Consider the following 57,671-nt stretch of genomic DNA (forward strand, 5'->3'; position numbering starts at 1 on the left):
GAAACCCCAATTGCGAAAGCAATTGGGGTTTTGTCATTTCAGGACCTGAAAAACCAATGATCAAACGGCTTTACGTGCCTTGCTGATACGTCGAGCCTGCCATTTGCGCCACCAGATGTAGACGCCAGTCCCCGACAAACCCGCAATCAAAATACCTAACACTGCGATCATTACTTGTCCTGTAACCCCAATGATCCGTCCTCCATGTATCGGTAACTGCAACCGATAAAACTGCTCTCCCAACGTCCCATGCCCGGCAATCTCCTGCCCTAACAAGCGCCCGTCCGTACCATGAAAAAACAACCAGGATTTGCCATGGGCTTCAGTGTCATGTTGTCCAAATCCAGCGCCGTAGAAGTTGTACTCAAAGCTGTAATACAACTCGCCGATCGCCGCTGTCAGTCCTAACCTTTTCCCCTCCTGTAACGCCCTTTCGTACGCCTGTTGATAACTCAATTGAGTCACCCCCAACTGTGAAGGAGGCATTCGTCCTCGGGCCTCATAGACGCTGGGTTCTATCGGTGAAAACAACGAAACCGCAGGCTTGAATACCTGACTCGGCAAGTTCATCGCCACGCTGCTCACAGCAATCGGCAGCAACAACAACCACAGCCACAATCCCCCAGCGCGATGCAGGTCGAAGTTGAGCCGATAAGCGTGCCCACCCTTGATCTTCCAGGCGGTCGACCACTTCTTCCAGAACGGCTTGCCACGCGGCAACGTCAGCCAAAGCGCAACGAAACAATCGATCACCCAGGCAACGGCAACCAAGCCCATCAATAACAATCCCCAGTTTCCCGGCAACGTCAGGTTGTAGTGAAACTCAAGAATGAACGGGACAAAATTCTCCCGCTGAAAACAACACTCACCCCAATACCGCTGGCCCTTTTGCTCAGCACTCACCGGGTCCAGATAGAACACCTGATTACGTTCATCGAACGGCGTCCCGGTTGCCGGATCATTACGCGGCACCATCGCCAGCAACGCCGTATGCCCCGCCTCATGCGGATACTCCATGTACCAGACCTGCAACTTCGGATGAGCACTTTGCATGGCATCCACCAAATCGCCGGGAGGCAGTCGCTCACCCACGGCAGACGTCGCATAAAACTCCGGGTTCAACCATTCATCCAGTTCATGATTGAACGCAAGAATGCTCCCGGTAAGTCCTGCGAGCAGCAAAAACACTGCTGTGGCCAGACCGATATAACGGTGCAACAACACCAAAAACGCACGCATGAGAATTTCCCCACAGAAACGACAAAGCCAGCCCCCGAAACATCAGGAGCTGGCTTTTTATGCACAGGACAAAGGCTTAGAACTGGTAGCTGACGGTCGCCGCGACGTTGCGCTCTTCGCCCATGTAGCAGAAGTTCAGACTGGCGCAGGAAGCCACGTAGGACTCATTGGTCAAGTTGTTCGCATTCAGACGCACATCGACGCCCTTCAAGCCGACCTTGCCCAAGTCATAACCAATCGAGGCATCAAACAAAGTGTAGGAAGGCACCTTCATGGTGTTCTCCGCATCGGCCCAGCTGTAACCGACATATCGCACACCGCCGCCCAGGCGCAGGCCGTCGAGCGCTGCGCTGTCGAACTTGTAGTCTGCCCACAACGACGCCATATGACGCGGCGCCTGTGTGGGTGAGTTGCCTTTGTTCTCGATCACGTCGGTCGGTGTGCTCAACGTACTGACCATCGACTTCGAGTATTCAATGTCGGTGAAGGTGTAGCTGCCGAGAACTTTGAGGTTGTCGGTCAATTGCATATGCGCTTCCAGTTCCAGGCCCTGGGAGCGCACAGCACCTACCGCGCGATAGAAGTTTTCCTGCGGCAGTTTGGTTGCCAGATTCTCCTGATCGATGCGGAACAGCGACGCGGTGAACAAATTGTCAGTGCCTGGCGGCTGATACTTCAGACCGACTTCCCACTGTGTGCCGTCGGTAGGTGCCAAAGGATTGCCGGCGCTGTCAGCATAGGAGTTCGGGTTAAACGACTCGGAGTAGCTGATGTATGGCGCCAGACCGTTATCGAACAGGTACAACGCGCCGGCGCGACCAGTGAGTTTGGTGCGTCGATCATTGATCTCTGTGCCAAGCGGGCGCCCGGCTTCAGCGATGCGGTTTTCGTCCGACGTCTCGACCCAGTCCTGACGCAGGCCCAGCGAGAAACGCCACTTGTCCATCTCGATCAGGTCTTGCAGGTAAACCCCGGTCTGCTCCAGACGGCGCAGGTAACTGGTTTCGCCATACATGTCGATCGCCGAGTTACCGTACACCGGGTTGAACGCATTGATCGGTGCTAGACCGCCACTGGTCCAGTCGACCACGGTTTTGCGCCGCTGATAGTCAGCGCCCATCAGCACCGTGTGTTTGCTTGCGCCGGTGAAAAATTCAGCCTGAAGCATGTTGTCGACGATAAACGCATGCAGGCGCTCATCACCGCCGGTGTAGTAGCGGTTCAGCTCGTTACTGGTCGGCGAGGTCCAGCCATACGCGTAGACCTGATCCATGTTCACTTTGGAATCGAGGTAACGGAAGTTCTGGCGTGCGGTGAAGACATCGTTGAAGCGATGTTCGAATTGATAACCGAACGACTGCTGATCACGCGAGTAGCCATCGACGCCCGGCTCGCCTTCGAAGAAGTGCGGCGAGATGCGGTTACCGTTGCGCTGATGAATTGTGCCGTCGGCCGGTACGCCGCCATGGTAACCACCGTCCGGATCGTGTTGCAGATAAGCCTGCAACGTCAGCGACGTGTCTTCACTGAAGTCGATGCTCAGGGTCGGAGCGAGGGCGAAGCGCTTTTCCTTGTTGTGGTCGAACTGCGTGTCGGACTGATCGGTTAAACCGATCAGACGGTAGGCGATCCGCTTGTCGTCATCGACCGGCCCGCTGAAGTCAAAACCAACCCCGCGCTGGCCCTGAGTGCCCACCGTCGCCTGTACTTGATGATAAGCCTCATACAGCGGTTTCTTGCTGGTCAGCGCCACCAGGCCACCCGGCGAACTGCGGCCATACAGCACCGACGACGGCCCCTTGAGAATGTCCACGCGCTCAAGGAAATACGGATCGACCTGCATGGTGCTGTAAGTGCCGCTGTCACCCATCGACTTGAGGCCATCGAGGTAGATGTTATCCACCGAGCCATCGTTGAAACCGCGCATCGCCACATAGTCGTAACGATGGGTGGCGCCATAGGGGTTGGTCAGCACGCCCGGGGTGTAGCGCATCGCCTGTGAGACAGTTTGCGAGCCCTGGTCGTCCATTTGCTCGCGAGTGACCACAGACACGCTTTGCGAAGTTTCCAGCAGCGCAGTACTGGTCTTGGTGGCGATCTGGCTGTGGGTGGCGTTGTAGCCATCCATGCTGCCCAGCGCGTTACCGAGGGCGAAGCCTTTGATATCGGTGGTCGGCAAGGCCAGTGCTTCAGTTTCAGCGGACTGACGCAGGACGTAGCTGCTGCCGTCCTGACTGACCGCCTCCAGGCCGGAGCCACCGAGCAAATGGCTCAGCGCCTGATCAGTCGAATACTCACCTTGCACGCCCGGCGATTGCCGACCTTGAGTTTGCTGCGGGGTCATCGACAACGTGATGCCGGCCTGACGGGCAAACTGATTCAGGGCGTCACCGAGAGGACCCGCAGCCACGTTGTAGCGCTGGCTGAGTTCACTGCCAGCGGGAGTCGCCGCGATGCTCAAAGCAGGCATTACACCGACGCCCAATGCAGTCGAAAACAACGCTGCCCGAATGGCGTGGCGCAATATGCCCGATTCGGCAGTGAAATTCGGAGAGTTCTTACAGGTGGCGCGGACAGTCATTGTAGGTTTCCGTAGGAAGTCGCAAACGCTTGAGTTGAAGTGCTTACTGACTAAGCCGGACTGACTGCGAAAACCCGCCAAAATAATTTCAGACGACGCGCTCCAGCGTCACCCACCAGCGCGTGCGATAGCGCAATTGCACCGGTAGGGTCTGCGGCAGAATCGCCAGCAGCTTGTCAGTGTCCTCCAGACGGAATACGCCGGACAGTCGCAGATCCGCCACGTCTGACGCGCATTGCAGAAAACCCTGTCGATAACGCGCGACTTCGCTGAGAAAGTCGCCCAGACGCATATTACGTGTGACGATCAAACCGTCGACCCAGGCGCCGGCGTCCATATCCGCCGCCGGCGCGGGACGAATGCGTTGATGATCAATCAGGTAACTTTGCCCGGCGCGCGCCTCGATTGATGTGCCGCCGGCGTGAATCGCCACCAGGCCATGAGTGACGCTGAGCCGCGTGCAATCACCGTCCTGACGCAGGATGAACCGCGCATCCTGCGGCTGGTAAACACCGTGACGACTTTGCACACGCAGCGGTCGTTCGAAGGTTGCCCCCTCATCTGCGCCGCCACAGGTGACGATGATCTCGCCGCGAGTCAGTTTGATCAGCCGCTGCTGCGCGGTGTAATCGAGATCCACCGCACTGGCGGTATTGAGTTCGATCCGTGTGCCATCCGGCAGCTGGAAACCGCGCCGCTCGCCGGTCGCCGTGGCGTAATCGGCACTCCATTGCTGCCACGCGGCGGTGTCTTTGGCCAGCCATGCGGCAGAGCCCATCAGCAGCGCGCCAGACAACAGCTTCAAGGCCTGTCGCCGACCCAGGCCCTGCGCGCTGTTTTCCAATGTATTGAACGCCACTTGTGCACCGGGCACCGCACGCAGGTTGTTGCTCAGTTCGGCTTGCAGCGACTGCACGCGTTGCCAGGCCAGTTCATGCTCGTGGTGTTCGGCGCGCCATTGTTCGCACTGGCGATTCAACCGCGAATTGCCATGGTTATTGCGCAAGCGCAGCAGCCAATGAATGGCTTGTTTGACCACTTGTTGCTGTGGCTCGGCCCGGCGACCCAGTGCGATGTTATCCACAGGCATCAGCTTTCGTACCGCAGTACGTAACAGTGATACAACGCATCGGCGACATAACGTTCCACCGAACGCAACGAAAGCCCCATCTGCTCGGCAATCTGTTTGTGGGTCAAACCTTCGCACTGCGCCAGCAGAAACGCCTGACGCACTTTCGGCTTCAGTCCTTCAAGCATCCGCGCAATGCTCTCCAGCAATTCGATCACCAGCGCCCGGGCTTCGGCACTCGGTGTTTCGGCTTCGGGCAAATGCGCGATGGTTTCGAGATAGGCGCGTTCGATTTCCTCACGGCGCCAATGGTCGATCACCAGCCCGCGCGCAATCGTGCGCAGGAAGGCGCGGGGTGCTTTAAGTTCGATTCGTTCAGTGCGCTGTAGCAGGCGCAGAAAAGTATCCTGCGCCAGGTCTGCCGCATCCGCCGCGTTGCCCAGCCGCGCGCGCAGCCAAGCGTTAAGCCAGCCGTGATGACTACTGTAAAGCGCCTGTACTGCGAATTCAGGTGAGGACATGAACGCGAACGTCACAAATGATAATTAGTCGCATTGTCATCAAGGGTTACGAAATTTGCAACTGCCACTCGAACATTGCCCCTGAAAAACCTCGCGGCGAATGCTCTGGCACGCCGTTCGGCGGGAATCCGGCAGAAATGCCATCCATTTCCTGCACAACCCTAAGATTTCTCCGACACGTGCCGACAGACTGGTGAGACATGCGTGCACCAAAGTAGAGCGGCCAGAAGAACGCTGCCTGCGCTGTACATGGAATGTTGCATCCGGAACGCATCCCCACTTTTGGCATAAGAAGTCCCATGAAATGAATCTCAAGTTCAGCCATAAAATCCTGTTGGCCGCCTCGGGCGTCGTGGTCCTGGCGTTCGCGCTGTTCACCCTCTACAACGACTATCTGCAGCGAAACACCATTCGCCAGAACCTCCAGTCCTCTGTGCAGCAGGCCGGTGATCTGACCGCCAGCAGCGTGCAGAACTGGATGAGCGGGCGGATTCTGGTGCTGGAAAACCTCGCGCAGAACGTCGCCCACCAGGGCAAGGACGCCGATTTCCCGGGCCTGGTCGATCAACCGGCCTTCACCTCGAACTTCCAGTTCACCTACGTTGGCCAGGCCAACGGTGTGTTCACTCAGCGCCCTGACGCGAAGATGCCGGACGGCTACGACCCGCGTCAGCGCCCTTGGTACAAGCAAGCCGTTGTGGCTGACAAAACCATGCTGACGCCGCCGTACATGGCCGCTGTTGGTGGCTTGGTGGTGACCATCGCCATGCCGGTGAAAAAGAACGGCGAACTGCTCGGCGTGGTCGGTGGTGACCTGAGCCTGGAAACCCTGGTGAAGATCATCAACTCGGTGGATTTCGGTGGCCTCGGCCATGCGTTCCTGGTCAGCGCCGACGGTCAGGTGATCGTCAGCCCGGATAAAGATCAGGTCATGAAAAACCTGAAAGACATCTACCCGAACGCCAGCGTGCGCATCGAGAAGGGCAACCAGAACGTCGTGCTCAACGGCCAGGAACGCATTCTGTCGTTTACCCCTGTCAGCGATCTGCCAAATGCGCAGTGGTACATCGGTCTGTCGATCGATCGCGACAAAGCCTACGCCGCACTCAGCCAATTCCGCACCTCGGCGCTGATCGCGATGTTCGTAGCGGTGGCCGCGATTGCACTGCTGCTGAGCCTGTTGATCAACGTCCTGATGCGTCCGCTGACCACCATGGGTCGCGCGATGAAAGACATCGCTCAAGGCGAAGGCGATCTGACCCGTCGTCTGGTGGTCGAGAGCAAAGACGAGTTCGGTGAATTGGGCAGCGCGTTCAACCAGTTCGTTGAGCGGATTCACGCGTCGATTTCCGAAGTGTCTTCCGCCACTCGTCACGTGCATGATTTGTCGCAACGGGTGATGGCGTCGTCCAACGCCTCGATCGTCGGTTCCGACGAGCAAAGTGCGCGCACCAACAGCGTCGCTGCAGCAATCAACGAATTGGGCGCCGCCACGCAGGAAATCGCTCGCAACGCCGCCGATGCTTCGCAGCACGCCAGTGGCGCCAGCGAGCAGGCTGATGACGGTCGTCAGGTGGTCGAGCAGACGATTCAAGCGATGACCGAGTTGTCGCAGAAGATCAGCCTGTCGTGCACGCAAATCGAAACCCTCAATGCCAGCACCGACAACATCGGTCACATCCTCGATGTGATCAAAGGCATTTCGCAACAAACCAACCTGCTGGCACTCAACGCCGCGATCGAAGCGGCGCGTGCCGGTGAAGCCGGGCGTGGTTTTGCGGTGGTGGCGGACGAGGTGCGTAACCTTGCTCACCGCACCCAGGAGTCGGCGGAAGAGATCCACAAGATGATCACCTCATTGCAGGTCGGTTCGCGTGAAGCGGTGACCACCATGAACGCCAGTCAGGCGTCCAGCGAACAGAGCGTTGAAGTGGCCAACCAGGCCGGTTTGCGTCTGGTCAGCGTGACCCAGCGCATCGGTGAAATCGACGGCATGAACCAGTCGGTGGCAGCGGCCACTGAAGAGCAGACCGCCGTGGTGGAAACCCTCAACGTCGACGTTAACCAGATCAACCTGTTGAACCAGCAGAGCGTGGCCAACCTCAATGAAACGTTGAAGGATTGTGATGCGTTGTCGCAGCAGGCCAACCGTCTGAAGCAACTGGTCGACAGCTTCAAGATCTGATTTTTCAGATTGCAGACCGCGTTATCGTTCTTCGCGAGCAGGCTCGCTCCCACAGGATTTTTGGTTGAACACAACATGTGTGAACACCCAATACCCTGTGGGAGCGAGCCTGCTCGCGAAAGCGGTGGTGCATTCACCGCAAAGCCGAAGCCTTAAACAAACAGCTTCAGCACATTCCCCATCGCATCATCGGCAAACCCCTGCACAAAATCCTTGAACCCCGGCAACGCCTCTTCACCCCCCGAAGCCGGCTCGGCGATGATTGTCCACGTCGCCCGGGATTTACCGGCGCTCAGCGATTCCACGTTCATCGCCGCCCACAGATTCGCCACCCCCAGCGTGTTGTAAATCGTCGTCCAGGTCATGCTCCGCGCGTGCTCGTCGCGGGAGTTGAGTTGCTCGACCACCACGTTGCCATCCTTGAAGAACTTCTTGCGCAGCGAGGACACGCCCTCACCGGTCAATTCGATGTGCGACAGCGCCGGAATGAAGCGGTCGAAACCGCCGAAATGGCCGACCACCGCCCAGACCTGCGCGGCGTCCGCCGGTACCTCCACCGACGACACAACGTGGCAGCCATGCGGGTTTTTGATCAGGGTGTCCGGTTGCAAATTGCTCATGGTGTTGCTCCTTGTTGTTGGCTCAGATGAAGTTGATTTCTTTCAGGTAGTCGCAGCCGCGACGCAGCAGCGCCGGGGATTTCTGTGGGTAATGCGCGCCCATCTGCTGCACGCCGGCCTCGGCGTTGGCGTGGCCGATCAGCGAGATGTCGCCGATGTCTTCTTCGAAGCCGTTGAGGTAGAAACCGAGCACGCCGAACAGCGCGTTGTCGGCATCGACGCGGCCCAGTTGCTGCTGCCAGTCGGCGACGCTGACCAGCGCGAACTCGCTGCCGGTTTCGCGGAACGAAGCGACGTAGGCGTCCCAGCTCAGCGGCTCGGGGTTGTGCAGGTTGAACACCGCGCGCTCGGGCGCGTAACGGCTGGCGTGGAAGGCGATGAACCGGGCGAGAAAGTCCACCGGCATCAAGTCGAAATTCAGCGCGAAGGCCGGCACCTGACCGAGCTGGATCGAGCCTTTGAGCATCAGCATCAAACGGTTTTTGTGCGGCTGACAAACACCGCTCAAGCTGTTGAAGCTGATGTTGCCGGGGCGATACAGATTGACTCGCACACCGCGCTCGCGCGCCCGTTCGAGGATGCGTTCACCAACCCACTTCGACAGGTTGTAACCGTTGCGAATGTAGATCGGTGGCGTCAGCGCGGCGGGTAGTTCCAGCACCCGTCCCGCATCATCGACCGTGCTTGAAGCCGACAGTGTCGAGACAAAATTGAAGACCTTTTTGCTTTGCCCTTCGCACAAGCGCAGCAGCGCGAAAATCGGCTCGACGTTGTCTGCCGCCAGCGACTCGTAATCGAGTACGTGATTGACGTTGGCAGCGTTGTGCACCAGCGCGCCGAACTCGCGATCCAGACGTTGATAATCTTCGTCGCTCAGGCCCAGTTGCGGGCGCGTAATGTCTGCCGCGTAAACCCGCACGCGACTCAGATCCAGATGCTCCAGGCGGTTTTCCCGCAGTGACGCAGCAAAGCGCTGCGCCGCCGTTTGCCCGCCGCCATCACGCACCAGACACGCCACCTCGCTGGCGCCCCAGCCGAGCAGCGCCTCGACGATGTGCACGCCGACAAAACTGTTGGCACCGGTGACGATGACCTTGTGCACATCCCCCATGCGGCTGATCGGCAGTGGTTCGATATCCAGCGCGCGTTCCGCGTCGGCCATGGCCTGGGCGCTGAGCACGGCGCTGTCATCGGTGCCACGCACCAGCGTCGCGAGTTTGATGAGGGTCGGCAGCTCGATGAAGCGGTTGATTGAGATGCTGCGCCCGAACTCCTCACGCAGCCGCAGCAACATCCGCGACAGCAGAATCGAGTGGCCGCCGAGATTGAAAAAGCTTTCGTCGGTGGAAATATCACTGGTCGGCAGCTCCAGCAACTCCGCCCAGATATCCAGCAGCAGCGCTTCGTCGGCATTCGCCGGCAGGCATTTCGGCCCGCTGTCCTGCACGCTCACCGGCAGCTCCAGCAGCGCCTTGCGATCGACCTTGCCGTTGCTGGCGAACGGCATGCTCGACAGTTCGGTCCACGCCACCGGTTGCATATAGTCCGGCAAAAACTGTCGGGCGTGGGCCTTGAGCGCTTCGCGCGCGGTGTCCGATTGCGCTTGGGCGAGGAAGGCCAGAATCCGCCGTTGACTGTCGATCACCACCGCCACTTGCCGGTACAACTGGCTCTCGCGCAGGCAGCGTTCGATCTCTTCCGGCTCGACCCGGAAACCACGGATCTTCACCTGGTTGTCGCGCCGCCCGCACAGCTCGATACCGTGCTCGCCCCACTTGGCCATGTCACCGCTGCGGTAGGCGCGCAACGTTTGGCCGTCCGGCAGATTCAAGGTCAGATAACGCTCGGCGGTCTGCTGTGGATTGTTCAGATAACCGAGGCAGACACCGGGGCCGACGATGAACAACTCGCCGACGGTTTGCTCCGGCACTGGCTGCAAATCGTCATCGAGAATCAGCACCTGACTGTTGGCGATGGGCGCACCGAGGCTGCGGTTGCTGTCGCCGGGTTTGAGCTGCCGCGCGGTGATCAACACCGTGGCTTCGGTCGGGCCGTAAAGGTTGTGCAGCGTGCCCTGGCGGGTCAGTTGCTCAATGACAAACGGCTCGCAGACATCACCGCCGGTCATCACTTGCACGCCTTCCAGTTGTTCCAGCGGCAGGATGCTCAACAGCGCCGGGGGGAGGAAGGCGTGGGTCAGTTGCCGCCGGCGGATCAGTGCAACCAGTTGCAGCGGATCGCGCCGTTGCGTGTCGTCGGGCACCACCAGTTCGGCGCCTTCGAGCAGGGTCGCAAAGATGTCGATCAGCGACGAATCGAAGCTCAGCGATGAGAACTGCAGAACCCGACTCTCAGCCTGCAACTGCACGTAATCGGCGTACCACGCAGTGAAGTGCGCAAGGTTGGCCTGACTGAGCAACACACCCTTCGGATGCCCGGTGGTGCCCGAGGTGTAGAGCGCCATGCACGGTGCATCGAGTTCAGGGCGATGGCGCATCAGCGCTTGGCTGAGATCTGCGTCAGCAATGTCGATGTCACTGACATCCAGCCCCGCCATGGTGGCGCTGAGTGGATGCTCGCCATCGTGCAGCAACAGCAACGCACCGGCGTTTTGCAGAATGTATTGCTGACGCTGCAACGGATGGCTCGGCTCAAGCGGCAGGTACACCGCGCCGCTGCCGAGGATCGCCAGAATCGAGGCGAACAATGCCGGGCTTTTTGGCAGGCAGATGCCGACCACCCACGGCTGCGGATGCTGCTCAAGTAATGGCAGCAAACGCTGTTGAATAGCCTGGCTATGAGCGTGCAATTGCTGGTAACTGAAGGAGCGTTCGCCGATGTGCAACGCCGGGCGTTCGGCGTGCTCGATCAGGCTCTGTTGCAGCCGCTCGATGACTGGAACCTTCGCCTGTTCCAACAGCGCTGCATTCGCCGTTTCATTGCGGCGATGGACATAAGCCAGGCTGTCGAGAAACAGCAGGTTTTCCATCCGCTCGAAATGTGGGGCTTTGAGGAATGCGGCCTGCTGAAAGTAATCCGCATCGCGGGAGAAGCGGCTGACCAGCAAGGCCACTTCGTCGACGATATGCGTCAGCACCCGCTGACGCAGAGCCTGACCGTTGCCGGACGGTTCATCGCCAATCGGCACACGACTGATCAGTGATGAGCCGAGAAAGCACAGCAGATCGAGTGTCGGCAAGCCCGCTGCGCTTAGCGCGCCGACGCCCAGACGCAAATGCAGGTGCGGGATGGCGCAACGATCGCCGGCACCGAGGAAGCCATCGTCGATGATCAAATCCACCGTCGATGCCCCCGCAGCGCTGCGTTGCAATGAGTGACCGTGTTGTTCCAGTTCCTGCGCCAGGTCGGTCATGGCCCGGCTGGCGCCAATCAGCAAAATGTCGAGACGTTTCATGTCGGCCTCCTCATCAAACCAGGTAGTCACGCAGGGCGTGCTGCACGCAGGGCGTGTCGAGCAGCGAGCTGTTGTGGAAGAACTTGACGATGTTGCCCACCAGCGGATGGTGGCGATTGATCGGGAACGCGAGCCCGGCCATTTCATCCCTGAGCGAACGCCGTGTGGTCTCGCTGACCGGCAGTGCGTCGATCAGGCGCAGGTCGAAGGATTTCTGGATGTCGTTGGTCAGGTAATGGCCAATGAATACCGGCAGAATCTGTGCGATGGTTTCGCGATCCTTCGCGTTGGCGGTGTGCCAATAGATGCGCACCATCCGCGCCCAGAAACTGGAATGGCGGCCTTCATCGAGCAAGTGATCGGCCATCAGGCCTTTGATCGACGGCTTGACCGTGTCATCGCGGGCGAACGCGGCGACATCGCCGGTCACGGTGTTTTCGGCGATGGCCACGCAGATCAATTCCACCGCGCTGCGCAGGTGCTCCGGCGCCAGCGCTACGGCTGCAGGAATCGCCCGGCTCAGTTCGATTTCATCCGGCAATTGAATCGGCTCGATGCCGGTCATCGCCACCGTTTGCTGCATGAAATCCATCGCCACCAGCGCGTGGTAATCCTCGTCGACCACCACGGTCATGGCGTCGTAACGGCAAGCAAACGGGAACGCCACGGCGAAGCGATTCTTGGCGATGCTGCGCGCGGTCTTGTCGACGATCTCGGTCTCGAAAATCACCACGTCGTTGATGAACTTGTACAGCGTCTGTACCAGAGCAAAATCGCGCTGCTGCGGGCACTCCCGCAGGAAGGTTTCGCTGAGCACCAAGGGCTGACGGCTGAGCGGGTAGATCAGCCGCTCATCGTCTTCCAGCACGCGCCGGGGGCGGGTGCGGATGGTGGCGCGGTTCTCCCAGGCATCGGCGAAGGATTGATAGTCGGCGGCGTTCATTGGGCAACCTCCGCCAACGGCTCGCGCATGCTCACACGCAGGCCGTCCCACAGGGCGATGCGGCTTTCCACGGCGGCGATGGCGCTGGCGTAGACCTCGGCCTCGCGCTGCGGATCGCCGTCGACCAGGCGCTCAAGAAGGTGTTCTGCTGCCGGGCCGTGATCTTCGGAGTCGACCTCGATGTGCCGCTCCAGGTAGTAACGGAAGGTCGGCGCCTGTTCGATGCCGATGCCCCAATCGTCGAGGATGCGCTGGAACATGGTCGGGATCACGCTCTCGCGGCCATGCAAAAACGCCGCCGCCACGCTGTGCCCCGGTGCATGCAGGGCGGTGCGCAAGGTCTCGCGCACAAACTGCGCGGCCGCCGGATCGACCTCGACGCTTTGCAGCGCCACTTCAAAACTCACCCCCTCCTGTTGCAGCGCGACAAAGCGCTCAACTGCTGTGGTGCTCGCGCCGATTTCGCGCATCGCATCCAGGTACAACTCGAAGTGGCTGTAATGACCCTCGGTCAGGCGATCGTCCGACTCCTCTCCGAGGACGATTTCGTTGATCAACCGGGCGGCGTGCGGGTCCCGCGGCGGTAGCCAGGGCAAACGCGTGCAGGTCAGTTCCTGCTGCAGGCGTTTGGTCAGTGACATGAAGTCCCACACGGCAAATACATGGGTTTCCATGAAACGGCGCAATACCGATAGCGACGTGATCTCGGAAAAGATCGGGTGAATGCTGAGTTCGGCTTTCTTCAGGGCGAGTTGGTTCTTAGTGGGCATCATGATGTCCTTTATCATTGATATGAAATGGAACTGCTTTTTCAACTGCGCATTCAATGGTGCAGCGACTTACTGATATCTGACGTCGAACAAGTTTCGATTTCAGTGGAGTAAGCGTCGGGCTTATATCTACGGTCTTGTTGAAGGCTCCTGCGCACAGCCCCTGTGCTTGTGGCTTGTGCGCTGGATGTATGCCGAACAGGAAGAGAGAAATTCAAACTCGGCGAAGAAAAACTAATACACAGCGAAAGCATTTAACAAGTGTATTTTTAATTATTTTAAGTTGGCTGTTTTTCAAGTATGAGAGTGGCCGATAAAACTTTTGGCTTAAGTTTTATTTGGGCGTAGTTGCTCCTTTCGGCCAATAATGGTCAAAATTGATTAATCAGAGTGAATGCCTCACTCGAAGCAACTTTCTTAATGAAATGAATTAATTGATTTAAAGGGGGCGGAAGTTGGCCGGGACCGGCGCCTGTACTTCCTTTTTCCCGTGACAAGGCTCCTTCCGTAGGTTCCTGGTGCGGGGACTGCACCTGTGATGGGTGCGTCGCCCGTTCTTTATAGGGTTGGCCGTTCAAGAGTGAGGCTAAATCAGCGCGACGGCTATTACCGTTTCACCGCTGGCTCAGGCGGTCCGGCGCAGGGAGGGTAGAGGGAAGGGGTCGGTTTGCCAGCGGCTTGGCAGCAGAACGGGGAGGGGATTTGTAAGCGGGTTATTCGCCGGGCAGGCGCAGTGCCTGATCCCGGCGTAATGGGCTCAACGAGCGACTTTGCGGTTTTGCGCCGCCGGGCTGGCGAGATAGCGGGTAATGACCTCAACGCCGCGGTTGAGATGCTGCTCCAGCAGTTTTACTGAGAGTTCGACGTCGTGATCCTCAACAGCCTTGAGCATCTGCCGGTGATCTTCCTGGGACAATTTACCCAGGCCCATCGCCTCCAGATTGAAACGCAGGAAGCGTTCTTCTTCATTGAGCCCGTCTTCCACCAGACGCAGCAAACGGCGATTGGGCGCCTTGCTGTACAGCGCCATGTGGAACAAGCGGTTGAGGCGGCCGATTTCGGTGTAATCGTGCTGGCTTTCCAGTTCTTCGATATACCCCGCCGCGCGCTGGTAGTCGGCCGGGGTCAGCAGTGGAATCGACTGGCGCAGTGCCGCGGTTTCCAGGAGGATCCGCAGTTCATAGGTTTCAGTCGCGTCGCCCTGAATCAACGCTGCAACGACTGCGCCTTTGTGCGCGGTGACGCTGAGCAACTCCTGCGCTTCGAGCTGGCGCAAGGCTTCGCGCACCGGCATGCGGCTGACCCCGAACAGGTCGGCCAGATCCTGCTGACGCAGTGCCGTTCCACACGGCAGACGGCCGTCGAGGATGGCCGCGCGCAAGGTTTCTTCGATGATCGCGCGGGCGAGATGCGCGGGGATCGGCCCATCGACTTTGATGCTCTGCAGCGGTTTGGGCTTCTGTGTCACGACTACGCACCCTGTTGTCGGCGGAATTTGGATCCAAATGACACTAGTGATTGCTCTACAAGATGTCAAACCGTGTAGAGGAACCCCGTCACATTTGAAGTCTAGCGCGTCGGCGATGATCTCATGGTGCCATTGTTTTTTAGCCGTCTAAGCTTCACCATCAAACGCTTTCCTTCCTGCCCTCTGGAAACCTGCTGTGGCGGTACGTTTCGCGATCCCCCGGACTCTGCGCTGGCTAGGCTGCGCACTGCTGCTGGCCGGCGTCATGCTGGGCGGTCTGCATGCCGATTGGGATTTTTCCGCGATTAGCCGCAAAGCCACGGCGCTCTACGGGCCGCTGGGCGCGGGCCAGCAACGGATCGATGCCTGGCAGAATCTGCTGGCCACGCAGAAACAAGTCAGCGAGATGGAAAAACTCAAAGTGGTGAACCTGTTTTTCAACAAACAGGTGCGCTACGTCGAAGACATCGACCTGTGGCACGAGGTCGATTATTGGGAAACACCGATCGAGGCGTTGTGGAAAGGTGCCGGGGATTGCGAAGACTATGCGATCGCCAAGTATTTCAGCCTGCGTCATCTCGGGGTTTCCAGCGACAAGCTGCGCATCACCTACGTCAAGGCCCTGCGCCAGAATCGCGCGCACATGGTGCTGACGTACTATGCCACCCCCGATGCCATGCCGCTGGTGCTCGACAGCCTCATCGACCCGATCCAGCCGGCGTCGCAGCGAACCGATTTGCTGCCGGTCTACTCTTTCAATGCTGAAGGTCTGTATTTGCCGGGGGCCAAAGGCAACAAGAAGGTCGGTGACACCAAACGCCTGTCACGCTGGCAGGATGTGTTGAAGAAAATGCAGGCCGAAGGTTTCCCGGTCGAGACGACTAACTAGGAGCACGCGCTCAGATGTCTTTGTTCAAACAGCTGTTGATCGCTATCTGTCTGTTCCTGGTGGTCGCCTTCACCGGCAGCTTCATGGTCAGTCTGGAAAGCTCGCGTACCCAGTACGTCAACCAGTTGCGTTCCCACGCGCAGGACGCCGCGACAGCGCTGGCGTTGTCGCTGACGCCGAATATCGACGACCCGGCGATGGTCGAGTTGCTGGTCAGTTCGATTTTCGACAGCGGTTATTACGCGAGCATCCGCGTGGTCGATCTGAAGACTGACCAGACCATCGTCGAGCGCAATGGCATTCCGGCCGTCACTAATGTGCCGGACTGGTTCGTCAAACTGATCGGTCTGGAGCCTGCCGGCGGTGATGCGCTGGTCAGCCGTGGCTGGGAGCAGGCGGCGCGGGTCGAGGTGGTCAGCCATCCGATGTTTGCCGTGGCCAAGTTGTGGCAGAGCGCGTTGGGCAGCCTTGGCTGGCTGTTGATCTGCGGTGCGGCGAGTGCGGTGCTCGGTGCGCTGCTGCTGCGGCGCCAACTGAAGCCGCTGGACTACATGGTCCAGCAATCCCACGCCATCGCCCGCCGCGAGTTTCTCAGCCTGCCGGAGTTACCGCGTACGCCTGAGCTGCGCCGCGTGGTGCAGGCGATGAACCAGATGGTCGAGAAGCTCAAGGCGCTGTTTCAGGAGCAGGCCGAACGCAGCGAAAAACTGCGCACCGAGTCCTATCAGGACAACCTTACGGGGCTTGCGAATCGACGCTATTTCGAGATGCAGTTGAACAACCGGGTGAGCAATGCGGAGCAGGCCAGTTCCGGTTATCTGCTGCTGTTGCGGGTCAAGGATCTGGCCGGGCTCAACCAGCGTCTCGGTGGCCAGCGCACCGATGAATTGTTGAAAGCGGTCGGCGAACAACTGTCGCGCGAATGCGCCAAGTACCCGGAAACGCAAAACCTCGTCACGCGTATTCGTGGCGGTGAATTCGCCGTACTCGCGCCGGGGCTGGTGCGTGAAGAGGCGTTGCAACTGGCGCAAAACCTCGACAGTGCGCTGAGCAGTCTGCACGCCACGGGCGCGACGGATGTGGCGGCGGTGGCTTCGATTGGTGTTGCGCCGTTCGCTCACGGCGACTCTCCGCAAGCGGTGCTGACGCTGGGCGATCAGGCGCTGGCGCAGGCTGAAGGGCAGGGCGAACAGAATTGGGCTTGTCTCGATCAGAGCCTGACCGCAGACGTTGGCGACGATCACCATGCCTGGCATCGACTGCTCGATCAGGCGCTGAATCAGCGGCGCTTCGAGCTGTTCTTCCAGCCGGTGGTGGCTACCGACGACACGCAACTGGTGCTGCATTACAAAGTGCTCTCGCGCCTGCTCGATGATCAGGGCCAGACCATTCCGGCCGGGCGTTTCCTGCCGTGGCTGGAGCGCTTCGGCTGGACCGCGCGCCTGGATCGACTGATGCTCGAGCGCGTGCTCGAGCAGATGAAAGAGCATGAGGATTCGCTGGCGCTGAACCTGTCCTCGGCGACATTGGCCGATCCGCAGGCGCTGAATAAAGTCTTCGAGATCCTGCGTGCGCATTCCAACCTGGGCTCGCGCCTGACCCTTGAGATCGGTGAGGAACAGCTGCCGGAGCAAGCGGTGCTGGAGCAGTTGACCCGGCGCCTGCGTGAACTCGGCTTCTCCCTGAGCCTGCAGCGCTTTGGTGGGCGTTTCAGCATGATCGGCAACCTGGCGCGACTCGGGCTGGCGTACTTGAAGATCGATGGCAGCTACATTCGTGCGATTGATCAGGAGGGCGACAAGCGTTTGTTCATCGAAGCGATCCAGCGTGCGGCGCACAGCATTGATCTGCCGCTGATTGCCGAGCGGGTCGAGACGGAAGGCGAGCTGTCGGTGATTCGCGAGATGGGGTTGTATGGGGTTCAGGGGCAGTTGTTTGGCGAGCCCAAGCCTTGGCGGTGAGTCATCACCAAAGCAACCCTCACCCTAGCCCTCTCCCGGAGGGAGAGGGGACTGACCGTGGGATATTGACGCAATACGCCGACGTGAAAGAGCTCCGCTGAATCCATAACCAACCCGATCTCTCAGGTCGATGTATATCGCCAGACACTTCGGTCGGCCCCTCTCCCTCAAGGGACTGATTGGGGGATATTCGGGAGGTACGCCGACGTGAGCGATTTGTTTTGAATTCATAATCGACCCGGTTTTTCAGGTCGATGTATAACGCCAGACACCTCGGTCGGCCCCCTCTCCCTCGGGGAGAGGGCTGGGGTGAGGGTAGGCCTTTGATCCGAAGAAATCAGATCAACCCGCCCTCATCCTCATCGATCAACTGACTCAACCCGCCCAGCGCCTCACGCGCCTGGGTGCGGTCCATCAGTTTGGCCTGAGCCGCCGGTGGCAGGTCGGTGACGCGGATCACGCCTTTTTGGGTCAGCACCTGAATCAGGTCGTCGAGTACCCGAATCATTTCGAAGTCGCTCTGCTTGAGCTGTTTCAGGCTGGTTTCCACCACTTCGTTGGCGAACCAGGCCTGGATTTCATGGCTGTCGGCCGGCAGCGTTTCCGTGGCCTCGGCGTAGGCCGCGGCTTCCACGCGAATCAACAGACCTTGCGCATCGCGTTGCACGTAAAACATTGAGCATCCCTCAGAAATGAACCAGCGTCATGCTGTCAGCAGCATAGCCAACTGTGCGCGAGTATGCGGTGCGGCGACGCGATCGTCACCGGTCCGGTCAGCACAAACGTGACGGCCGCCCCATTGGGGCGGCCGTTTTGTTCACGTATCAGCTGTTGTTGTGGTCGACTTTGATGGTCGGGTCGCTGCCGGCAATCAGGTTATGAATATTGGCGCTCGACCAGTTGTTGCCTTCCAGTTTGATCGTCACATCCGGGGTGGCCGCAGCGGCGTCGCCGGAGTTGAACTTGCCCGCCGAGCTGACTTGCAGCGACGACGTGCCATCGACCGTGGTGATCTTCAGGAAGTTGTCGATGGTGCTGCCGGTCTCGCCCTGCAGCAAATCGCGCAGATCGATACGGTCACCGTCGGCGGCCTTGAAGTCCTTGATCACGTCGTTGCCGGTGTCGCCCGCCTTCCAGACGAAGGTGTCGGCACCCGAACCGCCGATGAGGATGTCGTTGCCCTGACCGCCGATCAGCGTGTCGTTGCCGGTACCGCCGAGCAGGATGTCATTGCCTTTGCCGCCATCGAGCAGGTCATTGCCGCCCGAGCCGAACAGGATGTCATTGCCCGCGCCGCCCAGAAGCGTGTCATTACCGTCATGCGCGCCGGAGACATCGAACGCCTGATAGTGCTCGGTGATGTACTGGTGCACGTTGCTGGTGGTGACTTTGCTGACGTCAACGCCTGTTTGCTGCGCGACGAACGCCTGCATCGCCTGATAACCCTCACCGGCAATGCCGTTGAAGCTGACCAGATCGCCGAACAGGATGTCATTGCCGTCGCCACCGCTGACGGTGTCGTTGCCCGGCAGCGTCGCTTCAGTGTGGCCGATGATCGAGTTGGCCAGATCCTTCGGATCGATGTTGGTCTGCGGCGTTTTATCCGAATCGTACGGCTTCAGATCGTTGAGGCTGACGCCGCTGTTCAGGCCGATGGCTTCGACGTTCGACAGCCCACTCAGCAACGCGAAACTGCTGGTCGAGTTGTCGGTGGTGGTCGAGGTGGTGCTGCTGCCGCTGCCCGCCAGGCTCGATAGCTCGTAAGTGCCGTCGCCCTGCGCGTGAACGGTGCCCAGATTGGTGGTGCTCCAGCCGTAACGTGCCGTGTAGGTCTGCAACTGGGCAATTCCGCTGGCGTTGATGCTCAGGTAATGCGTGTTGTCGATATAGGTGCTGAAGGTGTCGCCCAGCTTGTAGTTGCTGGTGGTCACCACGCTGTCGAACTTCACGCTGCCGTACAGCGTCGGGTTGGTCTGCTCGCCGCTCTGGTAGTAGGTCGGCTGGCCGTCGGTGATGAAGTACGTGAGGTTCTTCGCCCCGGTGTTGGCCACAGCGTCGGCACTCTGGAACCAGTTGGCCGTGGTTTTGAACACGTCCTCGTAGTTGGTGCCGCCGCCGGAACTCATCGAGTCCAGCACCGCTTTGAGCTGCGTCAGCGCGTTCGGATCGTTGAGGTTCACCGACACCGACTTGTTGACCTGGGTATCGAAGTCCACCAGGAAGATGTTCACCGTGCCCGAGTTGCTGCCGCCCAGGCTCTGCTTGAGGGTGTTGAACACCGACGTCAGCGAGTCCTTGGCTGCGTTGATCGACGAGCTGCTCATACTGCCGGAGCTGTCGACCATGAACGCGATGTTGTAGTTGGTGCCCGGGACCACGGTCAGACCACCGATGTCGGCGACGATGATGTCGTTGCCATCGGTGCCGGTGACAGTGTCGTCGCCCGAGGTCGCCACGACCGCGTTGTAGACCGCCGGCACCACGGTGACCGGAATGGTCGCGGTGCTGCTGGCCGAACCGCCGACCATTTCGGTGGAGGTCGAAGTCACGGTCAGGTTGAACTGGCCGTTGTAGTACGGCGGCGGGGTCACGGTCAGGCTGCCGAGGTTCCAGCCGGTGATGTTGGCGTCGCCGCCAGTGGCGGTGACGGTGAAGGTATGACCCGCGCCATCGCTGAGCACCGAGCCGACCGGTGCACCGCTGATCTTCACGCTGAGGGTTTCCGAACCGTCGGTGTCGGTCAGGGCAGTGGTGATGGCCGACAGTTTCACCGTGGTGCCTTCGGCGCCGGTGTTGAGTTTGTAGCCGTCGTAATAGCCTTCGCCGCCGCTGCCGTGCAGATCGGAAACGGTCACGCCCGAATTGATCAGGTCTTGCACGCCGGTGTAGATCGGCACGCCAGTGCTGCTCAGGTCGATCGGCGTGCTGCCGTTGACCGACAGGTTGACGTCGTAGCTGCCCGGGCCGCTCTGGTTGTGGTGGTAGATGTCCAGGGTGTAGTAACCGCTGGTGGTCGGGGTGAACGAACCGTTGAGGTTGCCGCCCACGCCCCACGTGGTCGCGGCGACGTTTTTACCGCCAATGGTCACCAACAGGCTGTCATCGCCGACACCACTGAAGGTGTAGGTCTTGCCGGCTTCCAGATAAATCAGACCGGAAGTCTTCGACGCCGTACCGGCGGTCACGCTGCCGTCAGACTGTACGTTGTTCACGTTAGTGCTGGTGTTCGGTGTGCCGGCGCCGTCGATGACGGTTTTCAACGTGGTCGAATCCGCACCGTTGCCGTTGGTGCCAAGGCCGGCCAGACCGGTCCAGACTTCTTTGACCAGCCCGGTGGACTTCACGCTGTTGTCGGCGACGCTCACGGTCGGCGCATCCGCCACCGGTGTGATGTCGATCTTCACAGTGCCGGTGTTGCCCAGCAGTTGGCCGTCGGTTGGCTGGAATTTGATCTGGGCGTAGTCGGCCTGGTTGTTGCCCAGGCCAGTGCCGCCGTAACCGTTCACACCCGATTCGTTGGTGTCCGGCAGGAAGCGCAGCTTGCCCGCGTCGATATCGGCTTTGCTGAAGGTCTGGTTGTTGGCAACGTCTTTCCAGGTCGAACCGTCCAGATACTGCAGTTTGCCTTCGCCCGGCAGCTGGGTGATTTTCACTCCGAGGCTGCTGGCCGGGCTGTCGACATCGCTGACACCGAAGGTCGACCAGCCGAGGATCAGCGGCGTGTCTTCAGTGCCGGTGACGTTGACCGGCGCTGCAACCGGAGCGTCGTTGACCGCCACCACGTTGACCGTGGTGGTCGCGGTGTTGGAGTAGTTGCCGCCGTCGGTCACCGTCACGGTGATGATGCGCGGCACGGTGCTCGGGTCTTCACTGCTGTTGGTGAAGCTGATGTTCTTGATCGCCTGCATGTAATCGGCCAGCGTCGCGTTGCCCGACAAGGTCAGGGTCACGGTGCCGTTGGTGCTGTTGGCATTGATCGTGATGCCGTTGACGCTGTTGCCGAGGTTCAGCGCATCGCCGTCCTGACGGTTGGTCAGCACAACGGTGGCGCCGGTGAGCATGGTGCTGTCCGGGTCGGTGATCTTGATATCGGTGTCGGCAATCGACACGCCCGCGCCCGGGGTGTTTTCGGTGAACGTCACCTTGTAGTCGGCACCGGTGGCGCCGCTGGAGTTGTTGGCATCCAGGTCGATGACCGGCGGTGCGTCGTTGTCGATGATCGAGGTGCTGACGCTGCCATTGGTGCTGCTGACCGCAAGGTTCTCGAAGTTGCCGCCGGTGGCCGAATCGATCTTGACCACGAAGTTCTCGGTGCCCTCGGTGATCTTGTCATCGATGGTGGCGACGTTGAACTGCGCGCTGCTCGCACCTGCCGGGATCTTCACGGTGTACACGCCGGTGAAGTCCGAACCGTCGGCGGCGGTACCGCTGTAGACGATTTTCAGGGTCACTTCGGTTTGTGCCGGGTGGTTCAGGCTGACCGTGTAGCTGGCGGTCTGGCCTTCGGTCACCGAGCTGCTGCCCGTGATGCTGACGGTGGTGGTGTCGATGGTGTCAGTGACGTTGGTCACGGCTGGCGTGGTGTTGGTCACCAGGTTTTCGAAGCTGCCACCCGTTGCGTTGCTGATGGTGGCTTGCACGGTGCCGGCGTCTTTGTAGACGTCGTCGGCCGGCGCCGCAACGGTCACGGTGCCAGTGGTTTTGCCGGCGTCGATGGTGATCACCGAGCCGTTGCTCAGCGTCACGGTGACTGGCGAGCCAGCGGCGTTGCTCAGGGTCGCGGTGTAAGTGATCTGGCCACCTTCGGCCACGGTGCCGGTCGCGGACAGCGTCAGGTTGGTGGTGTCGACGGTGTCGGTCACGGTGGTGTTGACCGGAGTCTTGTCGGCCACCAGATTTTCGTAGTTGCCGCCCGTCACGTTGGTAATCGAGTTGGTCAGCGGTGCGTGCCCAGTCAACGCATCGTTCGGCGCGGTGGTGGTGACCGTGCCGCTGGTTTTGCCGATGTCGATGGTGATGGTCTGACCGTTGGCCAGGGTCACGACAACCGGCGCGCCGGTCACAGCTGCACCGACAGTGGCGGTGTAGATGACGTTGCCGCCTTCTGCTGCAGTGCCAGTCGCCGTCAGTTTCACGGTGGTGGTGTCGATGGTGTCGGTGACACTGGTCACAGCCGGAGTTGTGCTGGTGACGAGGTTTTCGAAGCTTCCACCGGTCGCGGTTTTGATCGTTGCCTGAACGTTGCCGGCGTCTTTGTAAACGTCGTCAGCTGGCGCTGGAACGGTCACGGTGCCGCTGGTTTTGCCGGCGTCGATGGTGATCACTGAGCCGTTGCTCAGGGTCACGGTCACTGGCGAGCCGGCGGCGTTGGTCAATGTCGCGGTGTAAACGATCGAGCCGCCTTCGGCCACGGTGCCGGTCGCAGACAGCGACAGGTTGGTGGTGTCGATGGTGTCGGTGACGGTGGTCGAAACCGGCGTCTTGTCGGCCACGAGGTTCTCGTAGTTACCGCCTGTCACGTTAGTGATCGCGTTGGTCAGCGGCGCGTGACCGGTCAATGCGTCGTTAGGCGCAGTGGTGGTCGCGGTGCCGGTGGTTTGTCCAACACCGATGGTGATGGTCTGACCGTTCGACAGGGTGACCACGACAGGCGAGCCGGTCACAGGAGCACCGACAGTTGCGGTGTAGACGACGTTGCCGCCCTCTGCCGCGGTGGCCGTTGCCGTCAACTTCACGGTGGTGGTGTCGATGGTGTCGGTGACGCTGGTGATAGCCGGCGTCGTGCTCGGCACCAGGTTTTCGAAGTTGCCACCAGTGGCGTTGCTGATCGTGGCCTGCACGGTTCCGGCGTCTTTATAGACGTCGTCGGCTGGCGCTGGAACGGTGACGGTGCCCGTGGTTTTGCCGGCGTCGATAGTGATCACGGCGCCGTTCGACAGGGTTACGGTCACTGGCGAGCCAGCGGCGTTGGTCAGGGTTGCGGTGTAGACGATCGAGCCGCCTTCAGCAACCGAACCGGTAGCGCTCAGCGACAGGTTGGTGGTGTCGACAGTGTCGGTCACATTGGTGCTGACCGGCGTCTTGTCGGCCACGAGGTTTTCGTAGTTGCCGCCGCTGACGTTGGTGATCGAGTTGGTCAGCGGGGCGTGGCCAGTCAACGCATCGTTCGGTGCGATGGTGGTTGCGGTGCCGGTAGTCTGGCCGACGCCGATGGTGATGGTCTGACCGTTGGCCAGCGTCACGGTGACTGGGGAACCGGTGACCGGAGCACCAACAGTGGCGGTGTAAACGACGTTGCCACCTTCGGCCGCCGTCGGGGTGGCCGTCAGTTTCACGGTGGTCGTGTCGATGGTGTCAGTGACGTTGGTCACTGCCGGCACGGTGCTCGGTACCAGGTTCTCGAAATTGCCACCGGTGGCGGTGGAAATAGTCGCTTCGACTTTGCCGGCGTCTTTGTAGACGTCATCGGCTGGCGCTGGAACAGACACGGTGCCCGTGGTTTTACCCGCTTCGATGGTGATCACAGCGCCGTTCGACAGGGTCACGGTCACCGGCGAGCCAGCAGCGTTGGTCAGTGTCGCGGTGTAGATGATCGAACCGCCCTCGGCCACGGAACCGGTCGCGGACAGCGACAGGTTGGTGGTGTCGACCGTGTCAGTGACGGTGGTCGCAACCGGGGTTTTGTCAGCCACCAGATTTTCGTAGTTGCCGCCCGTCACGCCGGTGATCGCGTTGCTGATCGGTGCATGACCGGTCAGCGCATCGTTTGGCGCGGTGGTGGTCACGGTACCGGTGGTTTTGCCGACTTCGATGGTGATGTTCTGACCATTGGCCAGGGTCACCACAACTGGCGAGCCCGTTACAGGCGCGCCGACAGTGGCGGTGTAGGTAACCGTGCCGCCTTCAGCAGCCGATGTGTCGGCGGTCAGTTTGACCGTCGAGGTATCGATAGTGTCAGTGACGTCGGTGACCGCAGGCGTGGTGCTCGGAACGAGGTTCTCGAAGTTGCCGCCCGTGGCATCCTTGATGGTCACTTCGACTTTTCCGGCGTCTTTGTAGACGTCATCGGCTGGCGCAGCGACGGTCACGGTGCCGGTTGTTTTACCGGCTTCGATGGTGATCACCGAGCCATTGCTCAGGGTCACGGTGACTGGCGAACCGGCAGCGTTGGTCAGGGTCGCGGTGTAGGTGATCTGGCCACCTTCGGCGACGGTGCCAGTTGCGGACAGCGTCAGGTTGGTGGTGTCGACGGTATCAGTGACATTGGTCGAAACCGGTGTCTTGTCGGCCACGAGGTTTTCGTAGTTGCCGCCAGTGACGCCGGTGATCGAGTTGGTCACAGGCGCGTGGCCGGTCAGCGCATCGTTCGGTGCGGTGAAGGTCACGCTGCCGGTGGTTTTGCCGACTTCGATGGTGATGTTCTGACCGTTGGCCAAGGTCACCACGACCGGCGAACCGGTCACTGGCGCGCCGACAGTGGCGGTATAGGTGACGGTGCCGCCCTCAGCCACGGAGGTATCAGCCGTCAGTTTGACGGTCGAGGTGTCGATGGTGTCGGTGACTTGGGTCACGGCCGGTACAGTGCTCGGCACCAGGTTTTCGAAGTTGCCACCGGTGGCGGTGCTGATCGTCGCCTGCACGGTGCCGGCATCTTTATAGACGTCATCGGCTGGCGCTGGAACAGACACGGTGCCCGTGGTTTTACCGGCTTCGATGGTGATCACGGCACCGTTCGACAGGGTCACGGTGACTGGCGAGCCAGCGGCGTTGGTCAAGGTCGCGGTGTAAACAATCGAACCGCCCTCGGCCACAGAACCCGTGGCGCTCAGCGACAGGTTAGTGGTGTCGACGGTGTCGGTGACATTGGTCGAAACCGGCGTCTTGTCGGCCACCAGATTTTCGTAGTTGCCGCCGCTCACCTCAGTGATCGCATTGGTCAATGGCGCATGACCGGTCAGCGCGTCGTTCGGTGCGGCGGTAGTCGCGGTGCCGGTGGTCTGGCCAACACCGATGGTGATGGTCTGACCGTTAGCCAGGGTCACCACAACCGGCGAACCGGTCACCGGCGCGCCAACCGTGGCGGTGTAGGTGACAGTGCCACCTTCAGCGGCAGACTCGGTCGCGGTCAGTTTGACGGTGGTGGTGTCGATGGTATCGGTGACATTGGTTACCGCTGGCGTGGTGCTCGGAACGAGGTTCTCGAAGTCCCCGCCGGTAGCATCCTTGATGGTCACTTCGACTTTGCCGGCGTCTTTGTAGACGTCATCGGCTGGCGCTGCGACGGTGACGGTGCCAGTGGTTTTACCGGCCTCAATGGTGATCACGGCGCCGTTCGACAGGGTCACGGTGACTGGCGAGCCCGCCGCGTTGGTCAGCGTCGCGGTGTAAACAATCGAGCCACCTTCGGCGACGGTGCCAGTTGCGGACAGCGTCAGGTTGGTGGTGTCGACGGTATCAGTGATATTGGTCGAAACCGGAGTCTTGTCGGCCACCAGGTTTTCGTAGTTACCACCGCTCACTTCAGTGATCGCATTGGTGATCGGCGCATGACCGGTCAATGCATCGTTTGGCGCGGTGGTGGTCGCGGTGCCGGTGGTCTGGCCAACAGCAATGGTGATGGTCTGACCGTTAGCCAGGGTCACAACCACAGGCGAACCAGTGACTGGCGCGCCCACGGTCGCAGTGTAAGTGACGGTGCCGCCTTCAGCCGCTGACTCGGTCGCGGTGAGTTTGACGGTGGTGGTGTCGATGGTGTCGGTGACGTTGGTCACGGCTGGCACGGTGCTTGGCACCAGGTTCTCGAAGTTGCCGCCGGTTGCATCCTTGATCGTCACTTCGACTTTGCCGGCGTCTTTGTAGACGTCATCGGCTGGCGCCGCAACGGTCACGCTGCCGGTGGTTTTACCGGCCTCGATAGTGATCACCGAACCGTTCGACAGGGTCACGGTCACCGGGGTGCCGGCCGGGTTGGTCAGCGTCGCGGTGTAAACGATCGAACCGCCTTCAGCCACCGAATCGGTTGCCGTGAGGTTCAGGTTGGTGGTGTCGGTGGTGTCCGAAACCGCAGTGTCGGCAGATTTGCCGTCGACCGCGAGTTTTTCGTAGTTACCGCCGGTGGCGCCGTCGATGGTCACGCTCAGCGAGCTGCCACCGGCCAACGGGCTGTTCGGCGCAACGAAGTTCACCGAGCCGGTGGTTTCACCGACCGCAATGGTGATGGTCTGGCCGTTGGACAGGGCCACGACTACCGGCGAGCCGGTCACTGGCGCAGTCACGGTTGCGGTGTAGACCACGGTTTCGCCTTCGGCGACGTTCGCCGTGGCGGTCAGCGACACGGTGGAGGTGTCGATGGTGTCGTTGACGGTGGTGACGGCCGGGGCAGTGCTGGTAACGAGGTTTTCGAAGTCGCCACCGGTCGCGCCCTTGATGGTCGCTTCGACGGTGCCGGCGTCTTTGTAGACGTCATCTTTCGGTGCGTCGACGGTGACAGTGCCGGTGGTTTTACCGGCGTCGATGGTGATCACGGCACCGTTCGACAGGGTCACGGTCACTGGCGAGCCAGCCGCGTTGGTCAAGGTGGCGGTGTAGGTGATCTGGCCGCCTTCGTCCACAGTGCCCGTCGCGGTCAGCGACAGATTGGTGGTGTCGGTGGTGTCGGTCACGGTGGTGCTGACCGGGGTTTTGTCGGCCACGAGGTTTTCGTAGTTGCCACCGCTAACGCCGGTGATCGAGTTGGTCAGCGGTGCGTGTCCGGTCAACGCGTCGTTCGGCGCGGTGGTGGTCACGGTGCCGGTGGTTTTACCCACTTCGATGGTGATGTTCTGACCATTGGCCAATGTCACGACGACAGGCGAACCGGTGACAGGCGCGCCAACAGTCGCGGTGTAGGTGACGGTGCCACCTTCGGCAGCGGATTCGGTTGCGGTCAGTTTGACTGTCGAGGTGTCGATGGTGTCGGTAACGTCGGTGACCGCAGGCGTGATGCTTGGCACCAGATTCTCGAAGTTGCCGCCAGTCGCATCTTTGATCGTGACTTCGACTTTGCCGGCGTCCTTGTAGACGTCATCGGCTGGCGCAGCAACAGTCACGGTGCCAGTGGTCTTGCCCGCTTCGATGGTGATCACCGAACCGTTCGACAGGGTCACGGTGACCGGGGTGCCAGCCGGGTTGGTCAGCGTCGCGGTGTAAACGATCGAGCCGCCCTCGGCCACGGTACCGGTCGCAGTCAGTGTCAGATCGGTTGTATCGACGGTGTCGGTCACAGTGGTGCTGACCGGCGTTTTGTCGGCCACCAGATTCTCGTAGTTACCGCCGCTCACGTCAGTGATTGCGTTGGTCAGCGGAGTGTGACCGGTCAACGCATCGTTCGGTGCGGTGGTGGTCACGGTGCCGGTTGTTTTGCCCACTTCGATGGTGATGTTCTGGCCGTTGGCCAGGGTCACGACGACAGGTGAGCCGGTCACTGGTGCACCGACAGTCGCGGTGTAGGTGACGGTGCCACCTTCAGCAGCGGACTCGGTGGTGGTCAGTTTCACGGTCGAGGTGTCGATGGTATCGGTGACTTCGGTCACGGCCGGAACGGTGCTTGGCACCAGGTTCTCGAAGTTGCCGCCGGTAGCGTCCTTGATCGTCACTTCGACTTTGCCAGCGTCTTTATAGACGTCATCGGCAGGCGCAGCGACGGTCACGGTGCCGGTGGTTTTACCGGCTTCGATGGTGATCACCGAGCCGTTGCTCAGGGTCACAGTCACCGGACTGCCGGCCGGATTGGTCAGCGTCGCGGTGTAGATGATCGAACCGCCCTCGGCGACCGAAGGGGTGGCGCTGAGCGACAGATCGGTGGTGTCGACGGTGTCAGTAACTGTGGTCGACACCGGAGTCTTGTCGGCCACGAGGTTCTCGTAGTTGCCGCCGCTGACGCCAGTGATCGAGTTGCCCAGCGACGCCTGACCGGTCAGCGCGTCGTTTGGCGCGATGGTGGTCACGGTGCCGGTGGTTTTGCCGACTTCGATAGTGATGCTCTGCCCATTGGCCAGGGTCACCACAACTGGCGAACCGGTGACCGGCGCGCCAACCGTGGCGGTGTAAGTGACAGTGCCACCTTCAGCGACGGTGGTGTCGGCCGTCAGTTTCACGGTCGAGGTGTCGATGGTGTCCGTCACATCGGTAACGGCTGGCGTGGTGCTTGGCACCAGGTTTTCGAAGTTGCCGCCCGTGGCGTCCTTGATCGTGACTTCGACTTTGCCGGCGTCCTTGTAGACGTCATCGGCCGGGGCTGCAACGGTCACGGAACCCGTGGTCTTGCCCGCTTCGATGGTGATCACCGAACCGTTCGACAAGGTCACGGTAACTGGCGTGCCAGCCGGGTTGGTCAGGGTTGCGGTGTAAACAATCGAACCACCTTCAGCCACGGTGCCGGTCGCGCTCAGCGACAGGTTGGTGGTGTCGACGGTGTCGGTCACCGAGGTCACGGCCGGGGTTTTATCGGCCACGAGATTTTCGTAGTTGCCGCCGCTGGTGCCGTCGATTTTCACGCTCAGCGTGTTGCCGCCGGCCAGTGCATCGTTCGGTGCGGTGAAGTTGACGCTGCCGCTGCTGGCGCCGACCGGGATGGTGATGGTCTGGCCGTTGGACAGGGTCACCACGACTGGCGAACCGGTGACCGGTGCGGTCACGGAGGCGGTGTAAACCACCACGCCGCCTTCAGTGGTGCTGGCGGTGGCAGTCAGCGAAACAGTGCTGTTGTCGATGGTGTCGGTCACGTCGGTGACCGCTGGAGTCTTGTCGACCACCAGGTTCTCGAAGTTGCCGCCGGTGGTCTTGGTGATGCTCGCGTCGACTTTGCCGGCGTCCTTGTAGACGTCATCGGCAGGCGCTGCGACGGTCGCGGTGCCGGTGGTCGCGCCCTTGGCGATGTTGATTACCGCGCCGTTGCTCAGTGTCACGGACATGGCCGTGCCTGCCGGGTTGGTCAGGCTCGCGGTGTAAATGATCGAGCCGCCCTCGGCGACCGAACCGGTCGCGCTCAGGCTGATATTGGTGGTGTCGACGGTGTCGGTGACGGTGGTCACCACCGCCGAACGGTTGGCATCGACCTGCTCGAAATTACCGCCGCTGTGGCTGGCAATCGCCGTCTGTACCTTGCCGCCATCGATGTACGGAGTATTCGCAGGCGCGGCGAAGTTCACCGAACCGCTGGTGGCGCCGGCAGCAATGTTGATCACGGCGCCGTTGGCCAGGGTCACGGTCATGGCGGTGCCGGCCGGGTTGCTCAGGGTCGCGGTGTAGGTGATCTGGCCGCCTTCGCTGACGGTGTCGCTGGCGCTGAGGGTCAGCGTGGTTTTGTCGATGGTGTCATTGACGGTGGTGCTGACCGGGGTCTTGCTGACGTCGAGCTTCTCGAAGTTGCCGCCGGTCGCATCGGTCATGGTCACGGTGAGCTTGCTGACGTCTTTGTAAACGTCATCGCTCGGCGCGGCGATGGTCACCGAACCGCTGGTTTTGCCAGCTTCGATGGTGATGGTCTGGCCGTTGCTCAGGTTGACGGTCACTGGCGTTTGCGCGGCGTTGGTCAGGGTCGCGGTGTACGTGATCGAGGTGCCTTCGAGCACATAGCTTTCAGCGCTGAGGGTCAGGTGTGTGGTGTTGATGGTGTCGGCGACATTGGTCACCGCTGGCGTCGGATTGGCCACCAGGTTTTCGAAATTGCCGCCGTCGGTGCCCTTGATGGTCACTTCGACTTTGCCGGCGTCTTTGTAGACATCATCGGCAGGTGCTGGAACGGTCACGGTGCCGGTGGTCTTGCCGGCGTCGATGGTAATGGTCGAACCGTTGCTCAGGGTCACGGTCACCGGCGTGCCGGCCGGGTTGGTCAGCGTCGCGGTGTAGACGATCTGCCCGCCTTCGTTGACGTTGCCGGTGGCGGTCAGCGAAACGGTGGTGGTGTCGACGGTGTCGGTCACGCTGGTGCTGACCGGGGTTTTGTCGGCAACCAGATTTTCGTAATTGCCGCCGCTGACGTTGGTGATCGCGTTGGTCAGCGGTGCATGGCCGGCCAGCACATCGTTCGGTGCAGTGGTGGTCACGGTGCCGGTGGTTTTGCCGACTTCGATGGTGATGTTCTGGCCGTTGGCCAACGTCACGACCACTGGCGAACCGGTGACTGGCGCGCCGACGGTGGCGGTGTAGGTGACGGTGCCACCTTCAGCGGCGGTCTCGGTGGCGGTCAGTTTCACCGTCGAAGTGTCGATGGTGTCAGTGACGTCGGTCACGGCTGGCGTGGTGCTTGGCACCAGATTCTCGAAGTTGCCGCCGGTGGCGTCCTTGATGGTCACTTCGACTTTGCCGGCGTCTTTGTAGACGTCATCGGCAGGCGCAGCGACGGTCACGGTGCCAGTGGTTTTACCGGCTTCGATGGTGATCACCGAGCCATTGCTCAGAGTCACGGTCACCGGGGTGCCGGCCGGGTTGGTCAGGGTCGCGGTGTAAACAATCGAACCGCCTTCCGCCACAGTGCCGGTGGCGCTCAGCGTCAGGTTTGTGGTGTCGGTGACGTCGGTCACAGTGGTGCTGACTGGCGTCTTGTCGGCGACAAGATTCTCGTAATTGCCGCCGGTCACGCCGGTGATCGAGTTGGTCAGCGGCGCGTGGCCGTTCAGCGCATCGTTTGGTGCGGTGGTGGTCACGGTGCCGGTGGTTTTACCCACTTCGATGGTGATGTTCTGGCCATTGGCCAAAGTCACGACAACTGGCGAACCGGTGACCGGCGCACCCACGGTAGCGGTGTAAGTGACGGTACCGCCTTCAGCAGCAGTCTCGGTGGCGGTCAGTTTGACCGTCGAGGTGTCAATGGTGTCAGTGACGTCGGTAACGGCTGGAACGGTGCTCGGCACCAGATTCTCGAAGTTGCCGCCAGTCGCATCCTTGATGGTGACTTCGACTTTGCCGGCGTCTTTGTAGACGTCATCGGCTGGCGCAGCGACGGTCACGGTGCCGGTGGTTTTACCGGCTTCGATGGTGATCACCGAACCGTTCGACAGGGTCACAGTGACTGGCGAGCCAGCCGCGTTGGTCAGAGTCGCGGTGTAAGTGATCTGGCCACCTTCAGCCACGGTACCGGTCGCGCTCAGCGTCAGGTCGGTGGTGTCAGTGGTGTCGGTGACCGTGGTGCTGACCGGGGTTTTATCGGCGACGAGGTCTTCGTAATTGCCGCCGCTCACGCCCGTGATCGCGTTGGTGATCGGCGCGTGGCCGGTCAACGCATCATTCGGTGCAGTGGTGGTCACGGTGCCTGTGGTTTTACCCACTTCGATGGTGATGTTCTGACCATTGGCCAGGGTCACGACCACAGGCGAACCGGTCACCGGAGCGCCAACTGTGGCGGTGTAGGTGACGGTGCCGCCTTCAGCCGCAGACTCAGTGGCGGTCAGTTTGACCGTAGTGGTGTCGACGGTATCGGTTACATCGGTGACGGCTGGAGCGGTGCTCGGAACGAGGTTCTCGAAGTTACCGCCAGTGGCGTCCTTGATGGTCACTTCGACTTTGCCGGCGTCCTTATAGACGTCATCGGCAGGTGCTGCAACGGTCACGGTGCCAGTGGTTTTGCCAGCTTCGATGGTGATCACCGAACCGTTCGACAGGGTTACGGTGACAGGCGAACCTGCGGCGTTGGTCAGAGTCGCGGTGTAAGTGATCTGACCGCCTTCAGCCACAGAACCGGTGGCGCTCAGCGACAGGTTGGTGGTGTCGGCAACATCGGTAACGCTGGTCGAAACCGGAGTCTTGTCGGCAACCAGATCTTCGTAATTACCGCCGGTAACGCCAGTGATCGAGTTGGTCAGCGGTGCATTGCCGGTCAACGCGTCATTCGGCGCGGTGGTGGTCACAGTGCCGGTGGTTTTGCCGACTTCAATCGTAATGCTCTGACCGTTGGCCAAGGTCACCACGACTGGCGAGCCTGTCACCGGCGCGCCCACGGTGGCGGTGTAAGTAACGGTGCCGCCTTCAGCAACCGAAGTGTCAGCCGTCAGCTTCACGGTCGAAGTGTCGATGGTGTCGGTCACTTCGGTGACGGCTGGAACGGTGCTCGGCACCAGGTTCTCGAAGTTGCCGCCGACAGCGTCCTTGATCGTCACTTCAACTTTGCCGGCGTCTTTATAGACGTCATCGGCGGGCGCCGGAACGGTCACGGTGCCGCTGGTCTTGCCCGCCTCGATGGTGATTACCGAGCCGTTGCTCAGGGTCACGGTCACCGGTGTACCGGCCGGATTGGTCAGGGTCGCGGTGTAAACGATCGAGCCGCCTTCCGCCACGGTGCCAGTGGCCGTCAGCGACAGGTTGGTGTCGTCGATCGAATCGGTAATGGTGGTGGTCGCTGGCGTGGTGTTCGGCACCAGGTTTTCAAAGTTACCGCCGCTAGCGCCGGTGATGGTGGTGCTGACGGTGCTGCCATTGTTGTAAACGTCGTTGGCCGCCGTCGGCACGTTGACGGTGCCCGTGGTCTTGCCGGCTTCGATGGTGATGGTCGAGCCGTTCGACAGGGTGATCGTCACCGGCGTTTGCGCGGCATTGGTCAGCGTCGCGGTGTAGGTGATCTGGCCACCTTCGACGACGGTGCCGGTGGCGGTGAGGCTCACACTAGTGGTGTCGATCGAATCAGTCACCGTGGTAGTGGCTGGTGTGGTGTTCGGCACCAGGCTTTCGAAGTTGCCGCCGGTGGCGCCGGTAATGGTGGTGCTGACGGTGCCGCCATTGTTGTAAACGTCGTTGGCCGCCGTCGGCACGTTGACGGTGCCCGTGGTCTGGCCGGCTTCAATGGTGATGGTCGAGCCGTTCGACAACGTGACGGTGACAGGCGTTTGCGCCGGGTTGGTCAGGGTCGCGGTGTAGGTGATCTGGCCACCTTCGACCACTGTGCCGGTAGCGGTCAGGGTCAGATTGGTGGTGTCGACCGAGTCGGTGATGGTGGTCACCGCTGGCGTCGGGTTCGGCACCAGGTTTTCGAAGTTGCCGCCGCTGGCACCGGTAATGGTGGTGGTGACGGTGCTGCCGTTGTTATAGACGTCGTTGGCCGGGGTCGGCACGTTGACCGTGCCGGTGGTCTGGCCGGCACCGATGGTGATGGTCGAGCCGTTCGACAGGGTGACGGTGACCGGCGTTTGTGCCGGGTTGGTCAGGGTTGCGGTGTAAGTGATCTGCCCGCCTTCGGTGACACTCGGCCCCGCCGTCAGAGTGACGGTGGTGGTGTCGATGGTGTCGGTGACTTGCGTCGTGGCCGGGGTGGTCGGCGGCGTCACGGTGATGCCGTTGCCGCCGGTGGTGCCGGTGACGGTCACGTCGATCTGGGTCGGGTCGTTATAAACGGTGTCGTTCGGCGCCAGCGGCACATTGACCGTGCCAGTGGTGGAGCCTGCCGGAATCACAATCACCGAGCCGTTGGACAGGGTGATGGTCAGGTCGGTCAGCGGTGCCTGGGTCAGGGTCGCGGTGTACACCAGCACGCCGCCGGCTTCGGTGATGGTCGGCGTGGCGCTGAGGCTCAGGGTCGACTCACGCAGGGCGTTGGTGGTGGTGTCGGTGGTCTGGCCGCCGGTGATGTTTTGCGCAGTTTGACCGCCAGCGTTGATGCCTGCGGTCGGGAAGCCAATGGTCGGGTCAACGCGGCCAGCGGTGGCGTCGAGCATCACGAAACTGTGGCCACCACCGGCTGCACCGCCAGTGCCGGCAGCGCTCGGGCCGGCAGCCGTGGCATCCAGCGCGGTAGTCGGATCGACACCGGCGGCGATGGCTTGCTGCAGTTCTGCTACCGACGGCGCAGCCTGCGCGGTGGCTTCGGCCAGGTCAGTGCTGGCGTCGGGCGCGTTGGCGCTCCACTGAGTTTCGCGGCCCAGGTCCAGCGTGCGGCCATCGGCCAATTCAAGCGACACGGCGCCGGAGAGGCCAGTGTCGATCTGGTCGCCGACAAACAGGCGATCGCCTTCAACGAGTACGCGACGCACGCCCTCTGGGGACACCACGAATACCTGACCGACAATGCTTTTGACGATGGCAACAACACTGCTCATTGAAGACTCTCCGGGGTGTCACGTTCAGTTGACTTCCATGGACCTGATGGCATGGGCGCCGATTCAGTCTGGACGTACTTTAAAAATTTGCGAAACAAGTTTGACGCGTCTATTCGTCAATATTTTGGCTAGATTCTTTCGCTATTAACTTTATGCCAAACTATTGACCTTATGGGTGCCATCCTAAACAATCGCCCCACTAATGTCACATTGATATTTCCGCGGCGACCTGTCCTTTAGCGTGTGATCCAGTTCCTGTTTTGAACTTTCCGACATACGGTCAATCTGGTTGCCATCATCCGACGCAGCGCCACGTTTTGCTGTGATTCAAGACAAGAAGTTCTGGGAAATTCCTATCATGCGTTCGCCCCTGCTTTTCGCCGTACCCTTCGCTCTCGCCGCCTCTTTCGTACAAGCACAATCCTTACCAGAAGCCATGCAGCAGGCACTGGATGTCCATCCGGAAATCCAGGCAGGGGTCAACAGTCGTCTGGCCGCGGATTATCAATTAAGAGCGGCGAAAGGTGGATACCTGCCGAAGGTCGATCTGCTCGGCGGTTATGGCCGTGAAGGCACCGACAGCGTCACCACCCGCGCCAACTCCGGCGGCAACCACTACGAAACCCTGAACCGCAGCGAGTCAAGTTTACGTCTCTCGCAAATGGTCTTCGACGGTTTTGCGACGTCCAGCGAAGTCGGGCGTCAACAAGCCACCGTCAACTCCCGCGCCTACTCGTTGCTCGGCACATCCGAGCGCACCGCGCTGACCGTCGCCCAGGTCTACCTGGACGTGCTGACCCGTCGTGAGTTCGTGCGTCTGGCCGAGGACAACCTCAAGAGCCACCAGCGCATCTACGACCAGATCCAGTTGCGCACCCAGCGCGGCGTCGGCAGCGGTGCCGACCTCGATCAGGCCGAAGCGCGGATGGCCCAGGCCCGCAACAACCTGATCACCGAGCAGACCAACCTCGCCGACTCGGAAACCAACTTCCTCAGCGCCGTTGGCCAGATGCCTGACCAGCTCGAGCGCCCAGCGCCGTTCATGGCGATGATGCCGGCCAACCTCAACGAAGCCCGTACGCAGATGCTGGAAAACAGCCCGATCCTGCGCTCGGCCGAGTCCGACATCGCCGCGGCCGAGAAGCAATACGAAACCGCCAAATCGACCTTCTACCCACGTTTCGACGCTGAGTTGGGTCGCACCGCCGACAACGATCTTGATGGCCAGAACGGCCACAACAACGAATGGCAGGCGATGCTGCGCATGCGCTTCAACCTCTACTCGGGTGGCAGCAACAAGGCTGATCTGGAATCCAAGTCGTACCTGTCGAACCAGGCGCTGGACATCCGCAACAACGCCTTGCGTCAGTTGAACGAAGAGCTCGGTCTGGCGTGGAACGCCTTGAACAATGCCAACGCCCAGGTGCCGATCGCGCAGCAGTACGTCGACCACAGCACCTCGGTGCGCACTGCCTACCAGCGTCAGTTCAGCCTTGGCGAGCGTACGCTGCTGGATTTGCTCGACAGCGAAAACGAGTTGTTCACTGCTTCGCGGCGTCTGGCTGAAATCAAAAACATTCAGTTATTTACTCAGTACCGAATCAAGGCGACCATGGGCGAGTTGCTCAGAAGCCAGGGAGTGGTCGCGCCGTTGGCATCCGTTGTGCAGAACGACGTGAAGCCCAAGGTCCAGCTGCCTGGGATGAATTGAGTTATCCCTTTTCAACTGTCAAAGAGTGTCGAGCGTGGAATCAGAAGTCAGTCGAGTTCATCTCAGTCATGATCCACGCGCGTTGCACGACGATCCTTTACTGGACGGACTGCTCGCCCTTTGCATGCTGCATCAGAAACCCGCCAGCGCGGCGATGCTGACCACCGGCCTGCCGCTGCCCAAACAACGCTTGAGTGTCGAGTTGCTGCCCCGCGCGGCGGCTCGCGCCGGCCTGCAAGGTCGGGTGCTGCAGCGCAAACTGGAAGAGATTCCGGCGATCGCCATGCCGGCGTTGTTGCTGCTCAAGGACGGCCGCAGCGCCGTTCTGCTCGGCTGGCAGGGTGACCACGACGCGCGGGTGTTGCTCAGCGAAACCGACGGCGGCGAGTCCACCGTCAGCCGCGAACTGCTTGCCGACGATTACACCGGCAAAGTCTTCTTCGCCCAGCCGCAACACAAATTCGACGTCAACCACGGCACGCTGATTCCGCGCGCACGCTCGTGGTTCCGCGACACCCTCAAACGTTCGCGCTGGCTCTATGCAGATGCGATCGCCGCGAGTTTCCTGATCAACATCATCGCCATGGCCGCGCCGCTGTTCGTGATGAACGTCTACGACCGCGTCGTGCCGAACCAGGCCGAAGCAACCCTGTGGGTGCTGGCGCTGGGCATCACCGGCGCCTACATCTTCGACTTGGTACTCAAAAGTCTGCGCGCCCTGTGCCTGGACTTGGCCGGGAAGAAAACCGACCTGATCATCTCCGCCACGCTGTTCGAACGCATCGTCGGCATGGCCATGAAGTACCGCCCGGCGCGGGTCGGCAGCTTTGCGCAGAACATCCATGAGTTTCAGAGCCTGCGCGACTTCCTCGCCTCGCTGACGCTGACCAGCCTGATCGACCTGCCGTTCACCATTCTGATCTTCATCGTTATCGCCATTCTCGGCGGGCATCTGGTGTGGATCCCGGTGCTAGCGTTCCCGATTGCCCTGCTGATTGGCTACGCCTTGCAGAAGCCGCTGGTGGCGACAATGGAGCGCACCATGGCCCTCGGCGCCGAGCGCCAGTCGAGCCTGATCGAAACCCTCGCCGGCCTCGACGCGGTCAAGGTCAACAACGCCGAAAGCGAACGCCAGTACCAGTGGGAACAGACCATCGGCACCCTCAGCCGCCTCGAACTGCGGGTGAAAATGCTCTCCGGCCTGGCGATGAACATCACCTTGCTGATCCAGCAACTGGCCGGGGTGATCATGATTGTCTTCGGCGTCTACCAGATCATCGCCGGCAACCTGAGCATGGGCGGTCTGATTGCCTGCTACATGCTCAGTGGCCGCGCACTCAGCCCGTTGGCCTCGCTGTCGGGTCTGCTGACCCGTTATCAGCAAGCGCGGGTGACCATGACGTCGGTCGACCAGATGATGGAGCTGCCGCAAGAGCGCAACTTCGAAGAGCGCCCGCTGAGCCGCAAGGTCCTGCAAGGTGCGATCGAGTGCCGTCAGCTCAGCTTCACCTACCCGGAGCAACAGAACCCGGCGTTGAAGAACATCAATCTGGTGATCCGTCCCGGCGAGAAGATCGGCATCATCGGCCGCAGCGGCTCGGGCAAGAGTTCGCTGGCGAAACTGCTGGTCGGCCTGTATCAGCCGGACGACGGCGCGTTGCTGGTCGACGGTGTGGATATCCGCCAGATCGACGTCAGCGAACTGCGCTACAACATTGGCTACGTGCCGCAAGACATCCAGCTGCTGGCCGGCACCCTGCGTGACAACCTGGTCTCCGGCGCGCGTTATGTAGAAGACGAACTCGTCCTGCAAGCCGCCGAACTGGCCGGCGTCCACGAGTTCGCCCGTCTGCATCCACAAGGCTATGAACTGCAAGTCGGCGAGCGCGGGCAGAACCTCTCCGGCGGCCAACGGCAGAACGTCGCGCTGGCCCGGGCCTTGTTGCTCAACCCGCCGATCCTGTTGATGGACGAGCCGACCAGTGCGATGGACAACACCGGTGAAGAACGCCTCAAGCAACGCCTCGCGGCGGTGATTGAAAACAAGACCGTGGTGCTGGTGACGCACCGGGCGTCGCTGTTGTCGCTGGTCGATCGTCTGCTGGTGATCGACCGTGGACAAATTCTCGCCGATGGCCCGAAAGCCGCCGTGATGGAAGCGTTGAAGAAGGGGCAGATCAGTGTTGCTTAAGTCGGGTTTCAAGGATTCGATCCGTCGCTACTTCAAAGGCTCGGCATCGTTGCAGGGCCAGCCGCTGCCGGAGGTCAACAAGGCGCTGATCGAAGACGCCCCGCGCGTCGTGCGCCTGACCATCTGGGCGATCATAGGCTTCTTCATCTTCCTGCTGCTGTGGGCCAACTTCGCCGTGATCGACGAAGTGACCAAGGGCGACGGCAAGGCGATTCCGTCGTCGAAGATCCAGAAAATCCAGAACCTTGAGGGCGGGATCATCTCCGAGCTGTTCGTCAAGGAAGGCCAGATCGTCGAAGCCGGCGCACCGCTGATTCGCCTCGACGACACGCGATTTGCCTCCAACGTCGGCGAAACCGAAGCCGATCGCCTGTCGATGCTGCTGCGCGTAGAACGCCTGAGCGCCGAGGTCGATGACCGTCCGCTGAATTTCCCCGAGGACGTGCTCAAAGCCGTGCCGGGGCAGGCCAAGAGCGAGGAGTCGCTGTACATCAGTCGCCGTCAGCAACTGCACGACGAGATTGGCGGTTTGCAGGAGCAGTTGATCCAGCGTCAGCAAGAGTTGCGTGAGTTCGGCTCCAAGCAAGCGCAATACCGTCAGCAACTCGGCTTGCAGCGTCAGGAAATCAACATGTCCGAGCCGCTGGTCGCGCAGGGTGCGGTGTCCCCGGTGGAAGTCTTGCGTCTCAAGCGTGCCGAGGTGGAAACCCGCGGTCAGCTGGATGCGACGACGCTGGCGATTCCGCGTGCCGAATCGGCGATCAAGGAAGTGCAGCGCAAGATCGACGAGACGCGCGGCAAATTCCGCAGCGAAGCGCTGACCCAACTGAATGAGGCGCGCACCGACCTGAACAAGGCCAGCGCGACCGGCAAGGCGCTGGAGGACCGCGTTAGCCGCACGCTGGTGACATCGCCGGTGCGCGGCATCGTCAACAAACTGCTGGTTAACACCATCGGCGGCGTTATTCAGCCGGGCAGCGACATGGTCGAAATCGTCCCACTGGACGACACCTTGCTGGTCGAAGCGAAGATCCGTCCGCAGGACATTGCCTTCCTGCATCCGGGGCAGGAAGCGATCGTCAAATTCACCGCGTACGACTACACCATCTACGGCGGGCTCAAAGCCAAGCTTGAGCAGATCGGTGCCGACACCATCACTGACGAAGACAAGAAAACCACGTACTACATCATCAAGGTGCGCACTGAGCGCAGCCACCTCGGCACGGACGAGAAGCCATTGCTGATCATCCCGGGGATGGTCGCGTCGGTGGACATCATTACCGGCAAGAAGTCGGTGTTGAGTTATCTGCTCAAGCCGATCATCCGCGCGCGGGCCGAGGCGTTGCACGAGCGCTAGATCTTCAGCGCGGCTTCCTGCCTCTTCGCGAGCAGGCTCGCTCCCACATTTGGATTTCTTTTGAACACAGAATTTGTGTCCACTGAAAATCAACTGTGGGAGCGAGCCTGCTCGCGAAGGCGTCAGCAAAAACACCACCTTCTTGTCAGGAAGTGACAAAAATCGTCACTCACCATCCAGTCCATTCCTTACCAATCGCCATATCGTTATTCAATAACGGTATTTAATCTCCAGTTCTTATAGCTATAAAGTCATCCCCCTGCGTACCTGCCGACCAATCGGCGCGCCGCACGACCTGAACCAACACGCAATCCAGCGTGAGTGTCTGATCGACGAGCGCGCCCGTCAGCGCGCCGTGCGTGGGAGATGGAAAGATGTCCGCAGCTACTGCTTCCCCGAGCGCCGCCTCCGCCGCGCCGCAATCCTTTGAAATCCGCCCTTTCAGCGGTGCCGTTGGCGCCGAGATCATCGGCCTCGACCTCAGCCGGCCAATCAATGATCAGGACTTCGCGCGCATCCACCGCGCGCATCTGGATCACCACGTTGTGGTGTTCCGCGACCAGCCAATCACCCCGCAACAGCAAATCGACTTCAGCCGCCGCTTCGGCGTGCTGCAGATCCACGTGCTCAAGCAGTTCCTGCTGGCCAACCACCCGGAAATCCTCATCGTTTCCAACATCATTGAAAACGGCCAGAACATCGGCCTCGGCGATGCCGGCAAATTCTGGCACTCCGACCTTTCCTATAAAGAGCTGCCAAGCCTCGGCTCGATGCTCCACGCGCAAGAGCTGCCGTCCGAAGGTGGCGACACGTTGTTCGCCGACATGCACAGAGCCTGGGACAGCTTGCCCGAGGCCTTGCGCAAAGCGGTTGAAGGCCGCAGCGCTGCGCATTCCTACACCGCGCGCTACAGCGAAACCAAATTTGAAGGCAACTGGCGCCCGACCCTGACCCCGGAGCAACTGGCTCAAGTCGCCGAAGTGGTGCACCCGGTGGTGCGTACGCACCCGGAAAACGGCCGCAAAGCACTGTTCGTCAGCGAAGGTTTCACCACGCGCATCGTCGGTCTGCCGGACGACGAGAGCCAACAACTGCTGACTGAGCTCTACGCCCACAGCGTGCTGCCGCAAAACATCTACCGCCATCAGTGGCAGCCACACGATCTGGTGTTCTGGGATAACCGTTCGCTGATCCATCTCGCCGCCGGCTGCCCCGCGCACCTGCGCCGCAAGCTGTATCGCACGACCATTCAGGGCGATGCGCCTTTCTGATACGCCGGAGATTGATCAAACCATGAACGCTCCCTTGCCAGGCCACGCGGCCAGCAACCCGATCGCCCGCAGCGACGCGCTGCTGGCGGTCGATCACGTCAGCCTCGAATACCGCACGCCGCAACGTGTGGTGCGCGCCACCCACCAGGTCAGTTTTGAAATCGACCCGGCCGATCGTTATGTGCTGCTCGGCCCGTCCGGTTGCGGTAAATCCACTTTGCTCAAAGCGGTCGCCGGGTTCATTCAACCGTGCGAAGGCGAGATCCGTCTGCAAGGCCAGCGCGTCGACGCGCCGGGGCCGGATCGGATCGTGGTGTTTCAGGAGTTCGATCAGCTACCGCCGTGGAAAACCGTCAAACAGAACGTGATGTTTCCGCTGCTCGCATCGCGCACTTTGAAGAAAAAAGAAGCTGAAGAGCGCGCGCTGCACTATCTGGAAAAAGTCGGGCTGGCGGCATTTGCCGATGCCTATCCGCACACGTTGTCCGGCGGCATGAAGGCGCGCGTGGCAATTGCCCGGGCATTGGCGATGCAGCCGAAAATTCTCTTGATGGACGAACCGTTCGCCGCGCTCGATGCGCTGACCCGCCGCAAGATGCAGGAAGAATTGCTGCTGCTCTGGGAAGAGGTGCGCTTCACCCTGTTGTTCGTCACCCACTCGATTGAAGAGGCGCTGGTGGTCGGCAACCGCATCCTGCTGTTGTCGCCGCATCCGGGCCGGGTGCGCGCCGAGGTGCACAGCCATCAATACGATCTGCACAGCCTCGGTGGCGTGGCGTTTCAGGAATCGGCGCGGCGCATTCATCGTCTGCTGTTCGACGAAGGCCAGTCGCCGGAAACCGAGCGTGACCACGACTTCAACGACATTCGCATCGCCTATTGAGCGGCCTGGAGGACAACCCGATGAGCCATTCATCATCTGTGCGTGAAGAATTCGAAATTGTGCTGGAGCCGCTGACCGAAGTGCCGGTCGAGCGTGAGTTGTCGCTCGGTACGCGGCTGTGGCAACAGGGCTGGCTGCGTAAAAGCCTGATCCTGATTGTGCTGGCGGTGTTGTGGGAAGTGGTTGCGCGGATTCAGAACAATGATTTGATGCTGCCGAGTTTCCTGCAGACCAGCCATGCGTTGTTCGAGGGCCTGCTCAGCGGTGAATTGCTGGCCAAGGTATGGATCTCGTTGGTGGTGTTGATCAAGGGTTATCTGATCGGCATTGTCTTGGCATTTGCCCTGACCACGCTGGCGGTGTCGACGCAATTGGGCCGTGATCTGCTGAGTACGATGACCTCGATGTTCAACCCGCTGCCGGCGATTGCTCTGCTGCCGCTGGCGTTGCTGTGGTTTGGTCTGGGGCAGAACAGCCTGATTTTTGTGCTGGTGCATTCGGTGTTGTGGGCGTTGGCGTTGAATACTTATGCCGGGTTTCTCGGGGTCTCGGAAACCTTGCGCATGGCCGGGCGCAATTACGGCTTGAAAGGTTTGCGGCTGGTGTTGTTCATCCTGATCCCGGCCGCGCTGCCGTCGATTCTGGCCGGGCTGAAAATTGGCTGGGCGTTTGCCTGGCGCACGTTGATCGCGGCGGAGTTGGTCTTTGGCGCGACCAGTGGCAAGGGTGGGCTGGGCTGGTACATCTTTCAGAATCGCAATGAACTGTATACCGACAAGGTGTTTGCCGGGTTGGCGGTGGTGATTCTGATCGGGTTGCTGGTGGAGAATCTGGTGTTCGATACCCTCGAGCGGGTGACGGTTAAACGTTGGGGTATGCAGCGGTAATTCTGTGGCGTTGCGGCTGGCCCTTTCGCGAGCAAGCTCGCTCCCACAGGAGAATGCATTCCAAATGTGGGAGCGAGCTTGCTCGCGAAGGCGTCAGTAGGATCAACGCCTACTCTGAAAGATGTTTGCTAGCATTGCGCTCAGATCAATCCTGATCAGCCACGAGTGCTCAGCATGCAACTCCCGGACATGAACCTTCTGGTTGCCCTCGACGCCTTGCTCGACGAGGGCAGTGTGGTCGGCGCCGCGCGACGGATGAACCTCAGTCCGGCCGCCATGAGCCGCACCCTGACGCGGATCCGCGAGGCCATCGGCGATCCAATTCTGGTGCGCGCCGGTCGAGGCCTAGTGCCAACACCCAAAGCATTAGCGTTGCGCGAGCAAGTGCGTGATGTGGTCGAGCAAGCCGCGCTGCTGTTCCGCTCCGCTGACACCGTGGAGCTGGGCACACTGCGCCGGCGCTTCAGCATCCGCGCCAACGACTTCTTCATCGGCGTTTACGGCGGCAAGCTGTTCGACACCCTCGACCAGCAGGCACCGCACTGCGAATTGCGCTTCGTTCCGGAAGGTGACGGTGACGATGAGGCCCTGCGTGAAGGCCGCATCGATCTGAGCGTCAGTAACACCCGCCCTGTCACCCCTGAAGTCAAAGTACAGAACCTGTTCTCCACCCACTTCGTGGGCCTGGTGCGCGAAGACCATCCATTGCTCGACGGCGAAATCACCGCCGAACGCTACGCCGGGTTTTCCCATATCAGCATGTCGCGCCGCGGCATCGCTCGCGGCCCCATCGATACGGCGCTGAATGCGCTGGGCCTGGAGCGGCGCGTGGCGGTGATTGCACCGAGTTTCCATGCGGCGATGTTTGCGTTACCGGATTCCGACCTGATCCTGCCAGTGCCCAAAGAAGCGCTGCTCAGCGTGCGTCGGCTCGGCCTGAAACTGCGCTCATTCGATCTGCCAATCCCCTTGCCGACGCTGATGCTGACCCAGGCCTGGCACCCGCGTTTCGACAAGGATCCGGCGCATCGCTGGCTGCGGGAAACCCTCAAGGCCTGCTGCGACGAAACGTGGCTGGCGGCCCAGCCTTAATCTTCGAACAAACACAAAACCCTGTGTGCGAGCCAGCTCGCGAAAGCGGTGGATCAGTCACCATTGATATTGACTGACCCGACGCTTTCGCGAGCAGGCTCGCTCCCACAAGGATCTCAATTGCTGCGTATGGCGCACTTATAAACTGCCAATAAGTCAATTTTCGTCATTGCCAAGCCCGACTAAGATGCTCCGGTATTTTTCCCTCCGGAGTGTGTATTCATGACATCCCTGACGGCGGCAGCGCCTATCGCTGCGGCCAGCCCGGCGAAGGCGATCACGCCACCGGTGTTCGGGGCGCGGATCATCATTGGCCTGGTCGGCGTGCTGCTGGCGGTGCTGGTGTCGGGCCTCAATGAGATGGTCACCAAGGTCGCGCTGGCCGACATTCGTGGCGCGTTGAACATCGGCTACGACGAAGGCACCTGGCTGGTCGCCAGTTACACCGCCACCTCGGTCGCGGCCATGGCCTTCGCACCGTGGTGCTCGGTGACCTTCTCGCTAAGGCGCTTCACCCTCTGCGCGATCGGTCTGTTCACCTTGCTTGGTGTGCTCTGCCCGTTAGCGCCCAATTACGAAAGTCTGCTGCTGATGCGCATCCTGCAAGGTCTGGCCGGCGGCGCACTGCCGCCGATGCTGATGACCGTCGCCCTGCGTTTTCTGCCCGCCAATATCAAGCTCTATGGCCTGGCCGGTTACGCGCTGACGGCGACATTCGGCCCCGGTCTCGGCACACCGCTGGCCGGGTTGTGGACCGAATACGTCGGCTGGCAATGGACGTTCTGGCAAATCATCGTGCCGTGCCTGATTGCGATGGTGATGGTGGCTTACGGTCTCCCGCAGGATCCGCTGCGTCTGGAACGCCTCAAGTCATTCAACTGGAAGGGCCTGCTGTTGGGCTTTCCGGCGATTTGCATGTTGGTGATCGGTGTGTTGCAGGGCAATCGCCTGGACTGGTTCGAGTCGAGCCTGATCTGTGGATTGCTCGGTGCAGGCTCGCTGTTGCTGCTGGCTTTTCTGATCAACGAGTGGTCGCAGCCGATCCCGTTTTTCAAATTGCAGATGCTCGGTATCCGCAACCTGTCGTTCGCGTTGATGACGTTGGCCGGTGTGCTGGTAGTCCTGCAGGCGGTGGTGTTGATTCCATCGAGTTATCTGGCGCAGGTGCAGGGTTATCGGCCGGCGCAGACCGCGCCGATCATGCTGATCGCCGCATTGCCGCAACTGATTGCGCTGCCGTTGGTGGCGGCGCTGTGCAACCTGCGCTGGGTCGATTGCCGCTGGGTGCTTGGCATCGGTTTGAGCATGTTGACGCTGTCCTGCCTGGGCGGATCGCTGCTGACCTCGGAATGGATTCGCGACAATTTCTACGTCCTGCAATGGCTGCAGATCTTCGGTCAACCGATGTCGGTGTTGCCGCTGTTGATGCTCTCGACCGGCAGCATCCAGCCAACGGACGGTCCGTTTGCCTCGGCGTGGTTCAACACCGTGAAAGGTCTGGCAGCGGTGGTCGCCACCGGGGTGCTTGAGGCGCTGACCACCGCGCGCCTGCATTTCCACTCGACCATGTTGGTCGACAACCTTGGCAATTCGCCGTTGACCGATCGCAGCGATCCGGGCCTTGCCCATCGCCTGCACGAACAGGCCGTGGTGCTGACCGCATCCGATCTTTATGTGTGCATGGCCGGCGTCGCGGTGGCGCTGATCCTGCTGATTTTCTGGCTGCCGACGCGGATCTTTCCGCCGCGCGCGCCGACCTGATTGCTGCACTGAACAATGAAGGTTTTTATGACGACTCAAGCAAAGCAAAAACTCGCGGTGGCCATCGCCGCCGCACTGGCGGTCGGCGTGCTGGTGTATCTGGCGCTGCCCGGCGTATTTGGCAAGCGGCCCCAGCAAACTACCAACGATGCATTCGTCTCCGCCGACTACACCCTGGTGGTGCCGCGCGTGGCCGGCTTCATCAAGGAAGTGCTGGTGGAAGACAACCAGCAAGTGAAGGCCGGGCAGTTGCTGGCGCTGATCGATGATCGCGATTTGCGCGCTTCAGCCGAAGCGGCGGACGCGCAGACCCTGGTCGCGCGGGCGCAATTGCAGAACGCCAAAGCGACGCTGGAGCGGCAGACCTCGGTGATCGCTCAGGCGCAAGCCTCGGTGGTGTCGGCGAAGGCTGAAATGGCGTTTGCCCAGCAGGAACTGAATCGCTACAACCATCTCGCCGGCGTGGGTGCCGGCACTGTGCAAAACGCGCAACAGGCGCGCACTCGCATCGATCAGGCCACGGCGCATCTGGACACCGCCACGGCGAAACTGGCGGCGGAGCGCAAGCAGGTCGATATTCTCACCGCTCAGCGTGACGCGGCCGAGGGCAGTTTGAAACACGCGCAAGCGGCACTGGAAATCGCCAGTTTCGAACTCTCCTACACGCGCATCACTGCACCGCAGGACGGCATGATCGGCGAGCGCGCCGTGCGCGTCGGCGCTTACGTGACGCCGGGTAGCAAGCTGTTGGCGGTGGTGCCGCTGAAGCAGGCGTATGTCGTGGCGAATTTTCAGGAGACGCAATTGACCGACGTGCTGCCGGGGCAGGAAGTGCAGGTGCATGTCGACAGCCTCGGTGGCGAAACCTTGAGCGGACGCGTCGAGAGCATTGCGCCGGCGACCGGCGTGACCTTTGCTGCGGTGAAACCGGATAACGCCACCGGCAATTTCACCAAGGTGGTGCAGCGGATTCCAGTGAAAATCATGCTGGAGCCGGGCCAGCCGTTGGCCGAACGGTTGCGGGTCGGGATGTCGGTGGAGGCGAGTATTGATACCAAAAGCTCGGTGACCTCCGTGCGTGAGGTGACTCAGCGATGATTGTTGTTGAATCGATTGACGTCTTCGCGAGCAAGCTCGCTCCCACATTGGATCTCGGCAACACCACAAACCTCCTGTGGGAGCGAGCTTGCTCGCGAAGAGGCCAATGGCAGCACATCATCTTGAGTGCCTTGCTCACAGTAAGCCTCACTGCCTGCACCGTAGGCCCAGACTTCCAGAAACCCGAAGCCACACAAATCGCGGACTGGGCCAAGTCCGCGCCCAGCCAAGCCGTCAGCGAACCGTTGAACGAACGCTGGTGGGAAGTCTTTCACGACCCACAACTCTCCGCGCTCACCCAGCGCGCCGTCCGCAGCAACCTCGACCTGCAACTGGCCAGTAGCCGCCTGCAACAAAGCCGTGCCGCTCGCCAAGTCATCAGCGCTGACCGTTATCCGAACACCGTCGCCACCGGCAGCTACGCCCGCGAACGCAACAGCGGCAAAGGCCTGAGCGACCCGTCCGGACACAACGGCGATTCCGCTTTCAACCTGTGGGATGCCGGTTTCTCCGCCTCATGGGAACTGGATTTCTGGGGCCGCGTGCGCCGCGAAACCGAAGCCGCTGATGCCAATCTTGAAGTCGCCGAAAACGATCGTCGCGGGGTGCTGCTCGCCGTGCTTGCCGATACGGCCCAAAACTACATCCAGCTACGCGGCGTGCAGAACACCCGCGCGGTCACTGAGCAGAACCTCGATGTTGCCCGGCACAGCCTGAAACTCTCGCAACTACGGCTGGCCGATGGCGTGGCGACCGACCTGGACGTCGCTGAAGCCGCTGCGCAAGTCGCCGCCATCGAGTCACGCTTGCCGGCGCTGGAACAACGCCAATCGCAACTGATCAACGCGATCAGTCTGCTGATGGGCGAACCGCCGCAAGCCTTGGCCAAGGAGTTATCCTCCGACGCCGCTGTGCCGCAGTCACCGCTGCAAGTCGCTATCGGCTTGCCGTCGCAACTGGCTGAACGCCGTCCGGACATCCGCCAGGCCGAAGCGCGCCTGCACGCCGCCACCGCCAACATCGGCGTGGCCAAGGGCGATTTCTATCCGCGCATCACCCTGTCCGGCAACCTCGGCTCACAAGCCATGCAACTCAGCGATTTCGGCTCGTGGGGCTCGCGCGCCTTCGGCATCGGCCCGCAATTCAGTTTGCCGCTGTTTGACGGCGGACTCCTGCGCGGCGTGTTGCAATTGCGCGAAGCTCAACAGCAGGAAGCCGCCGTCGCCTATCAGCAAACCGTGCTGCGCGCCTGGCATGAAATCGACGATCAACTGACCGCTTACAACGCCAGCCAGCGCCGCCGCGACAGCCTCGCCGAAGCCGTACGCCAGAACCAGATCGCCTTGCGCACCGCGCAACAGCAATACGTCGAAGGCGTGGTCGACTTCGTCAACGTGCTCACCGTGCAAGGCGCCTTGCTGGCCACGCAGGAGCAGTGGGTGGAGAGTTCGACCGGCGTTTCGCTGGCGATGGTCGGGTTGTACAAGGCGTTGGGCGGGGGATGGGAGTCGGTGTATCCGGCGCAAGTAACTACCAATAATCCGGTTTGATCGCTGGTTTTTTTTGAGTGGCTACTCGTTTTGGAAACTGATGAAGTTTCAGCTCTTCAGTCGAAATAACGCGTCTCAACCAGTTTGAGTTGTCTTTCAATGAGCCTGGGGGCGGGCGGATAGATCCGGTCCGATGAGGAAGGATCACTCCAATGATCAGGGCAGGAAAATCTGTTCGGAGCGCCTTCAGAGCAGGTGTCATGTCGGTATCACTGGAAACCAGAATGATTTGATCAATGCGCCCTGCACCTTCGGACATTGTTTGCCGGCTTGCAGTGCGATACATGCTGATTGCTATATGCACATCGGTTTCTTTTTCTTCCAGTTTCCAGATATCGACTTTGTCCTGACGTGACGCATGGGTGTTCCTATCTATAAACCTTGGTGCTTTGGCTGGCTCTAATTGATGCCGTCCGAAATGCACGGTGACTTTGCTCGCTCGCAATGCCCTTATGTACGCATCTTGTGCTTCCTTGGAAACGCGGCCGCGAGTTGCCAGCTGGGGTTTGATTGGAGAAGTGAAGTAGTCAATCGAGACTATTGAGCTCTGAGGGTTTTCGATGAGGGCAATATGCGTCAGCAGGCTGTGCAAGTTCAGCCATTTATAGGGTGTGCCAGCGAGCAAGCCGTAAAACAGGTTGTAGCCATCAACAAAAAATGCGGTGCGCACAAAAAATCCTCAGAAACGAAAAAACCGGCCTAAGCCGGTTTTTTCATCCCCAACTGCCAGCGAACTGAATCGCTACGTACGGGGTTGAGTAAGGCAATCCTAGATTGAGTGCGTCATGCAGGTCAATCACCAAATAATTGCGGGCTCACTCCACTGGTTTATTTCCAGCACCGGCTTGCCAGTTTTGGCTACCAATGCCGACTAGGGTCAAGCCATTTAAGGGCGCCAATATTAGAAGTTGTTGCAGAAAGAGGTACATTCGGCCCGCGTTTACTCCCATAGGTAGCCTGTCTATCGCCTTATTCGCAATGCGCTATCGGTAGCATTCCTAACTCGTGTAGGAAAGCGGAGCTTGCCTACATCTCTTAAACGAACATTGAGCGGCTTTCTCTTTTGAAACATTACATTTCTGACGAGTAATGGCCTTTCGCTTGACGCTAACCCCCGCTGTCGTAGACTCCGCACATCCGTCAGGGAGTAGCGGTTATGCAGCGTTTTCGCGGTTGGGTTATCGGATTGACCTTAGTTACGTGTGCAGTTCAGGCGCAAACGCCCGGGCCAGACGATCCGCTGCTGGATAATCCGGGGACGGCGGCGGCCACTGCGAGCAGTGAGGCGCGGGGGGTGTTGCGGGCTCGTGATCAGGCGACGCTGGCCAGTGAGCTTTCCGGGCGGATTGTCGAGTTGCCATTCAGTGAGGGCGAGTCGTTCAAGAAGGGCGATACGCTGGCGAAGTTCGATTGCTCGGCCTATCAAGCCCAGCTCAATGCCGCGCAGGCGGCCAGTCGCGGTGCCGGTGAAGAGCTGGCGCACAACAAGCAGTTGGCTGCGCTCAATTCCGTCGGGCGGTTCGAAGTGGCGCGGGCCGAGGCCAAGGTCAGCGAAACCCAGGCGCAATCCCAGGTTTATCAAGTGCAGGTCAAACGCTGCAGCGTGATCGCGCCGTTCGACGGGCAAGTGGTCGAGCGCAAGGTGCAGCGCTATGAAAGCGTACCGGCCGGCGCACCGCTGCTCGATGTCGTCGATAACCGTACCCTCGAAATTCATCTGCTGGTGCCGTCGCGCTGGATGGCCAGACTCAAGCCCGGCCAGACCTTCAGCTTCGTGCCCGATGAAACCGGTCAGCCGATCGATGCCACGGTGAAACGTCTCGGCGCGCGCATCGATGAGGGCAGTCAGACCCTGTTGCTGGTCGCCACACTTCCCGAAGCCAAAGGTTTGCTCGCCGGCATGAGCGGCACCGCGCGTTTTCCGGAGCTTAAGTGAACGCTCCGGTGAGCGGCGGCGCCGAGCAGGTGTTCGCGCGCTTTCTCGACCTGGAACGCCAGACACGCGCCGCCCGTGACGCCGCGCAACTGGCCTACAGTCTGGTCAATGACGGCCAGTCGCTGTTCGGTTTTCGCCATGCCGCGCTGTTGATCGCCGGCAAGGTGCAAGCCGTGACCGGCGTCAGTGCGGTCGAGCCGAATGCGCCGTTCGTGGCGTTCGTCGAGCAGGCCGTGGCGCAGTTGTTCAAGCAGGATGTACTGAAGCAGGCGCGAGTGATTGCGCCGCAGCTGCTCAGCGAATCGACTCAGGCCGACTGGCGCAGTCTGTCTGCCACGCAAGTGTTCTGGCTGCCACTGGTTGATCGCGACGCGCAGGTGTTTGGCGGTTTATGGCTGGCCCGCGATGTGCCGTGGAACCCTTCCGAACAAGTCCTGCTGTCGCAATTGGGCGACACCTACAGCCACGCCTGGCTGGCACTGCAACCGCGCAAACCGTGGCGGTTGCGCTGGACCCGTAAACGTCAGGTGGCACTGGTCGCGGTGCTATTACTGGGGCTGTTGATTCCGGTGCGTCAATCGGTGCTGGCCCCGGCCGAAGTGGTGCCGCTGGGCGGCCGTGTGGTGGCGGCACCGCTGGACGGGGTGATCGCCGAATTTCTGGTCAAACCCAATCAAACGGTGAAAACCGGCGATGTGCTGGTGCGTTTTGAAAGCACCACGCTCAAGGCGCAGGCCGATGTCGCCGAACGTGCGCTGGGGGTGGCCGAAGCTGAACTGAAATCCAATTCCCAGCGCTCGTTCGCCGATGCCGAATCCAGTGCAAAAGTCGATTTGCTCGCCGCCCGTGTTGAGCAGAAACGCGCCGAGCGCGACTACGCCCGCGAGCTACTCAAGCGCAGCGAAGTACGCGCCGAGCGCGACGGCATTGCGGTGTTCGCCGACGCGGAACGCTTGACCGGCAAACCGGTGCAGACCGGCGAGCGCCTGATGGACATCGCCGACCCGAACCAGGCCGAACTGCGTATCGAACTGGCCGTCGGCGATGCGATTTCGTTGGAGCCCGGCGCCGAAGTGGCGTTGTTTCTCGACAGCGATCCGCTGAAGCGCCATCTCGCCACACTGGAACGCTCGGCATACGAGGCGCAGCCGACGGCGGGCGGGCAACTGGCCTATCGGCTCGACGCCAATTTCGCTGACGCTCCCCCGCGTATCGGCCTGCGTGGCACAGCGAAAATCTTCGGTGATCGCGCGCCACTGGCGTTGTACCTGCTGCGCCGGCCACTGGCCGGTTTGCGCCAGAGCGTGGGCCTCTAGATGAATCTGCCGAGCCTGCGTGCCGACCTGCAATTGTCGCCCGCGGCGCCGGCTTTGGACGGTTCGCCGCGCTGGACCCTGGCCGATCCGGTGCGCGGGCGTTATTTCAAACTCGGCAGCGCGGCGATGCGTCTGTTGCGCCACTGGTCGCTGGGTGATGCCGAACAAGTCTTGCACGCGGCCAATCGCGAGCCTGGCTTGCCGCTGGACGGCACGGAACTTGAGCAGTTGCTGGAATTTCTTCGCGGCCACGATTTGATTTCTGCGCTCGACGATCAACAGCGCGCCAGCTACCGCCTCAAGGCCTTGGCGCAAAAGCAAAGCCTGTGGCAAATCCTCCTGCATCAATACCTGTTCTTCCGCATACCGCTATGGCGCCCGGACGCATTTCTCAATCGCGCGTGGCCGTGGCTTGCGCGCTTCGGCCCGCGCCTGCTGCGCTACGGTTTGCCGACGACGTTGGCGCTGGGCGTGTTTCTGGTCTCGCGCGACTGGCAGCGTTTTGTCGGGACGTTTCCGCACCTGTTCAGCCTCGGTGGCGCGTTGGCGTTTGGCGTGGCGCTGTTCTTCGCCAAACTTTGTCACGAGTTTGGCCACGCGTTCATGGCCAAGCGCGCCGGGTGTCGGGTGCAGAGCATGGGCGTGGCGTTCATGGTTTTGCTGCCGATGTTCTATACCGATGTCAGCGATGCCTGGCGGGTCAATGATCGCCGCGCGCGATTGTTGATCGGTGCCGGCGGTGTGCTCGCCGAATTGTTGTTGGCGTGTATTGCGCTGCTGGTGTGGTCGTTACTGCCTGATGGGCCGGGACGCACGGCGGCGTTCATGCTCGCCAGCGCCACGTGGATCACCACGCTGGTGGTCAACCTCAATCCGTTCATGCGTTTTGATGGTTATTTTCTGATCAGTGATTTCTGGGAAGTCGACAACTTGCAGGGCCGCGCATTTGCGCTGTGTCGCTGGCGCTTGCGTGAATTTTTGTTCGGTTATGGCGCCCCGGCGCCGGAGCCGTGGTCGCCGAAGATGCAACGGCGTTTGCTGATCTGGGGGTATGGCTCATGGTTGTGGCGTGCGGCGTTGTTTTTCGGGATCGCGCTGGCGGTCTATCACCTGTTCTTCAAGGTATTGGGGATCTTCCTGATGCTGGTGGAACTGGTGTGGTTCATTTTTCTGCCGATCATGCGTGAGTGGCGCCAGTGGTGGAGCCGCCGCGAACAGGCGCACGGCCCGCGCGTGTTGCTCAGTGCGCTGGCGCTGCTCGGGTTGTTGCTGGTGCTGATCGTGCCGTGGCGCAGTTCGGTGGAATTGCCGACGATGCTCGAGGCCGGGCGCGCCAGTGCCCTGCATGCGCCAACGGCGGCGCGGGTCAAAGCGGTGAACGTGACGGACGGGCAGAAGGTCGCTCAGGGCGATGTGCTGATTGAACTGGAATCGCCCGATCTCGAGTCGCGGCTGGTGATCGTGCGTCGGGAAATCCAGATCCAGCAGTTGTTGATGCGCCGCCAGGCCAGTCGCAGCGAAACCGCTGCCGATGCGGGCATTGTCGAGCAGCGGCTGGCAGAGGCGGTCGCCGAGTACCGTGGACTGACGGCGCAACGCGAGCGCCTGTTGCTGCGCGCACCGCAGGCCGGCAGCGTGCGTGATCTGCTGCCGAACATGACGGTCGGGCGTTGGCTGTCGACCCGCGATGCGCTGGCCCGAGTGGTCGAGGACGGCGCACGCCTGCGCGGTTATCTCGCCGAAGCCGAATTGTGGCGAGTCAAACCCGGTGCCAGCGGCCGCTTCATCGCCGATGACCCGATGCACCCGGCGCTGGCCGTGCAGTTGAATGAAATCGACACCAACGGCGTGGCCTACGTCGATCAGGAGGCGCTGACCTCCGATCATCACGGGCCGATTGCCGTGCGCCGCGATCAACAACAGCGCGCGGAACCGGTGCAGGCGCAATACGGCGCGCGACTCAGCGTGCTCGATACCGCGCCGACACCGCCGCAACCGTTGCGCGGTGTGGTGATCTTGCAAGGCAGCGGCGAATCGTTGCTCGGTGTGGCATGGCGCCGAATGGCGGCGCTGGGGGTCAGGGAAAGCGGTTTCTAACGGAGAGCACGATGGCGGACAACGCAGCAGTGGCGGCAGAAGGATTGGTGGTGCGGCCTTCGCGGGCAAGCGACGGGCCGTTTTTGCAAAGCCTGTATCAGACGGCGCGGCCGGACCTGCAATGGGTCGACGGCGAGCAGGAACAGATTCAGCAACTGGTCGCCCAGCAGTTCCAGGTGCAGGAACAGGGCATGGGCGACAACTACCCCAACGCCATGCACTACGTGGTGGAAAAACTCGGCAGTGCCATCGGCGCGTTGAGCACCGATTTCGGCGCTAACGAGATTCGCGTGTTGTACCTGGCGTTCATCCCAAAGGCGCGTGGTCAGGGCTTTGGTCGCGCCGTGCTGCAAGGTGTACAGAAAGCCGCGCAACAGATTCGCTGCCCGGTGGCGACGGTGGTCTGGACCAGCAATCCCCATGCGCGACGGCATTACCTCGCGCTCGGGTTTGCGGTTGAAGAAAGCAATCCGGCGGCGGAGCGACTGGTCTGGTATCCCCGGTAATCTCCGTGCAGGTGCTGCCGAAGGCTGCTCCTTGGGTTCGGGTCAGTTGAAGGTGATGTGGAAGTAAGCCAGCTCTGGCGGCCGCCCCATCGGTGGTACCCGCGACACGAAGATGCCGTCCACTCGCCCCAGTTCAGGCAACTCCAGTGCACATAAACCATCGACGAATTCAGTCGCTTCCAGGCTGCTCAATTCGACGCTGAATGGCATGCGCTCGCTGTAACGCATTTGCGCCAGCGGTTTCTCTGCGAGTTCGCCGATATGGATTTGCAATGCGCTGCCATCGGGCAGATACAGGGTGCCGATCCGCCCGAGAAGGGCCTGGAAATGTTGGCTTTTAACCGATTGCAGCATGGTCTCGCTCCGGCAAAGTGGGGAACCGGGGGAGGTGGCTCCCCCCGGTGGTCGATCAGTTACGCGATGGGAAAATGCCGTTCAGCGCGATGCTGAAGTTAAGCACCAGATACGGGTTCATGATGGGCAGCGGCAGGCCGTTGCCAGTTGGCGAGATCGTGCCGCTGATGGTAGTTGCGGCGCCTTTGAGCGGAACGGGCGAAGCGCCCTGGGCATCGGAAAAGATATTCGCCAGACCCGGCCCGGTGCCTGACGCACCAATGTAGGCGTTGGTTGCCGTCGGCGCGCCCGCCGGATTGCTGGCCGGGTTGGCCAGTTGCACGGTGGTGGTGGCGGTGAGGCCGGCGAGGGTGTGGGTGTGGTTCGGCAGATTGTTGAGGGTGGCAGTGACTTGCTCGGCGCCGGAGATTTCTCCCATGACTCTCGGCGTCAGGCCGCCGCCGTTGCCCTGGCAGATCGGCATGCGGCTTTGCAGGTTGGGGAGCCCGAAAGTGACAGTGCCGTTGCCTCCGTAAACCGTACCGAGCAATGCAAACAGTGCCTGGTTCTGGCTGATTCCGATGATCTGACCGTTGCACAAGGCCCAGCCGCTGGGCGCATAGTTGAAAGCAAACGTCAGAACAGTGCCCATGTAAACGTCCATAAAGTCCTCATCCTTCTGATTGGTTGTCGGCGGGCCGCTAGTGGGTTCAGGCGGTTGCTATTGCCTTGGCACTCCGTGGCCAGGTCACGCCACGCCAGAGCGTAGACCCGGATTGGCAAGGTTGCCGGATGTCGTGAAGTCGCAAATCGGCATCGACGCTGCTCCTGCGCCTGACCTAGAGTGACTGGCAGGTTCGGGCTCATACAGGCGTGGTGTCGTGGCACGGCAAGAGGCAGCAATGGCGGTCAACAGAGTGACACCGGTGGGCGACAAACAGGATCCGCACGCGACGCCGGGTCCGTGGTTTGCCCGCTTGCGCCTGATCCGCTGGGCCAGAGAACACTGGCTGCTGCCGATTCTGTTACTGGCCGCTGCCGTACGCTTTTACGATCTGACCGCTGCGGCGATCTGGGGCGATGAAGGTTCCAGCCTGCTGCTGGCGCGCTATTCGGTGGCCGATATCTGGCACCACGCGGCGTTCGATGTGCACCCGCCGCTGTACTTCATGCTGCTGCATGGCTGGATCGAGTTGTTTGGCGACGGCATTTTTGCCATCCGTTGCCTCAGCGCGCTGGCCGGGATTGCGGCGGTCGGCATGGGCATCTGGCTGGTGGATCGCCTGGCCACGCGCCGCGCGGCGATCCTCGCCGGTCTGCTGCTGGCGCTGTTGCCGACAGCGGTGCGCTACAGCCAGGAAGTGCGCATGTATTCGCTGCTCGGCCTGCTGTTGATCGCCGCGACGCTGGCGCTGGTCTACTGGATCCGCCGGCCGCAGCGTCATCGCTATCTGCTGGTTTATGCGCTGCTGATGACAGCGGCGCTCTACACCCATTACTTCGCGGTGCTGGCGGCGTTGTGTCACTGGGTTTATCTGGCTGTGATTCGGTTTCAGCGCGGCTATCGCTTGCGCCATATCCAGCACCCGGGCTGGTGGCTGGCGAATCTGGCCATCGCGACGTTGTACCTGCCGTGGCTGCCGAACCTGCTCGATCTGACCCAGCACATGGAACAACTCAAGGTCGGTGGCGATGTCGGCTGGGAAGACCCGGTGACGCTGGCGTCGTTGCCGTCGATGATCTGGTCCTGGTTGATCCAGGATGACGGCGAACACCTGCCGTTACCGGTGTTTGGCGCGTTGCCGCTGGCGTTGCTGCTGCTGGCGGCGGTGGCGGTCATTCGTGATCGCAGCGTGCCGCGCGGCAGTGTCCTGTTGGCGTTGTATACCGGCTTACCGCTGTTGCTGGTGTTCGCGGTGTCGTTCATCACGCCGGTGTTCATCGAGCGCTATCTGACCGCTTATGCCCTCGGTTTGCCGCTGCTGGCCGGGCTGGCCATCGACCGCTTGTACAGCCGCGTGCGGGTTCTCGCGTTGTCGGTGCTGGTGTCGTTGCTCGGGGTGGAAATGGTTGGCCTGAATAACAACGCCACGGTCGACAGCAACGATCAGTTCGATCGCGTGGTGAACTACGTCAATCAGCACTTCCAGCCCGGTGATCGCATCATCACCAGCGACATGCTCTGGTACTTGAGTTACGTCTACTACGATCGCACCGGCGCGCAGGTGCGGCTGTATACACCGCCGGCTGCGGATGGCCGCTCGATGCGCCCGAATCAATATGGTTTCGGGACGCTGGTCAGCCCCGATGTCTACCTCGACAGCCTTGCCGACCTTTCCGGCAATGCCCGCATCTGGCTGGTCGGCACCCAGGATGACCCGGCAGAGTTTGCACCGTTGCCCACCACTTGGCAGATCAGCGCGCAAGTTCATGCGGGCGGTGCGCAAGCGCGCTTGGTCACGCCGAAACCCGCAGCCGAATAGCGGCTGTAGAGACTAAAACGTTTCACCTTTAAATTCGCGATTAGAAATTAACTGGTTAGTTCTTTTTGCTCTTAGTTGATATCAAAACACTACTAGTCGCAGGGTGGTTGTTGGACTACGCTCTGTCGGACAAATGGACTTTTGATCAGGGTGAAGGGATTGCAGCAGTTCCACTTTATCTCCGGCTTGCCGCGCTCAGGCTCCACCCTGCTTTCTGCCATTCTTTTGCAGAACCCGCGCTTTCATGCCGGCATGACCAGCCCGGTCGGATCGCTGTTCGCCAGTGTCCTCGAGCAATGCAGCGCCGGCAGTGAGTACGGCGCGGTGATCGACACCGACATGCGCCGCCGCCTGTTGCGCGGTCTGTTCGAATCCTTCTATGCCGACAAGGCCGACCAACCGGTGGTGTTCGACACCAATCGGCAGTGGAGCTCGCGCCTGCCGGCACTCAACGACCTGTTTCCCCAGGCCAAAG

The 57,671-nt window shown here is 60.9% G+C and carries 33 protein-coding genes (1 of these 33 running past the window's edge); 19 read left to right on the top strand and 14 right to left on the bottom strand.

The features are described from left to right. Nucleotides 1-60 precede the first annotated feature (60 nt). The 4 genes from A8O26_RS07270 to A8O26_RS07285 form a co-directional block, all read right to left on the bottom strand. Entirely contained in the window at nt 61-1,239 is a 1,179-nt protein-coding gene (locus A8O26_RS07270; RefSeq protein ID WP_064117397.1) for a PepSY-associated TM helix domain-containing protein, read from the bottom strand. Nucleotides 1,240-1,315: 76 nt separating this feature from the next. Beyond that, nucleotides 1,316-3,820 (bottom strand): TonB-dependent siderophore receptor, encoded by a 2,505-nt coding sequence (locus A8O26_RS07275; RefSeq protein WP_064117398.1) that lies wholly within the window; start codon nt 3,818-3,820, stop codon nt 1,316-1,318. An 88-nt stretch (nt 3,821-3,908) separates the two neighbouring features. Then, nucleotides 3,909-4,910: a FecR domain-containing protein gene (locus A8O26_RS07280; protein WP_064117399.1), complete on the bottom strand. Its 1,002-nt coding sequence runs from the start codon at nt 4,908-4,910 to the stop codon at nt 3,909-3,911. After that, nucleotides 4,910-5,410 (bottom strand): sigma-70 family RNA polymerase sigma factor, encoded by a 501-nt coding sequence (locus A8O26_RS07285; RefSeq protein ID WP_064117400.1) that lies wholly within the window; start codon nt 5,408-5,410, stop codon nt 4,910-4,912. The genes A8O26_RS07280 and A8O26_RS07285 overlap by 1 nt, the downstream gene beginning before the upstream one ends. Nucleotides 5,411-5,714: 304 nt before the next feature. On the opposite strand from A8O26_RS07285, the gene A8O26_RS07290 reads away from it, so the two are divergent. Next, on the top strand, nt 5,715-7,595 hold the full coding sequence (locus tag A8O26_RS07290; RefSeq protein WP_064117401.1) for a methyl-accepting chemotaxis protein: 1,881 nt from the start codon (nt 5,715-5,717) through the stop codon (nt 7,593-7,595). A 152-nt stretch (nt 7,596-7,747) separates the two neighbouring features. Here the strand turns inward: A8O26_RS07290 and A8O26_RS07295 are convergent, their stop codons facing one another. The 5 genes from A8O26_RS07295 to A8O26_RS07315 all read right to left on the bottom strand — a co-directional run bounded on the left by A8O26_RS07295 (nt 7,748) and on the right by A8O26_RS07315 (nt 14,811). Further along, on the bottom strand, nt 7,748-8,215 hold the full coding sequence (locus A8O26_RS07295) for an SRPBCC family protein (protein ID WP_064117402.1): 468 nt from the start codon (nt 8,213-8,215) through the stop codon (nt 7,748-7,750). A 22-nt stretch (nt 8,216-8,237) separates the two neighbouring features. Next, complete coding sequence (locus A8O26_RS07300) at nt 8,238-11,630, bottom strand: non-ribosomal peptide synthetase (protein WP_064117403.1); 3,393 nt, start codon at nt 11,628-11,630, stop codon at nt 8,238-8,240. A 13-nt stretch (nt 11,631-11,643) separates the two neighbouring features. Beyond that, the gene (locus tag A8O26_RS07305) at nt 11,644-12,573 is read right to left on the bottom strand and encodes a diiron oxygenase (protein ID WP_064117404.1); all 930 of its coding nucleotides are present in this window, start codon (nt 12,571-12,573) and stop codon (nt 11,644-11,646) included. After that, nucleotides 12,570-13,346, bottom strand: coding sequence for a DUF3050 domain-containing protein (locus A8O26_RS07310; RefSeq protein WP_064117405.1), 777 nt, complete (start codon nt 13,344-13,346; stop codon nt 12,570-12,572). Before A8O26_RS07310 ends, A8O26_RS07305 begins: the two co-directional genes overlap by 4 nt. Nucleotides 13,347-14,100: 754 nt before the next feature. Continuing rightward, nucleotides 14,101-14,811: a GntR family transcriptional regulator gene (locus A8O26_RS07315; protein WP_064117406.1), complete on the bottom strand. Its 711-nt coding sequence runs from the start codon at nt 14,809-14,811 to the stop codon at nt 14,101-14,103. 196 nt (nt 14,812-15,007) lie between these two features. Here A8O26_RS07315 and lapG point away from each other — a divergent pair, with 196 nt between their 5' ends. Continuing rightward, nucleotides 15,008-15,700: a cysteine protease LapG gene (gene lapG / locus A8O26_RS07320; protein ID WP_064117407.1), complete on the top strand. Its 693-nt coding sequence runs from the start codon at nt 15,008-15,010 to the stop codon at nt 15,698-15,700. 14 nt (nt 15,701-15,714) lie between these two features. Further along, entirely contained in the window at nt 15,715-17,661 is a 1,947-nt protein-coding gene (gene lapD, locus A8O26_RS07325; RefSeq protein ID WP_064117408.1) for a cyclic di-GMP receptor LapD, read from the top strand. A gap of 337 nt (nt 17,662-17,998) precedes the next feature. On the opposite strand, the gene A8O26_RS07330 is transcribed toward lapD, so the two are convergent. Both A8O26_RS07330 and A8O26_RS07335 read right to left on the bottom strand, forming a co-directional pair. Then, entirely contained in the window at nt 17,999-18,337 is a 339-nt protein-coding gene (locus A8O26_RS07330) for a hypothetical protein (RefSeq protein ID WP_007918987.1), read from the bottom strand. Nucleotides 18,338-18,485: 148 nt separating this feature from the next. Next, nucleotides 18,486-34,724, bottom strand: coding sequence for a LapA family giant adhesin (locus A8O26_RS07335; RefSeq protein ID WP_064117409.1), 16,239 nt, complete (start codon nt 34,722-34,724; stop codon nt 18,486-18,488). A gap of 358 nt (nt 34,725-35,082) precedes the next feature. On the opposite strand from A8O26_RS07335, the gene A8O26_RS07340 reads away from it, so the two are divergent. From A8O26_RS07340 to A8O26_RS07385, 10 genes are all read left to right on the top strand, one after another. Continuing rightward, nucleotides 35,083-36,435, top strand: a complete 1,353-nt coding sequence (locus A8O26_RS07340) for a TolC family outer membrane protein (protein ID WP_064117410.1) — start codon at nt 35,083-35,085, stop codon at nt 36,433-36,435. A 34-nt stretch (nt 36,436-36,469) separates the two neighbouring features. Beyond that, nucleotides 36,470-38,626, top strand: a complete 2,157-nt coding sequence (locus A8O26_RS07345; protein ID WP_064117411.1) for a type I secretion system permease/ATPase — start codon at nt 36,470-36,472, stop codon at nt 38,624-38,626. After that, nucleotides 38,616-39,983 carry an HlyD family type I secretion periplasmic adaptor subunit gene (locus tag A8O26_RS07350; RefSeq protein WP_034151794.1) on the top strand — a complete coding sequence of 456 codons (1,368 nt, stop codon included), beginning with the start codon at nt 38,616-38,618 and terminating at the stop codon, nt 39,981-39,983. Before A8O26_RS07345 ends, A8O26_RS07350 begins: the two co-directional genes overlap by 11 nt. A gap of 374 nt (nt 39,984-40,357) precedes the next feature. Next, the gene (locus tag A8O26_RS07355; protein ID WP_064117412.1) at nt 40,358-41,254 is read left to right on the top strand and encodes a TauD/TfdA dioxygenase family protein; all 897 of its coding nucleotides are present in this window, start codon (nt 40,358-40,360) and stop codon (nt 41,252-41,254) included. A 22-nt stretch (nt 41,255-41,276) separates the two neighbouring features. Beyond that, nucleotides 41,277-42,137, top strand: a complete 861-nt coding sequence (locus A8O26_RS07360) for an ABC transporter ATP-binding protein (protein WP_007918315.1) — start codon at nt 41,277-41,279, stop codon at nt 42,135-42,137. A 20-nt stretch (nt 42,138-42,157) separates the two neighbouring features. Further along, nucleotides 42,158-43,024, top strand: coding sequence for an ABC transporter permease (locus A8O26_RS07365; protein WP_064117413.1), 867 nt, complete (start codon nt 42,158-42,160; stop codon nt 43,022-43,024). Nucleotides 43,025-43,198: 174 nt separating this feature from the next. Continuing rightward, on the top strand, nt 43,199-44,116 hold the full coding sequence (locus A8O26_RS07370) for a LysR family transcriptional regulator (protein WP_064117414.1): 918 nt from the start codon (nt 43,199-43,201) through the stop codon (nt 44,114-44,116). A 222-nt stretch (nt 44,117-44,338) separates the two neighbouring features. Next, nucleotides 44,339-45,877, top strand: coding sequence for an MFS transporter (locus A8O26_RS07375; protein WP_064117415.1), 1,539 nt, complete (start codon nt 44,339-44,341; stop codon nt 45,875-45,877). A 27-nt stretch (nt 45,878-45,904) separates the two neighbouring features. After that, on the top strand, nt 45,905-46,975 hold the full coding sequence (locus tag A8O26_RS07380; RefSeq protein ID WP_064117416.1) for an HlyD family secretion protein: 1,071 nt from the start codon (nt 45,905-45,907) through the stop codon (nt 46,973-46,975). Then, entirely contained in the window at nt 46,972-48,525 is a 1,554-nt protein-coding gene (locus A8O26_RS07385; protein WP_172828127.1) for an efflux transporter outer membrane subunit, read from the top strand. The genes A8O26_RS07380 and A8O26_RS07385 overlap by 4 nt, the downstream gene beginning before the upstream one ends. On the opposite strand, the gene A8O26_RS07390 is transcribed toward A8O26_RS07385, so the two are convergent. Further along, entirely contained in the window at nt 48,506-49,195 is a 690-nt protein-coding gene (locus tag A8O26_RS07390) for an NYN domain-containing protein (protein WP_064117417.1), read from the bottom strand. The two genes, A8O26_RS07385 and A8O26_RS07390, sit on opposite strands and share 20 nt — an antisense overlap. Before the next feature lie 486 nt (nt 49,196-49,681). On the opposite strand from A8O26_RS07390, the gene A8O26_RS07395 reads away from it, so the two are divergent. From A8O26_RS07395 to A8O26_RS07410, 4 genes are read left to right on the top strand one after another with little or no spacing between them, the layout of a single operon-like run. Then, nucleotides 49,682-50,461: an efflux RND transporter periplasmic adaptor subunit gene (locus A8O26_RS07395; protein ID WP_064117418.1), complete on the top strand. Its 780-nt coding sequence runs from the start codon at nt 49,682-49,684 to the stop codon at nt 50,459-50,461. Continuing rightward, nucleotides 50,458-51,777, top strand: a complete 1,320-nt coding sequence (locus tag A8O26_RS07400) for an efflux RND transporter periplasmic adaptor subunit (protein ID WP_064117419.1) — start codon at nt 50,458-50,460, stop codon at nt 51,775-51,777. Before A8O26_RS07395 ends, A8O26_RS07400 begins: the two co-directional genes overlap by 4 nt. After that, the gene (locus A8O26_RS07405) at nt 51,778-53,874 is read left to right on the top strand and encodes a biotin/lipoyl-binding protein (RefSeq protein ID WP_064117420.1); all 2,097 of its coding nucleotides are present in this window, start codon (nt 51,778-51,780) and stop codon (nt 53,872-53,874) included. It abuts the gene before it with no gap. Between the two features lie 11 nt (nt 53,875-53,885). After that, nucleotides 53,886-54,380 carry a GNAT family N-acetyltransferase gene (locus tag A8O26_RS07410; protein ID WP_064117421.1) on the top strand — a complete coding sequence of 165 codons (495 nt, stop codon included), beginning with the start codon at nt 53,886-53,888 and terminating at the stop codon, nt 54,378-54,380. A 42-nt stretch (nt 54,381-54,422) separates the two neighbouring features. On the opposite strand, the gene A8O26_RS07415 is transcribed toward A8O26_RS07410, so the two are convergent. Both A8O26_RS07415 and A8O26_RS07420 read right to left on the bottom strand, forming a co-directional pair. Next, a complete protein-coding gene (locus A8O26_RS07415; protein ID WP_064117422.1) occupies nt 54,423-54,734 on the bottom strand; it encodes a DUF6916 family protein in 312 nt (103 codons plus the stop codon). Between the two features lie 55 nt (nt 54,735-54,789). Further along, nucleotides 54,790-55,377: a phage tail protein gene (locus A8O26_RS07420; RefSeq protein ID WP_064117423.1), complete on the bottom strand. Its 588-nt coding sequence runs from the start codon at nt 55,375-55,377 to the stop codon at nt 54,790-54,792. 238 nt (nt 55,378-55,615) lie between these two features. Here A8O26_RS07420 and A8O26_RS07425 point away from each other — a divergent pair, with 238 nt between their 5' ends. Together A8O26_RS07425 and A8O26_RS07430 are read left to right on the top strand one after the other, a co-directional pair. Next, nucleotides 55,616-57,196 (top strand): glycosyltransferase family 39 protein, encoded by a 1,581-nt coding sequence (locus tag A8O26_RS07425; RefSeq protein ID WP_064117424.1) that lies wholly within the window; start codon nt 55,616-55,618, stop codon nt 57,194-57,196. A 150-nt stretch (nt 57,197-57,346) separates the two neighbouring features. Then, nucleotides 57,347-57,671: the beginning of a sulfotransferase family protein gene (locus tag A8O26_RS07430; protein ID WP_064117425.1), read on the top strand. 521 nt of this gene lie beyond the right edge of the window; 325 of the gene's 846 nt are visible here — the first part of the coding sequence; it begins with the start codon at nt 57,347-57,349; the stop codon falls past the right edge of the window.

The organism is Pseudomonas fluorescens (genome assembly GCF_001648775.1).
GTDB lineage: Bacteria > Pseudomonadota > Gammaproteobacteria > Pseudomonadales > Pseudomonadaceae > Aquipseudomonas > Aquipseudomonas fluorescens_M.

Coding starts and splice junctions, on each gene's coding strand:
- A8O26_RS07270 (WP_064117397.1), bottom strand. CDS start 1,239: ATGCGTGCGTTTTTGGTGTTGTTGCACCGTTATATCGGTCTGGCCACA.
- A8O26_RS07275 (WP_064117398.1), bottom strand. CDS start 3,820: ATGACTGTCCGCGCCACCTGTAAGAACTCTCCGAATTTCACTGCCGAA.
- A8O26_RS07280 (WP_064117399.1), bottom strand. CDS start 4,910: ATGCCTGTGGATAACATCGCACTGGGTCGCCGGGCCGAGCCACAGCAA.
- A8O26_RS07285 (WP_064117400.1), bottom strand. CDS start 5,410: ATGTCCTCACCTGAATTCGCAGTACAGGCGCTTTACAGTAGTCATCAC.
- A8O26_RS07290 (WP_064117401.1), top strand. CDS start 5,715: ATGAATCTCAAGTTCAGCCATAAAATCCTGTTGGCCGCCTCGGGCGTC.
- A8O26_RS07295 (WP_064117402.1), bottom strand. CDS start 8,215: ATGAGCAATTTGCAACCGGACACCCTGATCAAAAACCCGCATGGCTGC.
- A8O26_RS07300 (WP_064117403.1), bottom strand. CDS start 11,630: ATGAAACGTCTCGACATTTTGCTGATTGGCGCCAGCCGGGCCATGACC.
- A8O26_RS07305 (WP_064117404.1), bottom strand. CDS start 12,573: ATGAACGCCGCCGACTATCAATCCTTCGCCGATGCCTGGGAGAACCGC.
- A8O26_RS07310 (WP_064117405.1), bottom strand. CDS start 13,346: ATGATGCCCACTAAGAACCAACTCGCCCTGAAGAAAGCCGAACTCAGC.
- lapD (WP_064117408.1), top strand. CDS start 15,715: ATGTCTTTGTTCAAACAGCTGTTGATCGCTATCTGTCTGTTCCTGGTG.
- A8O26_RS07330 (WP_007918987.1), bottom strand. CDS start 18,337: ATGTTTTACGTGCAACGCGATGCGCAAGGTCTGTTGATTCGCGTGGAA.
- A8O26_RS07335 (WP_064117409.1), bottom strand. CDS start 34,724: ATGAGCAGTGTTGTTGCCATCGTCAAAAGCATTGTCGGTCAGGTATTC.
- A8O26_RS07340 (WP_064117410.1), top strand. CDS start 35,083: ATGCGTTCGCCCCTGCTTTTCGCCGTACCCTTCGCTCTCGCCGCCTCT.
- A8O26_RS07355 (WP_064117412.1), top strand. CDS start 40,358: ATGTCCGCAGCTACTGCTTCCCCGAGCGCCGCCTCCGCCGCGCCGCAA.
- A8O26_RS07360 (WP_007918315.1), top strand. CDS start 41,277: ATGAACGCTCCCTTGCCAGGCCACGCGGCCAGCAACCCGATCGCCCGC.
- A8O26_RS07365 (WP_064117413.1), top strand. CDS start 42,158: ATGAGCCATTCATCATCTGTGCGTGAAGAATTCGAAATTGTGCTGGAG.
- A8O26_RS07370 (WP_064117414.1), top strand. CDS start 43,199: ATGCAACTCCCGGACATGAACCTTCTGGTTGCCCTCGACGCCTTGCTC.
- A8O26_RS07375 (WP_064117415.1), top strand. CDS start 44,339: ATGACATCCCTGACGGCGGCAGCGCCTATCGCTGCGGCCAGCCCGGCG.
- A8O26_RS07380 (WP_064117416.1), top strand. CDS start 45,905: ATGACGACTCAAGCAAAGCAAAAACTCGCGGTGGCCATCGCCGCCGCA.
- A8O26_RS07385 (WP_172828127.1), top strand. CDS start 46,972: ATGATTGTTGTTGAATCGATTGACGTCTTCGCGAGCAAGCTCGCTCCC.
- A8O26_RS07395 (WP_064117418.1), top strand. CDS start 49,682: ATGCAGCGTTTTCGCGGTTGGGTTATCGGATTGACCTTAGTTACGTGT.
- A8O26_RS07405 (WP_064117420.1), top strand. CDS start 51,778: ATGAATCTGCCGAGCCTGCGTGCCGACCTGCAATTGTCGCCCGCGGCG.
- A8O26_RS07410 (WP_064117421.1), top strand. CDS start 53,886: ATGGCGGACAACGCAGCAGTGGCGGCAGAAGGATTGGTGGTGCGGCCT.
- A8O26_RS07415 (WP_064117422.1), bottom strand. CDS start 54,734: ATGCTGCAATCGGTTAAAAGCCAACATTTCCAGGCCCTTCTCGGGCGG.
- A8O26_RS07420 (WP_064117423.1), bottom strand. CDS start 55,377: ATGGACGTTTACATGGGCACTGTTCTGACGTTTGCTTTCAACTATGCG.
- A8O26_RS07425 (WP_064117424.1), top strand. CDS start 55,616: ATGGCGGTCAACAGAGTGACACCGGTGGGCGACAAACAGGATCCGCAC.